Origin of the sequence: Aeromonas australiensis (genome assembly GCF_000819725.1) — a bacterium.
GTDB lineage: Bacteria > Pseudomonadota > Gammaproteobacteria > Enterobacterales > Aeromonadaceae > Aeromonas > Aeromonas australiensis.
The window spans coordinates 1-57491 of sequence record NZ_CDDH01000015.1 but is presented as its reverse complement, the minus strand read 5'-3'; the positions used below and the strand labels follow the sequence as shown (position 1 = coordinate 57491).

The following is a 57491-nucleotide window of genomic DNA, read 5'->3' as shown; positions in this document are numbered from 1 at the left end:
CCCTGCCATTCAACGATCTGCTGTTTCAGGCCCAGACCGTCCACCGCGCCCATTTCGACCCGAACGAAGTGCAGGTGAGTACTTTGCTTTCCATCAAGACCGGCGCCTGCCCGGAAGATTGCAAATACTGCCCCCAGAGCGCCCGTTACCACACCGGCCTTGAGGCCGAACGGCTGATGGAGGTGGAAAAAGTACTGGAGCGGGCCCGCGAAGCCAAGGCCAACGGCTCGTCCCGTTTCTGCATGGGGGCCGCCTGGCGTAACCCCAAAGAAAAAGATATGCCCTACATCATCCGGATGATTGAAGAGGTGCGGGAGCTGGGGATGGAGACCTGCATGACGCTTGGGATGCTCACCGCCGATCAGGCGGCGCGTCTTGGCGCTGCGGGGCTCGATTATTACAACCACAACCTCGATACTTCGCCGGAATTTTACGGCGAGATCATCTCTACCCGCACCTATCAGGACAGGCTCGATACCCTGGAGCATGTGCGCGGCGCCGGCATGAAAGTCTGCTCCGGCGGCATCGTTGGCATGGGTGAGCAGGCGAAAGATCGGGCGGGCCTGTTGATGGCGCTGGCCAATTTGCCCCGTCATCCCGAAAGCGTACCCATCAACATGCTGGTCAAGGTGAAGGGAACGCCGCTGGAGGATCAGGAGAACCTCGATCCGTTCGAATTTATCCGCACCATTGCCGTGGCACGGATCATGATGCCCGCCTCCCATGTGCGCCTCTCTGCCGGGCGGGAGAAGATGAACGAGCAGATGCAGGCGATGTGCTTTATGGCGGGGGCCAACTCCATTTTCTATGGCTGCAAGTTGCTGACTACCCCCAACCCGGACGAGAACAGCGATATGCAGCTGTTCAAGCGGCTTGGCATTCGCCCCGCCCAGTGGGCCCAGAAGCCGGAGCAGGTTCAGATATTGGAACTGGAAGCAGAGCTGCTGGCCGAGGTGAGCCGCCAGAGCGAACCTGCCGAAATGTTTTATGACGCCACCCGCCCCCGTGCAGAGACTGTGCGGTCATGACGGGCCCTGCAGTCACAGGCCCCTTTGCATTGGGCGCGGCGCTGGCCGGGCGCGAACAGGCTGGCCTGCTGCGAAACCGCATCGCGACCGACGGGGCGAGTGGCGGGCGGCTCAGGGTTGCAGGGCGCGAATACTTGAACTTTTCCGCCAACGACTATCTGGGACTGGTGGATCACGGCGCCATCAAGGCCGCCTTCCAGGAGGGGGTTGATCGCTATGGCACGGGCGCCGGCGCCTCGCCGCTGGTGACCGGTTACAGTGGTGCCCACCAACAGCTTGAGGAGACCCTGGCCGAGTGGCTCGGGGTGGAGGCGGTACTGCTGTTCAACTGCGGCTTTTCTGCCAATCAGGCGGTGCTCAAAGCGCTGCTTGGCAAGGCGCATCTGCTCTGGCAGGACAAACTCAACCACGCCTCTTTGCAGGAGATGGGCAGCCAGCTCCCTTGCAAGATGAAGCGCTTTGCCCACAACGATATGGCGGCTCTTGAGCGGCAGCTTGAGCCCAATCGCGGGCTGATTGTTTCGGAGGGGGTGTTCAGCATGGACGGGGATCAGGCTCCCTGGCGCGCGCTTGCAACCCTCGCCGCCCAAAGCGGCAACTGGCTGATGATCGACGATGCCCACGGTCTCGGCGTGCTGGGCCCCGAGGGGCGCGGCACCCTGGCGGCGCAGGGAGTTACGCCTGCCAGCGTACACATCCAGATGGGCACTTTTGGCAAGGCGCTTGGCGTCGCCGGTGCCTTTGTCGGCGGCAGCCGCGAGCTGGTGGCGTATCTGGTCAACTTCGCCCGCCACTATGTCTACAGCACCCATATGCCCGCCGCCCAGGCTTGCGCGGTCAGCAAGAGCATCGAACTGGTGCGCGCAGCCGACGAGGCCCGCGCTCATCTTGGTCAGCTGATCGTCCGCTTCCGGCAAGGGGCAAAGGATCAGGGTTGGCAACTTGGTGCGAGCGATACCCCGATCCAGCCGCTGCTGGTGGGGGAGAGCAGAGCCACCCTGCAACTGGCCGAGCGACTGCGGGATCGCGGCGTCTGGGTGAGCGCCATTCGCCCGCCCACGGTGCCAGTCGGTACGGCGCGGCTGCGTATCACCTTGAGTGCGGCTCACCGCGAGCAGGATGTGGATCGCCTGCTCGATGCCTTGGGGGTCTGCCCTGCTGCGACAACGGTTGGGGAGGCTTGCCATGGCTGAGCGTTTTCAAACGGTCGACAAGGCGCAGCTTGCTCGCCGTTTCGGCGCCGCCGCTCGTCACTACGATGCCCATGCCCACTTTCAGCAGGAGGTGGGTCAGGCGTTGCTGGAGTGGATGCCAGACAGGCCGGTTGGCACTGATCTGACGGTGAGCGGACTGGATCTGGGCTGCGGCACCGGTTTTTTCTTGCCCCAACTGGCGAATCGCTGTCACCAGCTGGTGGGGCTGGATCTCGCCCCCGGTATGCTGGCGCAGGCTGCCTTGCGTGGCAGCAGTGCTCGACTGGTGTGCGGCGATGCGGAGCAGCTGCCTTTCGCCGATAACACGTTCGACTGGGTTTTCTCCAGTCTGGCGTTGCAGTGGTGCGAGCGTCCGGCCCAGGCTTTCGGCGAGCTGCTGCGGGTGGTCAAACCGGGCGGCCAGATCTTTTTCTCGACCCTGCTCGATGAGTCGCTCTGGCAGTTGCGAGCCGCCTGGCAGCAGCTTGATGGTCGCGCCCATGTCAATCGCTTCCTCAGCCTGCCACAATTGGAGCAGGCGCTGGCTGGTGCCGGGGTATCTGATCCCGAACTGCGCTCTATCACCTGGGATCTCGCCTATCTTGAATTGCCGCAGCTGCTGCGCGATCTCAAGGGGATTGGGGCCAATCAGGTCAATGACAATCAGGGGAGCACCGCCCCGGCTGGGCTGAGCGGTCGCGCCAGATTGCAGCAGCTGGCGCAGGCGTATGAGGCGTTTCGCCAGTCCGATGGCCGGCTGGTCGCCAGTTATCGAGTGTGCCTCGGCCGCCTCAGCAAGCCTTGCTGAGCGCCGGGAATCGCAGTGTGTGCAGGGTAGTCAACGGGCCCTGCCAAGGAGAGAACCGTATGAAATCATTCTTTATCACCGGCACCGATACCGATGTGGGCAAGACGCTGGTGGCGCGCACCCTGCTGCGCGAATTCAACGCACAGGGGATCAAGTGCGCAGGCTACAAGCCGGTCTCGGCCGGATGTGCCCGCACCCCGGACGGGCTGCGCAACCTGGATGCCGTCCTGTTGCAGGAGGCGGCGAGCCTGCCGCTGCCCTACGAGGTGGTCAATCCGTTCGCCTATGAGCCGCCGATTGCCCCCCATATCGCTGCCAGCGAGGCGCGCCAGCCCATCACCATGCAGGGATTGAGCGAGGGGTTGCGCAAGATTGAACAGGCAGGGGCTGAGCTTGTGGTAGTGGAAGGGGCGGGGGGCTGGTATTTGCCGCTCGATCGCAAGCATCTGCTGTCGGACTGGGTCAAGCAGGAGAACATGGCGGTGATCATGGTGGTGGGGGCCAAGCTGGGCTGCCTCAACCATGCGTTGCTCACCTTTGCCGCCATTCGCAATGATCAGCTGCCGGTGGCGGGGTGGGTAATTAATCGGCTACATGGTTCCATGAGCCATTATCAGGAAAATCTGGACACCCTGAGGGGCTTGCTGCCAGCGCCATTTCTCGGAGAAATTCCCTTTATAAACAATCCACTGGAGGCCAATTTGCAGGGCCGTCTTGATATCTCGCCACTACTGTAACGGCATATTCAGCGAACATTCATCGAATCGCCCTAGAATGGCGATCATTCACATGTTCAGGTGGGGCCACTGGGTGTTCCCTTGACGTGACAGTTATCTTCACAAGGAGTCTATATGAAGCGAATAATGCTATTCCTGGTGACCAACCTGGCCGTGATGCTGGTGCTGGGGGTGGTACTCAATATCCTGTTCTCGGTGCTGGGGATCAACAAGTCGAGTATTTCCGGGCTATTGATGTTCTGTGCCGTGTTCGGTTTTGGTGGCTCTTTTATCTCCTTGCTGATGTCCAAGTGGATGGCCAAGCGCAGCTATGGCGTCCAGGTTATCGAGCAGCCCCGTAACGAGACCGAGCACTGGCTGGTGAGTACTGTCGCTCGCCAGGCCCGTGAAGCGGGGATCAAGATGCCGGAAGTGGGGATCTACGACTCCCCCGAGATGAACGCCTTTGCCACCGGTGCCCGCCGCGATGATTCGCTGGTGGCGGTCTCTTCCGGCCTGCTCTACAGCATGAGCCGTGACGAGGCGGAAGCGGTACTGGCCCACGAGGTGAGCCACGTGGCCAACGGTGACATGGTGACCCTGACTCTGATCCAGGGGGTAGTGAACACCTTCGTGATGTTCTTCGCCCGTATCGTGGCCGGTGTTATCAGCAACTTCTTCAGCTCCAACAACGAGGAAGAGAGCAGCAGCTCCGGCGGTCTTGCCTATATGGCGACCGTATTCGTGCTGGAGATGCTGTTCGGTATTCTGGCCTCCATCATCGTCATGTGGTTTAGCCGTCAGCGCGAATTCCGTGCCGATGCCGGTGCAGCCAAGCTGGCTGGTCGCGATAAGATGATTGCCGCCCTCGAGCGACTCTCCCGCGGTGCCGAGCCGCAGATGGAGGGCTCCATGATGGCTTTTGGTATCAACGGCAAACGCTCCATGAGCGAGCTGTTTATGAGCCACCCGCCCATCGAGCAGCGTATCGCCGCCCTGCGTGGTTGATAGATACTGAAACTGGGGATAACCCCGAATAAAAAACGGCTGCCCAAAGGCAGCCGTTTTGCTTTGCAGTGGTCTTTAAAGCTTGAAGTACCCCATCTCCTGGCGCAGCACCCGGGACAGCTGCTTGAGCTTGGCCGCCTCTTGCGACACATGGCGGGCGGCATCCCCCGATTGTTCGGAGAGGGAGGTGATGTTGCCGACGGTTGAGACCACCTCGTTGGCGGCGGTGGACTGCTCGCGCAGGGTGTGGCTGATCTCCCCCATCAGGCCGGTGAGGTTGGAGGCGTGATCCTGAATGCTGGCGATGGCCTGTCCGGTCTGGTTGGCCAGGGTGACCCCGCGGGAGACATTGTTGACTGTGTTCTCCATGCTGCGGATGGAAGCATCCGCTCCGCTCTGGATTTTGCTGATCATCCCGGTGATCTGCTGGGTCGAGGCAGCCGAGCGACTGGCCAGATTGCGCACTTCGTCGGCCACCACCGCAAAGCCGCGACCCTGCTCACCGGCCCGCGCCGCCTCGATGGCGGCGTTAAGCGCCAGCAGGTTGGTCTGGTCGGCGATGCCGCGAATAACCGCGATGATCTCCGAAATCTGCTGGGTATGGCCGTTGAGCTCGGAGATGGTGGACGCCGCATCCCCCACCGTGGTGGAGATATTCTCTATGCTGTCGAGGGTCTCTTTAATGACCCCTGAGCCCTCCTGCAGAGTATTGGCCGAGACCTTGCTCAACTCATCGGCATGGCTGGCGTTGTCGGAGAGGTGACTGATGCTCACCACCAGCTCCTCGATGGCGGCGGCCATGGTTTGGGTGCTGGTTTGCTGATCGGTGGCAAATTGGGCGGTCTGCTCGGCGATCTGGGCGATGCTGTCGGCTGAGCTTGATAGCTCTTCACTGGAGTGAGAGACCTTGCCAATGATCCCCTTGAGGGTGGTCTGCATGCTGCCTAGCAGACCTATCAGACTCTCTTTTGCCCCTTGCGGTACCTTGATGGGGTGGGCAAAGTCCCCTTCCGCCATCCGGTACAGGTCCTGCTTCAACTGTTCGACCGAGGTGCCCACCAGATCGAGCAGGGAGCGGTAGGTGCGCCAGAGGAAGAACATCAACAGCAGACCGAGGGCGATAAAGAGATAGCGCAGCATGTTGGTATTGGCGATGGCGCTCTCGACCGCTTCCTGGTTGCGCTGCTCCATCATGACGTAGAAGTCATCGATGGGGGACATGATGCGCCCCTTGTTCTGGTGATAGGCCTTGTCATGCATCATGGCGATGGCCTTTTGCTGGTTGGCAACCGGGTCGCCATCGCTCTGCTGTACCAGCTTGAAGGCGGCGACCTCGGTGTTGACCAGGGCATCCGAGTTATTTTTGGCCTCGTTCAGTTTGGCGAGCTCACCGTCAGTGAAACCGGCATCCTTCATCAGGTCGATCAGGCCGCGGCGAATATTGCTGTCGGGGCGAGGATTCTGGCCGTTGGCGGCGACAAAGTCCCAGTAGATACGGTTGTAGCCATCTGGCCTGGGTTGTTCGCCGTTGCGAATGGCCAGGATCCGCATGTACTGCTGCTCATAGGCTGGATCCTTGGTGATGACGTAGGTGCGCCCGAGTCGTGTCAGATCATCGGAGGATTGGCGCAGTTCATCGGCCAGCAAGTAGGAGACATATTGTTGCCGATAGCTCTCTTCCAAATGTTTTCCGGCCCAGCTATAGGCGAAAAACACCAGCGACAGCAGGATCAGGGTGATGACGGATAGCAGCAGATTGAGCTGAAAGGCAGGTTTGTTCTGTTCCATGGTGGAGCGTCCTTATTCTCATCAGGGAGCGTCTTTTGGCCCATTGCCAAGTCAATGGCTGGCAAGGCTTTTTGCTCTGAGAGTATAGGAAGGTAAATTCACCGACGAAGGCGATGGGGACAAATAAACGGAGAATCGGGCGAACAGGGGTGGCAAAAGATGTCCGGAGAATTGACTCCGGACATCTGGGCTGGCGTGAGTTAACCCGGACCGTTCAGTTGATCATAAGATCTTCAGGTCGGTGAGCGGCACGGCGCAGCAGGTGAGGATCTTGCCTTCGGCCCGTTCGGCGGCAGTGATGGCGGGGGCGTCGGGGTGATCCACCTCGCCCGAGAGCAGCGTCTGTTTGCAACTGCCGCAGATGCCGGCGCGGCAGCTCCAGGGCAGCTCAACCCCCTGCTTGTTGGCCTGATCCAGCACTGTGCCCTGATTGTTGCCGGTAAAGGTTTGGGCGCCGATGCGCAGTTGCACCGCCTGATGGGGGCGGGCCACCGAGAGAATGGCGCCGCCAAAACTCTCCTGTTTGATCCGTGCGGCCGGAACGCCGAGGGCCGCCACTTTCGCTGCCGCATCGGCCATAAAGCCGTGGGGGCCGCAGATAAAGACCTCTTTTTCGGCCAGCCCTTTGATCAGTTGCAGATGCTCATCATTGAGTCGCCCTTGCAGCCCCTGCCAGTGATTGTCCGGCTGGCTCAGGATCAGGGTGAGGGTCATCCCCTGCTGCGTCATGGCGTGCAGCTCGCTGGCGGCGGGAATATCCGCCTCGCTGCGGCACAGGTGCATAAAGTGAACATCACCCAGTTCGCCACGCAGCGCCAGGGTGCGGGCTATCGCCAGCATGGGGGTGACGCCGGAGCCTGCCGATAGCAACAGGAGGTTGCGCTCGGACCCTAAGTGAAACTCGCCAGCGGGGTTGACGGCCAGCAGCCGGTCGCCCACCTGCAACTGCTGGTGCAGCCAGTGGGAGATGCTGCCACCTTCCACCTTCTTGACGCTGATGCTGTAACGCTCCGGCTGATCCGGCGTGGAGCTCAGGGTATAGCGCCGCTGAACCCGCTCGTGTTTGATATCGAGACTGATGGGCAGATGCTGGCCCGGCAGGTAGTCGGGCAGGGGCTCGCCATCGGCGGCTTCGAACCAGAAGGTCTCCAGGTCCCGCGCCAGCGGTTCGCGGGCCACGCAGACCAGCTCGCGCTTCTTCGGTGCGGCGGCGGGATAGACCACAGGACGGGTGCGCTCCAGCACCTCGATCTCGCTGCCAGCCTCAATCCACCCCTCGTTCAGGGCGATCAGGTTCTGGCCGAAGTAGACCTCGCCATCCTCGCCACGGCGGTAGCGGGTGAGGGTGGCCAGCGGCTCTTTCAGTGCGTTGAAACGATCGGTGCCCGCTTCCACCGTGGTCATGATGCAGCGGCTGCAGGGCTTGACCACCTTGAATTCCACCTCGCCGATGCGGATGCGTACCCAGCTGTCCTCCTCGAAGGGCTGGGTGTTGCTTGCCACCAGATTGGTGCGGAACTGGCTCATCTGGTGCAGCGCATCGGAGCGCAGGTTGAGATCCTCAAGGGAGGCCTGGCTTATCAGCAGCAGCGGATAACCGTCGGCAAAGCTGACCCGGGTGCCGGTCTTCTCGCGAAAGCGATCAGAGGTTTCACCCAGCCAGAGCAGTTGCACCGTCTCCCCTGCCACCCGGCTTAGCCAGCCATCGGCTTTGGGGTCGGTGTGCAGGGCGGTGAAACGGTCGCTCCAGACTCCGGTAGCTTGCGGGGCGCGGCTGAAGTCGACCTCTTGCAGGGTGAGCGGTTCAAAGCCCGGATAGCGCAGTTGCAAGCCTCCTTCGATGGGGGTGGCCACGACCTGTTGCAGCTGGGGATGGGTACGGGCGGTGATAAAGGTGCCGTCCGGTTTGACCACCATGTAGCGGCGATCCCCTGCCAGTCCCTCTTCGGTCACGCGGGCGCGAGCCAGCGGCATACCTGCAGTCGATTTGATGGGGTAGAGGTGAATGCTGTCTAGCCTGGGCATCTTCGTATCCTTGTGACGCGGCGCGTTTGCCTGGAAAAGGGGGGAACATAACGGTTCCCCGGCAATCCGGCAATCTTTTCAATGGGGCGGTCTATAGTTGGGAAAACAGAGCAAGAGGGCATCGGGATGAAAATAAGCTGGTTGCTGGCGGGGAGCCTTTTTTGCCACGGGCTCTGGGCGCAGGAACTGACCCTGACCACGGGAGAGTATCCCCCTTACTGCTCCGAGAAGTTGAAATATCAGGGGCTGATCCCCCACGTGGTGAGCGAGGCGTTCAAGAGTGAAGGGGTGAGCGTCACCTACAGGTTCTTGCCATGGAAGCGGGCCTTTCGCCTGTCGGAAGAGGGGGTGGTGGATGGCACTGTCCACTGGTATGAGTCGAGCGAGCGGCGTAAAACCCATCTCTACAGCGATCCCATCCTGAGCGAAACTTACGTCTGGTTCTATCTCAAGTCAGATCCGCTGGAATGGCGTGGCTATCAGGATCTGGCGGATCGCAAGCTGGCTGCGGTCAGTGGCTATACCTACAATGCAGATTTCTTTAAGGCCATCGAACTGGTGCCACTGCAGGTGCAGTTCGTCACCCGGCTGAGCCAGAGCTTTGATCTGTTGCTCTCCGGCCGTGCCGACCTGACCCTGGAGAACATCGATGTCGGCTACTACTCCCTGCGTCAGTTCTACCCACCCAGCACGGTCGATCTCTTCACTACTCATGCCAAACCTGTGATGACAGTCGAAGGGCACCTGCTGATCAGCCGCAAGCGAGAGGACGCCGAGGCCCTGATCAAGACCTTTAACCGCGGGCTCGCCAAATTGAAAGCGAGCGGCCAGCTGGACAAGATGCTGCTGGAGTCACGCTCCGGGGTTTATGAGCCATAACGCATTCACTTTGTTATTTTGGGTTCGCTATTTGGTTGACCACGACAAATCGCCAAGAGAAGAGCCGTTATCGGGCGAAGCCAAGATCTATCTATTAAGAGGCCGAGCGGCTGATGCAGGTGGCGCAACAAGTGACGCGGCAGAAGCGGGCCACCTACGAGGAGATGGCCACCCGCGAGGCCAGCCATTTCCATACACTCTAGCTTCCGGTCTAGGCTTTCTTTTCCCTCCAAGGCAGGTAAGCTGCGGAGCACATAGCGCCAAGCAGGAGAAGGGACGATGACAGAACAACATTTCGCCGGAACGATCGGCATTCTGGGGGCGGGGTGGCTCGGGCTGCCGCTGGCGCGGGCCCTGCTGGCGGCAGGCAAGCAGGTAGCTGTCACGGTCAGCAGCACCGAGAAGGCGGCCCGTCTGCAGGGGGAGGGGATCGCTGCCTATCCGCTGACGATTTCTGCCCATATGTCGGATGCATGGCCCATCCCCTGCGAGAGTCTGGTGATCTGCGTACCGCCCAGCAAGACCGATGACTATCCGCAGGCGGTGGCAAAGGCCTGTCAACTTGCCAAAGCGTACGGCACCCGACGGGTGATGTTTGTCAGCGCCACCTCGGTGTGGGGCGCGGGTCAAGAAGAGGGCGAACAGCCCAAACCGCGCCATGCCCGTGGTGAGCGGATGCTGGCGGCGGAGCAAGCGGTGCTGGCGGCCGGTTTCGAGGTGGTGATGATAGTGCGCCCCTCCGGCCTTTATGGCCCGGATCGCCACCCCGGCCGTTTCCTCGCGGGCAAGACGCTGGATGGTGGCGCCCAGTCGGTCAATCTGGTTCATCTGGACGATGTGGTGGCGGCCTGCATCTTGTTGCTGGAGCGGGGCAAGGACGGGGATGTGTTCAACCTGAGCGCGCCTGTGCATCCGCGCCGCGAGCAGTTTTACCCCTTTGCGGCGCGCCAGCAGGGGCTGCCGGTACCGGTCTTTATCGAGCCTGCAGGTGAATTTCAGCCTATCGACGGTCAGCTGATCTGCCAGCAGATGGGATTCAACTATCGCTGGCCCGATCCGGCCCACTGGTTTGCCGAGCTCGCCGCCTCGGGCAATTGAGGTTTGCCAAGGGGGTGATCGCCCCCTATCATGCCGCCATCCATGAGAGAGAGGCGGTAATGATGGTAGATACAAAACGTCACCCCGATGGGGAGTTGTTGCTGAGAACCCTGGCAATGCCAGCCGATACCAACCCCAATGGCGACATATTTGGTGGCTGGATCATGTCCCAGATGGATATAGGTGGGGGCATTATGGCCAAGGAGCTGGCAAAAGGACGTATTTGTACCGTATCCGTCGAAGGCATGACGTTTCACAGTCCGGTCAAGGTGGGCGATGTGGTCTGCTGCTACGGCCGCTGTATGAAGATCGGCCGCAGCTCCATGAAGCTCAAGCTGGAGGTGTGGGTCAAGCCGGTACTGCGGGAAAACGACGCCCAGCGTTACTGTGTGACCGAGGGGATCTTCACCTATGTCGCCATCGACGAACAGGGCAAATCCCGCCCGGTGCCGCTGAGTGCCTGATTAAATCAGCCGGGCATTGATGATGGATATTTCCTGCTCAAGCCCGGTTTTTTGCCGTATCATGCGTTCCAGCATCTCTTCCGAGCCCACATATTGCAGGGTGTCAAACAGGCAGAGATCGCATTGAGGGTCCCGTCTTATCTGATAGACGGTGGCCAGCTCCACTTGATGACAATTTCCTTGTTGATCATAAAACGTCACGTTGTACCGAAGTTCTTTCGCCATGAGACAAGGTCCTTCTGGTTGGGTGGAACAGGGACTATCAGCTTAGTCGGCGTGGATGACGTTTGTGATGGTCGCAACAAAAAGTAAAGGCGGGCGGTTTAGCCGATGAAAAATAGTTATCGCATTCTTGGCACCTCCCTGCTGACCCTGGGGTTGGTAGGCTGTTTTGAGGTGCCGGATCAGAACCATCTGGTCACGGCTCAAGGGATTGTGCCGGGACTCGACTGCCAGCGTCCGCCGCTGGTAGCGTTGGCGACCACGGCGCTGCCCCGGGAGTTCGGGGTGACGGTGTGGAATCTCTACAAGGGCCAGCGCAAGAACTGGCGTGAAGGGATGGACAGTTATGCCAAGGGGCAGGATCTGGTGTTGCTGCAAGAGTCGGCCACCCGTCCCGAGATGCTCGACTGGCTGCGCGCCGGTGATTTCCAGTGGCAACAGCTGCAAGCCTTCACCCAGGGCGGTGTGTCGTTCGGGGTGATGACGGTGGCCAAGACCCCGCAGGCGTTCGTCTGTGGCGTGCGCTCTCCCGAGCCCTTGCTACGCATCCCCAAATCCGGCTTGGTAAGCCTCTATCCGCTGCAGGGGGATCCTGACGGACTGATGGTGATCAATATCCACTCGGTCAACTTCGAGCTGGGGATGGCTACCTTTCGCGAGCAGCTCAACGATTTGACTGCGCTGGTGCGCCGCCATCAGGGGCCGGTTATTTTGGCCGGTGATTTCAACACCTGGAGCGACAAGCGCCAGTTCTGGTTAAGCAAATTGGTGGACGAACTGGGTCTGCAGGAGGCGCTGCCGGTGCCTGATTTACGTCGCACCGCTTTTGGTCGGCCGCTGGATCACCTCTACTACCGCAATCTGGACCTGGTCGAGGTGAGTTCACCGGCCACCGACAGTTCGGATCACAACCCCATCATCGCACGCTTTGCCGCCCAGTCTGTGACCCCCTGATCGGGAATGATGTGTGCGTGTTTCCCATAAAAAATCCGGCGCCTGATGGCGCCGGATTTTTTATACGCTCTAGCGGTCAACCCGCTCGAGGTGACCCGCAGGCATTACTGGTAGAGACCCAGATTCGCTTTGGCGTAGGCTTCGAAATCGGTGCAGCCGCCAATGTGCTGCTCGTCCAGGAAGATCTGCGGCACTGTGTTGACCGGCTTGCCGGCGCTCTTGGCCAGATCTTCTTTGGTGATCCCTTCGGCATGGATATCCACGTAGCGGAATTTGAAGTCATCGCGCTGTTCGGTCAGCTGCTCGGCGATCTGTACGGCACGGACACAGTAGGGGCAACCCGGGCGACCAAAAATCACTGCAAACATATTTTCTCTCCGTTTTTAAGCCGTTTTTGTATGGCCGTTGATATGAGGCAGGCAACAGCATAGCCCTGCCTCGTGGCGACTTGAAGCCGAAATTATCGATACCGTGATTCGAGTTGCCCTATTACCGTATCGCGGGTTGGTGATACGGCGATGGCTGACCCCCCGATCCTTGGCTGCTTATTGCGGCTCGGCGATCTGGATCGGCTGTTGCTGATAGATGCTCTCCAGCACCCCCTTCTCGAACACAGTCCAGGGCCAGGGGGCCTTGCTGGCGCGATAACGCTCGTGGGTGGCCGGATCCTGCGACAGGCCGCGCTGGAACATCACGAAGGCTTTGCGTTGACCGCTCGCGGTATCGATAAAACCGGCCAGATTGGAGGTGCCGGTGATGGTGCCGGTCTTGGCGTGAACCTTGTTCTTCATCATGGGGGCGGTGACACTGCGCCGCCACGCCAGAGTGCCATCCACCTGGGAGCTTGGCAGCAGTTTGATGAGGCCAAGCTCGGCATCGTTTTTCTGGATGAAGTTCAGCACCGACATCATCTGACGGGCACTGATGAGATTGTGGGCTGAGAGGCCGGAGCCGTCGGCCAGAGTGGCATTACCCAGATCGATGCCATGTTTGGTCAGGATGGCGCGTACCGCCATGGTGCCGCTGCGATAGCTGCCCGGCTTGTTGTAGTAGTGACGGCCCACGGTTTTGAGGAAGGTGTCGGCGTAGAGGTTGTCCGATTTTTTCAGCATCTTGGCCAGCATCACCGGCAGGGAGACCGAGTAGTGGGTGCCGAGGGTCTCGGCACCGATCGGTGCCTTGTGGGTGACCCGCAGCAGGCCATCATGCTTGATGCCCGCCCGGTTCATCGCCCAGCGGATGTTGTCCCAGCCCCAGGCTTCCACGTCGTGGATGGCAAAGCGCAGCCCCTGTGGCTCCTTGTTCGGAGTAATACAACCCTTGAGCTCGTAGAAGTTGCCCTTGGCCATGTCCACTTCCAGCGCACAGAACTGACGTGCCATGTCGCCATAGCTCATCACCTCCACGTTGTCGGCCCCGATGCCGATGGCCACGCCAGTGGCCACATTGCCCACAGCCGGTTTGCCAATCTGGGTGGCGGTGATGGTGGCGTAGGCGCAGTTCTTGTCGATGATGACCGAGGAGACGGGAGCGGCAAAGCAGAGGGTCTGATCCCCCCACGACCAGCCGTTGCCCCGCTCGTAGCCGTTGTAGGCGCCGGTGTTGACGTAGACATTGCCCTTGATGCTGGTGACGCCAAGCTGTTTGAACAGGGCCAGCAGATCCATGCGGGAGAGGGTGGGGTCGCCGACGAAGTTGATCCAGATATCGCCGTTGATGGTGTCACCCTGTTTGGCGCCCGGCTGGGCCTGAATATCGGTGGCGAAGCGGAAATCGGCACCCAGCTCGAGGCGGGCTGCCAGCGCGGTGAGCACCTTCATGGTGGAGGCGGGGGCGATCATCTGATCGGCGTGGCGGGCGAACTCGACGCCGTTGTTACCCTGCACCATGATGGCGTACTGGCCACCCTGAGGGGGCGTCAGCGGGGCGGCGTGAGCCGCCAGAGAAGAAAAGAGAGCACAAAAACCAATCAACAGCCGCTGCATAACATCCTCTAACATGACGAAGGGGGTCGGCAGTGGTGCCGACCCTGATAATTCAAGCTTGTGTCACCCGCCGATGCAGGAGTGGCGGGGTAACGCAATTCATGGGATTGATGGCGGTCGCCATCACACCATCGAGTTGGCGGTGCGATAGCGACCCTCATAATCAAAAATCTTCTCTTTTATCTGCCAGAAGCGACCCGATTTGCGGGCGATGACAAAATCCGGATGACGGAACTGACTTTGCGCGGCCAGCACGCTCGCCAGGGTGGCAAATTCGGGCTCCAGCCCCGGGGCGGGCCAATGATGACGCACAAAGTGCTGTTGAAACAAGCGCCGTGCGCCCGGGGAGTGAAATCCGAAGTATTCGCTGAGGGTTAGGCCATCCTCATCGTGGTAGGTCACCTCCAGCCGCTCCCCCTGTTTGCCGCGCCCTGCGGTGAAGGTGAGACCCGCGCAGCGGATCACCATGCAATCCTTGAGATTGAGCGCCTCTTTGAGCTTGTCGTCAGGGTCCACCAGCAGCTGATCGCAGTGCTGGCAGCGGCGGGCGGCGATGTCGTTCTCCGCACCGCAGCCGGGGCAGATCTTGGCGCGAAAGCGGTAGTCACACTCTTCGCGGTTACCCTCGTCATCTTCAAACAGCCCCTGACAGCGGCGGCCGTAGTGCTCGATCACCTTGCCATCCTCGTCGGTCTTGCCCCAGAAGGTGTTGGCAAAACCGCAGGCGGGGCAGGGCACCTGCACCGGCTCGGTACCGGCGTGGGGGCGAGGCTCCCCCACTTCGGGGGCGAACAGGTTGAAGTTGTTGCCCGCATAGTCGAGCACCAGACAATCCTCTTTGCCAGGCGAGAGGCGCAGGCCCCGCCCGACGATCTGCTGATAGAGCGAGACCGACTCGGTGGGCCTGAGCATCACGATAAGATCGACATGGGGGGCATCGAAGCCGGTGGTGAGCACCGCCACGTTGACCAGAAACTTGAGTTCGCGGGCCTTGAAGGCGCTGATAAGGGCATCGCGCGCCGGCCCCGGCGTTTCGCCGGTGATAAGGGCTGCTTGCTCCCCTCTGGCACCCAGCAGGCCGTGAATTTCGCGGGCGTGTTCGACGGTGGCGGCGAAGATCATCACCCCCTGCCGGTCGGCGGCATACTCCAGCACCTGGCTCAGGATATGGGGGGTGACCCGCTGCTGGCGCTTGAGCTCGCCGTTGAGATCCGCCTCGCTGAACAGGCCATTCTCCCGCGCCACCAGCTTGCTGAAGTCGTAGTGGACGATGGGGGCATCCACCATGCGCGGCGGTGTCAGGTAGCCGTTTTTCACCATGAAACGCAGGGGCAGTTCGAATACGCAGTCACCAAACAGCCGCTCGCCGTGGCTCTTGACCATGCCGTGGTAGTGGCGCCGGTAGATCCAGCCCAGCCCGAGCCGATAGGGGGTGGCGGTGAGGCCGAGGATCTTGAGGGCCGGATTGGCGGACTTGAGATGGTCGATCACCTGATGGTACTGGCTGTCGTCATCGAGCGAGACCCGATGGCACTCGTCGATAACGAGCAGCGAGAAGGCGCTGTCGAAGGCCGCCAGATTGCGGGCGACCGACTGCACCGAGCCGAACACCACCTGGGCGCTTGCCTCCTTGCGATCCAGCCCGGCGGCGAAGATGTCGGCTTTGAGCCCCCATGCCTCGTACTTGGCATGGTTCTGCTCCACCAGCTCCTTGACGTGGGCCAGCACCAGCACCCGACCACGCGCCTTGCGGGCCAGCTCGGCAATCACCAGACTCTTGCCGGCCCCGGTTGGCAGCACCACCACGGCGGGATCCGGGTGTTTGCGAAAGTGGCTGATCACGGCGTTGACGGCGTCGGTCTGATAGGGTCTGAGAACAAACATGCAGGCTGGGGGTCGATGTGGGGTGGGGCAGGATGGCGCCATTATAGGGTGCTTGCCGTCACAAAAACAGCGGGCCGGCATGATGCCGACCCGCTGAGTGTTTGGGGACTGACTAATGGAACGGGAAGATATAATTCATCCAGCTTGCCATGCGCAGCAGCACCTTGCGCATTACAGATACATGGTGGAAATGCTGGGTATAGATAGCCGCCTGTCCGCTGGCACCGGCAATCACCTGATACTTGGCCCACTCCGGATCCGTGATGGAGATAACTACCGGCAGACGACCGGGACGCACCGCTGTGGTCTGATCCAGCAGACCGGCGTTGGCCTGTACGTTACCGGCGGCAATGGCCGGAACCACGGCCGTCACCTTGCCCTGGAAGATCTTGCCGGGTACGCCATCGATCACCACCTCGGCCTCATCGCCCACCGCCAGTCGCTGCATGCTGTTCTGCCAGAACCAGCCGACGTAGGCGGTGTCATCCTTGTGGATGAAGGTCATCACCGGACGGTACATGAAGGGGGTGGCGATCATGCCGGGGCGCAGGGCGAGCTGCACCACATGGCCATCGCTCGGGGCATAGACCACGGTTTGGGACTGCTGGTACTTGGCTTCCAGCAGTTGGGCTTGCAGATCGTTCAGGGTGGCTTTCTGCTGGTCAATCTGGGCCACGATATCGTCCACGTTGGCCTGGGTGACGTCCAGATCGCGCTGTTTGCCGACACCGCGACGCATCAGGTCGCTGGCGCGATCCCGATCGAGCCTGGCGGAGCGTAGTCTGGCCTCGATGGAGTTGAGGTGCTCGCGATTGGCTTCGACCCGGGCAGTGAGGCTCTCCACTTTCAGACGAAACGGCTCGTCATCGATGCGAAACAGCACATCCCCTTTTTGCACCGGCTGGTTGGCCTCTACCGGTACCTCAATGACCCGGCCCTTGACCAGCGGCACTATGGGGGTGGAGACATAGTAGTTGCGCGCCATCTCGGAGTAGGGATGGTTGTAGTTCATCAGCATGATCAGGGTGCCAATGAGCACGACGCCACCCAGTGCGGCGGTGGGAACTGTCCACTTGTTGAGCGGGATGCGGAAGATTTTGAAGATGGCGACACACAGTGCCGTGTAGGTCAGGATCAGTAGCAGGTCCATGATTTATCCCTGTTGCTCACTCTGTTCGATAGCGTTGATTCGGCTTTTCAGATCCGCCAGCTCCTGCTTGAGGGCAGCCAGATCGTCTTCATCTTTTTGCAGGCGCTGGCTAAAGCCCCAGCCGCGATCGGGTCGATAAAGGGTGGCCCAGATCCAGAGGAAGGGCCACAACACATGCAGGGTAAACAGACTGACCCAGCCCGCCACGTGAATGGCGTCTTGATGGGGGTGCTGACGATGTTTGGCTATTTCATACGGAATATCGTGGATCACGATGATCCCGTAAAAGATGACCAATCCGACAAAGACGAGCAGGCCAAGGGCAAAATAATCAAGGGCCATTTATAACCTCCTGTGGCGTGATGCGCCGCTTAATCATGGGTTCCAGCAAGCACTAAAGCAATTAAGAATCACACATTTATCATCCGTTCGTGCGAGATCTTAAAGCTAGTCGCTGTATTGAAGCTGAAGCCGTGCGGCAGTTGTTTTATTAGTATTTCTGTCATTAAAAAAGGCGCCTTATGGCGCCTTTTTATGCGGTGTCTTACAGCATTTTTTGCTGTGTTACCCTTCGCTGGTACGACTGACCAGAGGTTGGCGGAACTTTATCAGGAAGGCCGCAGTAATCACTGTGGTGGCCGTCAGACCTATGATGGTGGAGATCCCCATCTCCATGCCAAAACCGATGGGCGCATTGGCCAGGTAGGTCAGTACCACGGCGGTCATGAACATGGCTGGCAGGGTGCAGACCCAGTGCAGTTTGCCCTCTTTGATGAGGTAGGCCGCCGCGGCCCACAGCATGATGACGGCGGTGGTCTGGTTGGCCCAGCCGAAGTAGCGCCAGATCACCCCGAATTCCGCCTTGGAGATGATGAAACCAAGGATAAACATAGGAATGGCAATCAGCAGGCGCTTGACCAACGGCTTCTGGGTCATTTTCAGGAAGTCCGCCACAATCAGGCGGGCACTGCGAAACGCGGTGTCGCCGGAGGTGATGGGCAGGATCACGACGCCCAGGATGGCCAGAATGCCGCCCACTGTGCCGAGCAGGCTGGTAGAGACCTCGTGTACCACGGCAGAGGGACCACCGCTTGCCAGAGTGGCGTTTAGCGCCTCGGTACTGTCGTAGAAAGAGAGTCCCAGGGTGCACCAGATCAGGGCGATGATCCCTTCACCAATCATGGCGCCGTAGAAGATGAAGCGGCCGGAGCTCTCGTTTTGCATGCAGCGAGCCATCAGCGGTGACTGGGTGGCATGAAAACCCGACACGGCGCCACAGGCGATTGTGATGAACAAGAGCGGCCAGAGTGGCAGTTCAGTCGGGTGCAGGTTGGAGAAATCCATCCCGGTGTTGTAAAAGCCTTTGCCCGACACTATCAGGCCGATGATGAGGCCAACCGACATAAAGACCAGCAGGGCGCCGAAAATGGGGTAAAAGCGGCCAATGATCTTGTCGATGGGGACTATGGTGGCGAGGACGTAATAGGCAAAAATGGCCAGGATCCAGTAGACCAGGTCGGTGGAGGTGAGGTTGGCGAGCAAGCCTGCCGGGCTCAATACGAACACCACGCCCACCAGCATCAGCAGCACCACGGCGAACAGGTTCATGAAGTGCTTGGCGGCAGTGCCCAGATGCTCACCGACCACGGTCGGCACCGAGGCACCTTTGGCGCGCACCGACAGCATACCGGAGAAGTAGTCGTGTACCGCGCCGGCGAAGATGCAGCCAAAGACGATCCAGAGCATGGCGACCGGGCCGTAGAGCGCACCGAGAATGGGGCCGAAGATGGGGCCGACGCCTGCGATGTTGAGCAGTTGAACCAGATAGACTTTCTTGTCGGACATGGGGACATAGTCTACTCCGTCAGCCTGAGTGATGGCGGGTGTTTTCAGCTCAGGGTTAGGGCCAAATATCCGTTCGATGAATTTGCCGTATATGAAGTAGCCAGCCACAAGTAAGCCGACACAGAGGAAGAACCAGATCATTGCTACGCTCCTGCATTGTTATTTTTTAGTGTGCATAGCGAGTCTAAAACGGTTGCTCCTTATTGGCAGGTGAAACTCCCCGAGCGGCGCTTTGGCGCGCCGAGCGGTCGGCGTCTGTGATCAGGCGCACACTCCGCGGCTCAGTCCAGCCCCAGTTGATCCTTAAGCTCCTTGAGATAGCGGCGGCTGACCGGCACCCGGGCGCCATTCGGGGTGACAATCTCTGCCAGCTGGTTATCCAGCAGCCGGATCTCGAAGATAGCGCTGGGGGAGACCAGATACTGGCGGTGGCAGCGCAGCAGCGGGCTCTTTTCTTCCAGCGATTTGAGGGTGAGCTGGGTGTGGAACAGCTCGCCCTGACAGGCCACATGGACGCCACCGAGATCGGAGAAGGCATACTCCACCTGGGCGATGGGCAACAGGCGTACCCGGTTGTGCAGATAGCCAGGGATATGGTCGATGGTGGGAGCCAGCCGCTCGATGGGCTGCGGGGAGATATCCTGCTTGAGGCGAGCGAGGGTCTTGGCGAGCCGGGCGGGCTCTACCGGTTTGAGCAGGTAGTCGAAGGCGTTCTCTTCAAAGGCCTGGATGGCATATTCGTCAAAGGCGGTGACAAAGACGATGCGGGGCAGGGGATCGAGCATGGCCACCAGCGCCATGCCGCTCAGCTTGGGCATCTGGATATCGAGAAAGACCACATCGGGTTTGAGCCGCTGAATAAGCGGCAGCGCCTCGATGGCGTTGGCCGCTTCCCCCACGATCTCGATGGCAGGATCGCAGGCCAGCTGTTGCCTCAGCTCTTCGCGGGCGTAGTGTTCGTCATCGACTATCAGGGTGCGGATCATGGTTGCTCCTTGGGGATGGTGAACGAGACCCGGGTCCACTGCTCCGGCTCGCACGCAATCGTCACGCCATAGCGCTCGCCAAAGGCGCTTTTCAGTCGCCGGTCGACGATGGTCATGCCAAGCCCGTCACCTGCCGGTTTGGCTTGCCATGCCCCGGCGTTGTCTTCCACATGGATGGTGACGCTGGTGGGATGTTCCTCGGTGTACAAGCGGATGCGCCCCTGCTCCAGCAGGGTAGAGATACCGTGTTTGATGGCATTCTCGATCAGGGGTTGCAGGGTGAAGCTGGGCAGCCGCAGGCCGGTAAGGTGGCTCGGGATTTCGTTTAGCACCGTCAGCCGATCGCCAAAGCGGGCCAGCTCGATCTCCAGATAGGATTGGCAGTGCTCCTGCTCCTCCTGCAAGGTGGCAAGGCCGCTCTGGCGTTTGAGATTCTTGCGAAAGAACAGCGACAGATGCAGCAGCAGATCCCGAGCTCTGTCCGGATCGCGCCGGGTGATAGCACTGATGGTGTTGAGGGTGTTGAACAGAAAGTGGGGGTTGATCTGGGCCTGGGTCAGCTTGAGTTCGGACTGCACCAGTAACCTTTGTTGTTGCTCAAGCCGACCGGTTAGCAACTGTTGCGAAAGCAGGTTGGCAATCCCCTCCCCCAGGGTGTGGTTGATCTTGAGAAACAGCCGCTTCTTCGGCTCGTAGAGCTTGATGGTGCCGATCACCCCCTTGTCACCCTGCAGCGGGATCACCAGCACCGAGCCCAGCTGGCAAGTCGGGGAGAGGCTGCAGCGATAGGGCTGGCTGTTACCATCAGCAAACAGCACCTTATTCTGCCGTATTGCGTTCATGGTGATGGCTGATGCGATGGGTGTCCCTGGCAGGTGGTGATCTTCACCGATCCCGATAAAGGCGAGGATCTTGTCGGTATCCGTGATGGCGACCGCTCCCACTCCGGTTTCTTCTTGAATGATACGGGCGATTTTGCTGCTTGCCTCTGGGGTAAACCCCTGGCTCATGATCCCCACAGTGCGGTTGGCGATGGTCAGTGCCTTGGCGGAGAAAACCCGGGAAAACTTCTCATACATCTGCTGCTGGTCGCGGATCATGCTGATAAATAGCGCGGCGCCACAGGAGTTGGCCAGGATCATCGGGATGGCGATAGCGCGCACCAGCAATAGCGCCTTGTCAAATGGGGTGGCGACCAACAGGATGATCACCATTTGCAGGATTTCGGCATAAAGCGTGGTGAAAAACGCGATACGTGGTTCAAACAGGGCATCCATCTTGCCGGCACGCATCAGCCGCCAATGGACCAGGCCGCCCAGCAAGCCTTCACAGGTAGTGGAGATGGCGCAGGCCAGATCGGTAAATCCCCCCAAGGTATAGCGGTGCAGACCGCCAGTCAGCCCAACCAGAAAGCCCACCAGTGGTCCGCCCAGCAGGCCCCCCAATACAGCACCCACTGCCCGGGTATTGGCAATGGCGTCGTCGATATCGAGTCCCACGTAGGTTCCGAGGATGCAAAAGGCAGAAAAAATGAAGTAAATCAGTATCTTATGAGGAAGTCTCAGGGAGTAGTTGGCCAATGGCCGCAACAGCGGGCTTTTCGAAAAGAGGTAAGCGATGACCAGGCTGACGCTCATCTGTTGCAGCAAGGAGAGGACCAACTGCATAAAAAACGCTCCCCATAGGCCAGCTGAAAAAAACGTCAGCTCGTGAATAAGTGTGATCAGGATCTTGTTCTGTCGGCCAGCCAGGCCGCAACCGGCCGTCATTTTGCCAGAATAGCTGGATAAAACCACATTAAATCAGCATGTTAAATTGATATTTGTGTAATCGTTAGAGGGTTGATATTGATGAGTTGAGCATGAATGTATCCGTTGGATACGCCACACGGAGGTGGCATGCTCCGCCCGGCCAGCTTGGTTGGGCGTTTTTTATACATGGTCAGATGGCAACCTTCTGATGGGTATTCGGGTAATTATTCCGGTTTGTCCAATGAGTTATCCCCAGCTTCTGGGGATAACTCAGAATGCAAAGTAATAACAGAAGCGGCGAGTCAGATTGAAGAACTGTTTTTGGCTATCATCCAGTTCATCCTGCTTGATGAATGCGGTGATGGTGCGCTCATCTTCTCGTAGATCAATCATGGCAACCCCTTCCGGGCGTTGGGCCTTGATATAGGGCAGGATCTTCGGCTTGAGGGGCATGGTGGGTTCAGTGGAGAGCACTAGCGCGATGCTCTCGTCAGAGAGCTTCACCAAGGTTCCCGGTGGGTAGACCCCCAGTACCTTGACCAGTAACTTAACCAAGTCCTGATCGAATTTCTTTTGGGATAACTTGTAGAGCTGACCGATAGCCTGGCTCGGCGCAACTGGGGTGGCGCTGCTGCGTGGGTGCAGCAGCTCATCGTAGTAGTCGACCAGCCCTATGAGTCTGGCAAGTGGGGGGATCTCGCCCCCCTTGATCCCCAGTGGATAACCACTGCCATCGAGACGTTCGTGGTGAAGGTGGGCCACTTGGCGGATCTTGGGCTCAAACGCGTTGAGCTGGGTCAATATCTCAAATCCGTACTGGGGATGCATGTTGAGAAAATTCTGCTCAGCTTTATTCAGGTCACCCCGCTTCTGGGTAATCTGGCTAGGGACTTTCAACTCGCCGATGTCATGGACCAATCCTGCCAGCCCTGTCTCCTCCAGTTCGATGGGATTTTTGCCCTGTTCACGGGCCACCAGCATGGCGATAAAGGCCACATTCAGGCTGTGTTGCAGCAGAATATCGGTATGGGGGCTGCGCACCAGGTGGAGCCCGAGGGGACCCTCATGCTGGCTGAGGCGAGCTGCGGCATTGCGGACTATCTGGGCGGTGTTGGCGAGCCCTTCGTCTGGCTTGAGGTTGAGCGCCCCCAGCGCATCGCGCAGCTCGCTCATGGATTGGCCAAATGCCTTGTCTGCTGCACGCATGGAGCGACGGAATGCTTTCTCGTCAAAGGGGGGGGGGCCGGTATCAATCAGGGCTTCCAGCTCGTCGAGGTCGGGCCCCGCATCTGGAACGTCACCGCGCAGCAGCGGCGCGATGGGCAGGTCGCTCTTGTCGGGGTCGACCATCATCAGCGTCAGATCAAGGTGTCGTATGATGTCGAGTTGCTGCTGATCCTTGATTTTGAACGCATTGAACATAAATGGATGATTAGTCCATCCAGTAGGGAGGTGGATATAGTGTCCTACCCGCAGCTGTTCTATGGAGGCTTCGATCAGTGCCATCGGAGAGCTCGCATTTCTTGAATGCCTAACAAACAAGCTAGCAAAATCCGAGGGATAGACAATAAAAAAATCCATTTCGGGGGGAAAGGGTCGGGTCTGGACAAGCGGCGTGATTTGGATGTTGGCGGAGGGTTTCATAGGAAGCTTGCATTTATGTGCATCATCAGGGCGGCTACCGAGTGTCGCAAGGCGATGAAGGCCTATCTATTTGTCCTGTCAAAGATGTAATAAGAAAGCCCCTCCAGCGGGAGGGGCTTGGTCAGACTGAACTATCCGGTCAGCTCTGTTTTTCCGAACTGCGCATGATGAGTCGGAAGAAGAGCGGGATAAAGAAGATGGCGATAAAGGTGGCCGCCAGCATGCCGCCAATCACCGGCCAGCCAAGGGCGTGGCGGCTGGCGGCCCCGGCACCGCCGGAGGTGACCAGCGGGACACAGCCGAGGATAAAGGCGAGCGAGGTCATAACGATGGGACGAAAACGCAGGCGAGCCGCCTCCAGTGCCGACTCGAGCAGGCTCATCCCCTCTTCGTGCTTCATCACCGCGAACTCCACGATCAGGATGGCGTTCTTGGCCGCCAGCCCGACCAGCGTCACCAGACCAATCTGGAAGTAGACGTTGTTGGTCAGACCCACCAGCCAGGTAGCGAGCAGGGCGCCGAACAGAGCGAACGGCACGGCGGTGATCACCGCAAACGGCAGGCTCCAGCGTTCATACTGGGCTGCCAGGATGAGGAAGATCATCACGATACCAAAGCCGAACGCCAGACCAGCACTGCCTGCCGCGGCTTTCTCCTGATAGGCAGAGCCGGTCCACTCCAGCTTGGCATCGTTGCCAAGGGTGCGGCTGGCGACCTCTTCAAGGGCTGCAATGGCTTGGCCAGAGCTGTAGCCGGGGGCGGGCTGCGCCATGATTTTGGCGGCCTGGAAGATGTTGAAGCGTTCGACCAGTTCAGGGCCGGTGGCATCACGCACCGTGACCAGGCTGCTAAGCGGGATCATCTCGCCAGTATTGGAGCGGACATAGACGTTGCGAATGTCGCTCTTCTTGGCGCGGTAGTCCGCTTCGGACTGCAGTTGCACCCGATAGGTACGGCCAAACTGGTTGAAGTCGTTGACGTAAACCTGACCGAAGGTGGCCTGCATGGTGTCGAACACCGCATTGATCGGCAGTCCCAGCGCTTTGGTTTTTTCGCGGTCCAGGTCGAGGTAGACCTGTGGCACATTGGCACGATAGGTCGAGGTGACACTGGCGAACTCGGGGCGCTGTTTGGCGGCGGCAAGGAACTGCTCTACTTCTGCCGAAAACGCCTGGGCATTGCCCGCGCCCCGGTTTTGCAGATAGCCCTCAAGACCACCGGTGGTGGACATCCCCTGGATGGGGGGCGGATTGAAGGAGGCAACAAAGCCATCTGCCACTCCCATCAGGCTCATGCCTTGCAGGGTCTTGGCCAGATCGAAGGAGTTCTGACCCGCTCCCTGGCGCTCGCTCCAGTCCTTAAGGGTAATAAAGCTCAGTCCGCTGTTGCTGACCACCGCGCTTGAGAGAATGTCAAACCCGGAGAAGGTGATCACATCCTTCACGTTGGGGTTGGCCATGGCCATCTTGTCAAATTGATCCGCGACCGCCTGGGTCCGACTCATGGAGGCGGCATCTGGCAACATCACCGCCGAGATGAGGTAACCCTGATCTTCGTTCGGTACCAGCTCTCCCGGCACCTTGAGGAACAGACCATAGATGGCGATCAGCATGATGGCAATAAAGCCAAACGCCACCCCGACCCGACGGTTGAGGAAGGCGACCCCGCGCACATAACCACGGGTCAGCTGGTCAAATTTTTCATTGAACCAGACAAAGAACCGGGCGGGCTTGTGATGACCCTCTTTCAACAGAAGTGCACACAAGGCGGGGGAGAGGGTGAGAGCCACCAGACCGGAGATAGCGACCGAGACCGCCACGGTAATGGCGAACTGCTTGTACATCACACCTGTCATGCCGCCCATAAAGGCGACCGGCAGGAATACGGCGCAGAGCACCAGCACGATGGCGATCACCGGACCGGAGACCTCCTGCATGGCGAGGATGGCCGCCTCTTTGGCAGAGCACTTCTTCTCCTGCATGATCCGCTCGACGTTCTCCAGCACCACGATGGCGTCATCCACCACGATACCGATGGCGAGCACCATACCGAACAGAGTGAGCAGGTTGATGGAGAAGCCAAGCACCAGCATGCCGGCAAAGGTACCGATCAGCGATACCGGTACTGCAATACAGGGGATCAGGGTGGCACGGAAGTTCTGCAAGAACAGATAGACCACCACGAACACCAGAACAACGGCCTCAAACAGGGTGTGAACCACCTGTTCGATGGAGATTTTGACGAACTCTGTGGTGTCGTAGGGGATCTGGAACTCGACATCCTGCGGGAAGCGCTCCTTGAGTCGCTCCATGGTGGTTTGCACCGCATCGGCGACCGCGACCGCGTTGGCGCCTGGCTGCAGATAGGTGGCGATACCGATGGCCGGTTTGCCGTTGGCGCGGGCGACCAGATCGTAATCCTTGCCCCCCAGCTCGACCCGAGCCACATCTTTGACCCGGATTTTGGAGCCGTCAGGCATGGAGCGGACGATGATGTTCTGGAACTCTTTCACATCCTCAAGGCGCCCCTTGGTCTGCACCGTGTAGGTGAAGTCGATGGGGGTAGAGGTGGGCTGAGCACCGATCTTGCCTGCGGCAAACTGGGTGTTTTGCTCACGAATGGCACCGATCACATCGCTCGGGGTGAGTTGCAACTGGGCCAGCCGGTCGGGGCGCAACCAGATACGCATGGCGTAGTCGGTACCGCCAAACAGCGTGGTGTCACCGATCCCGGGGATACGCTTGAGCTCATCAATGATGTTGAGCAGGGCGTAGTTCGAGAGATAGGTGGTATCAAACGAACCGTTTGGCGACTGGAGGGTGATCACTTGCAGGATGGAGGTCGATTTTTTCTTGACCGTCACCCCCTGCTTTTTCACCTCTTCCGGTAGCTGGGCCATGGCGGCCGAGACCCGGTTGTTGACGTTGATGGTCGCCTGATCGGGATCGGTGCCGATATCGAAATAGACGTTGAGGTTCATCTGACCATTGGATGCCGACCCCGACTGCATATAGAGCATATGCTCAACACCATTGATTTGCTGTTCCAGCGGTGCGGCAACTGTCTGGGAGATCACCTCCGGGGTGGCCCCCGGGTAGAACGCAGTCACCGACACCACAGGCGGGGTGATTTGGGGATATTGCTCGATGGGCAACGAGCGCATCGCAGCCAAGCCACCCAGCACAATGATGATCGAGATCACACTGGCGAAGATGGGGCGTTCGATAAAGAACTTGGAAAACATACGAACTCCTTACTTGGCCGGGCTCTGGCCAGCCATGCTGGCACTGATCGCCTTCATCTCGTCGGCACTGACCGGTTTGACCACAGCACCCGGGCGGGCTTTCATCAAGCCTTCGACGATAAAACGATCACCAGCGGCGAGGCCGCTTTCGATAAGCACGCCATCTTTAACCACCGGGCCCAGCTTGACCGGGCGGGGAGTGACCTTGTTCTCGGCATCTACCACCATCACCATGCGGTCAGCCTGGGACTGAACGATAGCCCGTGGTGGCACCACGATGGCATTCTTGCGGGTCCCCAGATCAATGGTCATGCGCACGAACTGGCCGGGCAGCAGCACGCCGTCCTTGTTGTCGAAAATGGCGCGGGCACGGATGGTGCCGGTCTGCGGATCAACCCGGTTATCGGAGAAGTTGAGCTTGCCCGCTTCGGGATAGACAGAGCCATCGGCCAGCTGGATATAGGTACGCCAGTTGTTCGCATCCTTGGCTTCGATAACCCCTTTTTTCACCGAGTTTTCGAAGTTGAGGCGATCCTGCTCCGAGTAGGAGAAGTTGACGTAGAGCGGATCAAATTGGGTGATGGTAGTGAGCAGGCTGCTGTCACCGCTGGTGGAGATCAGGCTCCCCTCGGATTGGGAACTCTTGCTCGCCATACCGTCGATGGGGGCGGTGACCTGGGTGTAGCTCAGATTGAGCTCAGCCTCTTTCACCTTGGCTTGCACCGCTTGCAGGCTGGCAACGGCGGCCTCGTAGTTGGCGATGGTGTCGTCATAATCCTTGCGACTGACCACCTGGCGCTTGAACAGGGGGATGATGCGATCGCGGTCCGCCCGCGCCTTGTTGAGCCGTGCCTGCTCCTGAGCCAGGGTCCCTTTGGTCTGCTCAAGTGCCACCTTGTAGGGCTCAGGATCTATCATGAACAGCTCTTGCCCGGCAGTGACCGGTTGACCTTCGACATAGGTGCGCTTGAGCAAGATACCGCTGACCCGAGAGCGCACTTCAATCTCGCGAAAACCGGCGGTCTCTCCCACCATCTCGCTGGTCAGGGGAACATCGGTCGGAGTGGCGGTCGCAACAACCACAGGTACAGCGGGCATATTCTGTGCCGTCTGGGTCGTTTCTCCTCCGCAGGCGGTCAGTCCACCGAGCAGTGCCAAAGTGAGCAAGCTGCGTTTGTAAGCATATCTTCCGGCATTTGACGCCTTCATCATCACACTCCTGTTGGATCCATATCGGTTGCTGCGTTCAGCACACTTATCCATATGCATCATTAACTTCATTATAAAAAACACAACTGTTTTTAAGATCTGAGCGGGAGATGATAGGACGGCAATCTGAACCTAACCTGCTTGAGTGATCAATTGAGGTGACCGTTTGGTCAAAAAGCAAGCATCTTCACAACTTGCTCCTCACGGCGAGAGGAGATCGGCAACCGCAGGGAGCTGATACAGAGTGGCGCGCGTGTGTATATGTTGGGTATGCAGGAAAACGCATCATGCTGAGTAAAGAGAAAGGTGCCCTGAGGCACCTTGGCTGGATAGGCTGTTTAGCTCCTTCTAAGGCTGGCAACCACGAACCGTTTCACCGATTGGCGAGCTCGCTCCGGCTCATAGGTTAACCGTGCTTTCCATTAAGCAAAGCAGGCCCAGATGGGAGCGTGATCTGAGGGTTTCTCGATGCCGCGCAGCTCATAGTCGATACCGGTCTCGGTCACGGTGTCCTTGAGGGCGTCGGAGGCCATGATAAGGTCGATGCGCAGGCCGCGGTTCTCGTCAAAGCCCTTGGAGCGGTAGTCAAACCAGGAAAAACGTTCGCACTCGGTGGGGTTGGCGGCGCGGAAGGTGTCGGTCAGACCAAATCCTTTCAGCCGTTCCATCCATTCGCGCTCGATGGGCAGGAAGGAGCATTTGCCGTCCCGCAGCCAGCGCTTGCGGTTTGCCTCGCCGATACCGATGTCGAGATCGGTGGGAGAGATATTCATATCCCCGATCAGCACCAGCTGGTCGGCCGGGGTGTGGTGGCTCTCGAGGTAGTGCAGCAGATCCTCGTAGAACTTCTGCTTGGCCGGAAACTTGGTCTCGTGATCCTGACTTTCACCCTGCGGGAAGTAGCCGTTCATCACCTTGATGAGGGAGCCGTCTTCACGTTCGAAGGTGGCCATGATCATCCGGCGCTGGGCCTCTTCGTCATCGGTAGGGAAGCCTTTCTCCACCTTGACCGGCTTCTGCTTGCTCATGATGGCGACCCCGTAGTGGGCCTTCTGGCCGTGGAACGCCACGTGATAGCCCATGGCCTCCACATCGGCCAGCGGGAAGGCTTCATCGTGCACCTTGATCTCCTGCAGGCCGATCACATCGGGCTGGTGCTTGTCGATGATGGCTTGCAGTTGGTGCAGACGGGCGCGCAGGCCGTTGATATTGAAAGAGATGATCTTCATGTCCGGGATGCTCATGTCATTTTTATAGGCTGCTATTGGACTAGGAATCGGCGGTGGATGCAAGTTCGGGGGCTGTGACTGGCGCAGCTGCTCGGTAACCTGTTGACGAGCTGTCAGCAAGGTGAAACGCCGCCGAGCGTATAGATATACGTGAGCACTCTTGGTTACAAACAAGCGAGCAGCACATGCGCCTTGATCACGGCCTCGCAGCCAGATCGTGGTCAGGTTGTCAGCGGGTCATCTTCTTGACAAACACCACCACAAACAGTGCCAGCGTAAAGCTGCCGGTGAAGGCTTCGAAGGCCGCGATGATCCTGGATAGGCCGACCGGGGTGAAGTCCCCATAACCCAGGGTGGTGAAGGTCACCACGCTGTAGTAGAGGCACTCGAGCAGGAAGATAGCGTTCTGCTCAAAGGGGGCATCAGGCTGGTAGATAAGGTGGTTGCCCGCGAAGTTAAGGCCACAAAAGAAGTAAAAAATGCTGCAGATGAAGATGAGCAGCAGGGAAAAAAGTACCACCCGTATCGGAGCCTCGCCATAGCCGCAGAAGAGATCGACTACCCATGAGGTGAAGCGCTGGCTCGACCAGAGCGGCAGTTGCAAGCGGCGCATGGTGAGCTCTTGCTGGATATAGTTGCCAGACATGGTGAAGATCCCCTGTGCCTCGGAGGCTTTGCGCAGATCCCGGTAGGTCTCTTCCGCCTCCTTGAACCAGATGCGCGCCTGTTTGAGATCCCGTTCGCGGCGCCCCTTGCGATCCTGCATCACCCGTTTGCCGGTCTGCATGTTGTCGAGCCGGGTGTTGTGCCAGCGGATGCCGAGCAGGTTGACGTCATCCAGGGTAGCGCACTGGAGGTTGGCATCACTGAGATCGGCCTTCATCAGGCTGCCTCCCTTCATACGTAAACCGTAGAGGTGACCACCGCGCAGGTTGGCGCGATAGAGGTTGCACTGCTCCAGCAAAAATCCTTGATCGGACTCCTTGTTGACCAGGTCGATGCCAGCCAGATTGGCCCGTGACAACTGCAGGCCGTGGCAGAGACCGCCAGCGCGAACGTACTGTTCGAGCGCCTCGGCGGTATGGGCTTCCTGATGGGATCTGTGGGGATCATGCCAGTGGCAGAGGTCGTGCTCGCCAGCCTCTTCACTGCAGTGGCGGCCATCAGCCACCAGATAACGACACATCGCCATGTTCTTCTCCCTCGCATTGCCGGACTGGTTTGAGCATAGGCGGGGAAAAGGGGAGGTGGTGGCGTGTTAGCTTAACTGGTTGAACTCCTGACGCAGCTTGCGAAACCGCTCCTGCTGAGTGGGATTGAGGGGGATGCCGTCGAGCACCTCCATGGTCTCCTTGCACTCGGCGCCAAACTCCGGACTCTTGCGGTTTTTCTGCATCAGTTGCAGCAATACCTGGATCTTGTTGAGGGCCGCACCGGTATTGGCAGGGGCGCGACGCAGGGCTTCGCGAAAATGACCGAGGGCCTGCTCCAGCTCGCCGCTCTGATAGGCTTTGATCCCCAGGTCGTTGAGCTGTTGGTAGCGCTGGCGCCGTTCCAGCACCGTCTTATCATCCCGGGTGGCTTGAATGCAGGTGGTGAGCAGCCTGTCTTCGTCCTCAGCCAGCAGCCCCTGCAGGCTTTCTGCATATTCGAATTCACCGAGCTGGTAGAGCGCCAGGATGGTCTCTCCGAGCAGGGCGGGGGGCATGGTGGCCGGTTCATCGAGCCAGTTCTGGTTGGCGCGATAGAGCATCTTCTTGCCCTTGAGCAGCTCACCCAGTGCAATTTGCACCCGGGCCTGACAGATCTGCTCGAACACCGGGTAGTTGAACTCCGATATCATCAGCGAATCGCGGATACGCGACAGGGCCGAATTGACCTGCTTTTGCAGGTTAGCGATGTGGTAGCTGTCGTTACTGTTGAGAGCGTAGAGGGTCAGGGTCTGGATATAGGCCCCCAGATAGTGGGGAGTGCGATGGATGGAGTTGCGCGACAGGTCGATCAAGGCGAGCAGCACATCCTTGGCCTGGGCGTAGTCGTGGCGCTGCAGGCATACCTCCGCCAGTCGGCGGGAGAGTTGCATCGACTGGGGGGAGATATCCACCGCCCGTCGGAGCTCCTGCTGCGCCTGCCCATCATTACCAAGGGCCAGCAGGGACTCTGCCAGCCAGAGGTGAGCCTCCACCATCAGGGGGGTATTTTTGAGGGTCGCCTGCAGATGGCTGACCGCCTCTTCATGGAGCCCCAGGGTGTTGCACGCCTTACCGAGCGTCAGGCGGGCCCAGCTGTTCTCCTGCCCGGCCAGCAGCTGGCGCATCAGGGAGCGCGCCTCCTGCGCCTGACCCAGCTTGAGGTGGGTATCGGCCTGCAGGCAGCGGCAGTAGTTGGCAAAACGGGGCACCGCATCGGCCCGCTCGGCGCAGGCGGTAATGAGGGCCGCCGGATTGTCATCGGCCAGCGCGGTAAAGACGCTGGCCAGCGCGTTGCGCCGAGCGAGGGCACGTTTGAGGCGAAACGAGAACTGCTCTTGAGAGAAGGGCTTCATCAGGTATTCATCGGGTTCGGCTTCCAGCGCGCTCAGTACCATGGCGCGGGAGCTGTCACCACTCACCATGATCACCACACTCTGGGGCGGGATCAGGTTCTGGTCGCGCAGGCTCTCCAGCAGTTGGCGGCCATTTTCGCCAACCCCCAGATCGTAATCGATGAGGTAGATGTCGAAACTCTCTTTCTGGCAGCGGCGCCGCGCATCCTCGGCGGTATTGGAGTAGGTGATATTGCTGATCCCCAGATTGATCAGCATTGCCTTCATCATCACCTGAAACGAGCGCTGCTCATTGACCATGAGAATGCGTTGGGGCTTGGCTGGGCTCTTTTTTGCTGGCTCTTGTTCAGGTGTCTGCATCTGTCTGGGTCGAGGCGCTACGGGCTGATGGGAGAAAGTGTGCCACCAAAGCGCCCGAAGAGGCAATTGGCCAAGTTGCCGATTGCATGCAACATCTCATGTTCCAACGCATTCAAAGGGAACGCCGCATGGACGGAGAGGCAGAAAAAAGGGCACCGGTTGAGCCGACCGGAGAGGGCGCTCGTATTCAGCAACGTTGCGAGGGCGTCATCGTCAGGTGACCTGACCCGCAGCTTTGGCCAAAAGCCATAGCCGATTGAAGACAAGTGCGTAAAATGAAGGTCGATTTAGACGGCATCTTTGCGAAGCGTTAAGCGCATCCGCCAAGTCGTTGCCATCCATTGCCAATCAAAGGAGAAAATGATGAAAAAGGCGATTACCCTGCTGTTTCTGAGCACCTTGGCTGCTCCGGCTCTGGCCGATGAGTGTGCACTGGTCATCGAAGGCAATGATGCCATGCAGTTCAACCTCAAAGAGATGAGCGTACCGGCGACCTGCAAAGAGGTGACGGTCACCCTGAATCACACCGGCAAGCTGCCGGCTAATGCCATGGGCCATAACTGGGTGTTGACCAGTACCGCAGATTATCAGACGGTGGCCACTGCCGGGATGAGTGCAGGAGCCGAGAATGGCTATCTGCCCAAGGATGACCCTCGCGTGCTGGCACACACCGGGATGATCGGTGGTGGCGAGAGCAGCAGCGTCACCTTCAAGACCGATGGTCTGGCTGGACAGGATCTCACCTTCTTCTGCTCCTTCCCTGGCCATTTCGCCATGATGAAGGGCTCTTTCAAGGTCAATTAAGGTGCTGACCGGCATCGAGCCGGTGACCTCAATAGCAAAAGCCGGGATTGCCCGGCTTTTTCATCTCTGCTGTTTGTGTGTGGCATGACTGCACACCACCGACTGTCGCGCTATTTGGCCTGCAGGGTAAAGAAGGCGATGGCGGTCTTTTTCTGGCATTCGAACTGAATGCTCTCTTCCCCGGTCACCACCAGCGTCTCATTGAGGGCTACCTCTTTGCCCTGTACGGTTAGCTGGCCGCTCAGCAAGTGGCAGAGGTAGGTCTTCTCTGGCTCGAGGGTAAGGGTCAGCGGGAAGGGGAGGTTCAGCACCCGCACGTTGGCGCTGAGACGATCCGGATGGTAGATAAGCCCCAGATCGGTCACCTCTTTTTTCAGCAATTCGCAGTGGGTCTCCTCATCGCCGCTAAAGTGCGCCGCTTCGAAGGTGGCGTAGGGGTGGCCGTTGAGCACAAAGCCTGCCCCACTCACTGGCAGCAAAATGCGCTGATAGCCAGGGAAAGGGGAGAAGGGGCCCGCACTCTTGATGGGGGCCGAGCTTAGCCGGTAGTCAAAGTCGAGCTTGGCAAGGCTCGCCCCCTTGGGGGAGATGAGGATCTGGCTGGTGGTACCCTGCTGGTTTTTCCAGGGCATCTTCTGGTGGTCAGACTCTTTAATCAGGGTGATCACGGGCACTTCCTCACGATAAAAAAACGCAGGGAGCCGGGGAGATCAGCCCCGGCTCCCTGATAGAGATTGGCGATGGTAAAGGGGATCAGCCCTGACCATCCAGCGCAGCCAGCCGCGCTTCCATGGCGGCGAGACGGCGCTTGAGCTCGCTCACCTCCAGCTCCAGTTCGCAGAGGCGATCGGCGGCAGGGGAGGCAAAGGCCGCGGCGGGGGCGGCATCCATCATTCCCTGAATATCCACTTCGCCGCTGAACAAATGAGCGTAGCGGGATTCGCGCTTGCCCGGTTCGCGCGGCAGCTTGACCACGTAAGGGCCCCGTTCGATAAGGGTGCCGAGCACCGCATCCACTTCGGTGACATCATCGAAGCTGCAGAGGCGGTTGGTGCGCGAGCGCAGTTCCCCCGGGGTTTGCGGGCCGCGCAGCAGCAGTTCGCAGACGATGCCGAGCTCCTGGGCACTGAATTTCAGCTCGCCAAACTCGGTGTTGCAGAATCTGTGCTGGTAGCGGGGCACCCGGGCGTTGAAGCCGGCGGTATTGACCACCAGCCGCTTGCGGATCAGCTCGTCCACCACGGCGCGGATATCGAGCTCGGAGAGCTCCAGCACCGGCTCGCGGTTGCTCTTCTGGTTGCAGGCGTTGACCAGTGCATTAAGGGAGAGGGGATATTGATCCGGGGTGCAGATCTCTTTTTCAATCAGACAGCCGATGACGCGGGCTTCTAGCGGGCCAAGTACTAACTCCATTTCCTACTCCCTTGCAAATCGAGACATCAAGAGCCCCTATCTTAGTCATGGTCCGCGCCGCGTCTAGCGTTGTGCGCCATTTTTGCGAGCTGATCAGGGCGTTGGCGAAAGGCTCGCCAACGCCACAGACCTCCGTTTTTTATCGCTGCCCCTGATAGAAGCGCGCCTTATTGGCATACATGGCGTCGTCCGCCACCCGGCTCAGCTCCGCCAGCGGGGTCTGGTCGCTGCTGCTCCAGCCGATGGCAAAACGCAGCGGGAAGCTGTGCTCCCCATGCTGCACGATGGCGTGCTGCTGACTGGCCTCCAACCTGCCTGCCAGTTGTTGGCTGGCGAGGTGATCGGCCTCTGCCAACAGGACGAACTCATCGCCACCGATGCGAAAGATATGCTCATCCTGACGGCAGAGGGTGCGCAACAGGCTGGCCATCTGGACAAGCAGGCTATCCCCTGCCTCATGGCCATACCGATCGTTGGCCTGTTTGAGACCGTTCAGATCAAGCATAAAGAGTGCAAGATGGCGCTCGGGATGGCGTGCCAGCACCGCCTGATAGTGATGGAAGGCCTCTTCGAATGCCTGTCGGTTGGGCAGCCCGGTGAGGTTGTCGGTGCGGGCGACTCGCGCCAGCTCGTCGGTGAAGAGGCGCCCCTCGATGCCCACCGCCAGCTGCTTGGCAAACAGCCGCAGGATAGATCTGTCTTCGGACTCCAGCCCTTCGGCGCTTACCATCAGATAACCAAACAGCACGCCGCTCTGACTGCCGGGCAGGGTCATGATCTTCCAGAGTGCGTTATCCCACTGGCATTCGGAGTGTTTGACCTCCTGATCCATTAATTGGGCCAGCTTCTCCTGCAGGGCATCCCGCAAGGGGGCATCGACCCCTTGGGTCAGGGAGTAATGAGGGTGGCCATCGCGGCGGATCACCAGCCCCCAGCGGTGGCCGGGATAGAGCTGGGAGAGTTGCAGCAGGGCGGAGCTGGCCAGCTCGGCGATATCGATATCCAGCTGCTGGTGCAGACCGAACTGCAACCAGGATTGCAGGATATGGCGGCTGCGCTCCTCCCGGCTCAGGGCCGAGCGCAGGGCGGTCGTTTGCGAGGCAACCTCTTGCTCCAGTTCGTCGTTGAAGCCGAGCAGCCGCTGGTTGAAGGCCTCTTTCTCGCTGTTGGCCTGCTGCAGCTGTTCATTTTGCTGATAGAGCGCCCGCACCTGATCCGAGATGGTGCTGGCCATCTCCTGCAGCAACTGGCGCACCTCGTCGTACTCCACAAAGCGCAGCGGTGCCTGCCGTTGCTGGTAATAGCCCTGGCCATAGCTGCGCACCAGCGCGGCCAGCGAGCGCAGCGGTCGGGTCAGCCAGCGGGTGAGCCAGACGCAGCCGATGGCCACCAGCAGCAACATGACGGCGATGCTGACTGTCAGCAGCTGTTGGGATTTATTGAGCTCGCTGACCCTGTCATTGCTGTAGCTGTAGAGGGTGATGGTGGGGGTGATCTCTTGCTCCAGCTGGGGCCAGCCAATGGCCAGGGGCTGGGCCAACTTGCTTGGCTCCCTGTCATCCATGGCGTTAGCGCTCTGGTGAGCCCCTGCGTAGAGAGGGTTCTCGCCCTGGGAGATCACCAGATATTCGCTCCCCTTGAGATAGGGTTCCAGCAACTGGGCCATCTGCCGCCAGGGGAGAATGGCCATCACGAAGCCGGAAGGGGTCTGCATCACCCCGGCGCGCTGGTGGTTGCGATAGATGGGGGCTACCAGCGCCAGCCCGCCGCTGCGGTTTTGCTCCATGTCGTCGACCAGTACGGGATCATCGACGGGCAGCAGCAGATGCTTGCCCTGTTTTGCCTCGCGGGTCTTGCCCCAGGCCATCAGCTGCGGCATCAGGTTGCTCGATTCGAGGTGGGAGGCCTGGCCATTGATGTACTCCACCACCAACCCCTTGTCATCGATTAGGTAGGCCGAGGTCAGCAGGCTGTTGGATTTGATAAAGGTGGCCAGTGCCAACCGGGCATGGCTGGAGAAGAGGAAGTTGTCGAGGGCCTGATGGAGTACCCGATCCTGGCTGAGCTGATTGATCTGGGTGCCGATCAGCTCGCTGCGAAAGCGGGCCTCGCGGGTCATGCTGGTGAGGGCCCGCTCCAGCTGTGACTGCTCGCTCTGGGCGATGATCTGGTGCTGGCGGATCAGCAGCACAGTGCTGGCCAGCAGTGCCGGCAGCAAGGCGACGGTGAACAGGATGATGATCAGGGTCGGGCCGAGCCGAAAGGTGCGATGTTTCATGGTGCTTTGACCTGCCGGTACTGCTGATCGGCCAACTGCTGCATATAGCGGGCGGTGTCGGCGGCACTGATCCCCTCTTTAAAGCGCTCGAACCCTTTCTCCATCGCTTGCCAGGCGATGGACATGGCGCTGTCGGAGGGCATGGGGGTACTGAGGGTGAACTGTTCCAGCAGCACTTTTTCCTTAGGTGTGGGGTTGTGGCTGATGGCGGAGAATGCCTGCTGATTGACCGGCAGCAGCGCCCCCTGATGATAGATGAACTGCTGAATATCCTGACGCTGGATAAAGGCCATCAGCGCCTTGATGACGGGCAGTCTCTCCTCATCGTCCATCGCCCAGCGGGAGGCCCCCATCACGTAGGCGCCGCTCATTGAGTGCATGGGATGGCTTTGCCAGCGGGGCAGCAGGGCAACCCCCAGCTTATCCCCCATGTTCTTCACCAGATCATTGAAGGCCCAGTCTCCGTTGATGAGGTAGGCGCTCTTGCCCTCGTTGAAGCGGGCGAGGGCGGTGTCATAGTCGCAGTCGGGATCGACCCACTGTTCGCTGGCGACGGTGCGGTAGGCCTCCAGTGCCTGCACCATGGCTGGGCTGTCGAGGGTAATGCGCCCTTCGGTCACCAGTGAGCCGCCAAAGGTGTGTAAAAAGGCGGCTAAGTAGTACATGTCGTGATAGGGCCAGCTGACGGGGTAGACCCCCTTGGCCTTGAGGGCCGGGGTGATAGCAGTCAGTTGCTGCCATTGGGTCACCGGAGTCGAGACCAGCGCCTTGTTGTAAAACAGCATCAGATGGTTGCCCTGCATCATGGGCATGCCCCAGCGTTGCCGATCCAGGGTGACATAACGCAAGGCGCTGGCCATCAATGAGGGGGAAAACCACTCGGCCGGGAGCGGGGCGAGGGCCATCTGGCGATAGAGGCCGATAAAATCGGAGGGGATCAGCATCAGATCAGGCAGCCCCCTGGCCTGAGCTGCCAGCAGGAGATCCGCCTTGATCTTGCCCGGCTCAATCTGGGTGACCCGTACTCTGTGGTTCCCCTCCTGATTGAAGCGGGCGATCACGTCGTCGATCACGTAACCGGCTTGCTGGGAGTGCCACAGCTCCAGTTCAGGCTCCTGAGCCTGCAGGGGGTGGCTCAATGCGAACAGGCAAAGCAGCAAGAGATGATAAAAAGATCGTTTTCTGCTCATGTTATCATCACCGTTATTCCCTGAATTCCAAGGGAAAAATGTAACAAACTACCGGCAAGATCGGTAGGCTCGGGTGTCAACTAATTGACTGAAACAACAAAAAGCCCGGCGCGTGGGCCGGGCTGGGGGATAAATTGCTTATCCGCATATTCTTCGAGGCATCTATTGTGGATGTTGTTTGAGGATGTCGTATATCTCCTCTTTCAGTTTGAGTTTCTGTTTTTTCAGATCTCTCACCTCGGCGCTATAGTCGCTGGCGTGATGCTTTTCCAACTTTCTAATCTCCGCATCCAGGTCGTTGTGCAAGTCAAACTTCTTCTGGAAATGGACATCACTGCTCTTCAGTTTCGAGATGAGTTCTCTGTACTCTGGGAACATGTAATGGAGCCTCCTTGGTTTCGTTTGATTGTGCCTGTAAGACCAAAGCTACCCCTTAGTGCCGGGGATAAATGTGATCCTGATCGGATTTGGGGGCAATGATTTGGAGTATTCGACGGGATATTTATAACTAGTTGAATCAAAACAAGATAAGTGATTTATCAATCTGAATGGTGAGCCAAACTGTGCGACAAGTCACAACAGGGGCAGTGTTGGCGTGAGGGTGCAGGATCAAAAAAGGGGCCGAGTGGCCCCTTTTTATGGATGCAGGCAACGTTACTCTTTATCTTCGTCCGCCTGCTCTTTTTTCTTTTTCTTCTCGGGTAGCGGCTTGCCATCGCGGTGGATCACCTTGCCCGCTTCAAAGCCAATCTGGGCCGCCAGCTCCTCCAGATCCGCCGACTTGGCCTGATCCCCGATGGCGTAGCGATAGTTGGCGATGGAGAGTTTGTCAGCCACCGGCGTGCCCGGGACGATAGGCTCGCGCCAGCCCTGGCCGATGTGGGCCACCAGGGTGCCGTTCATCAGCAGCTCGCCGACGATCTCCTGGGTCGGATTGCCCTTGCCGTAGGTGAGACCCTGCGGGTGCTTCTTGCCGACCAGTGGTTCGTTGCTGGCGGGGATCAGCTTGGTGCGGATCAGCCACTTGGGCTTCTTGGTGTTGCCCACCGCCTTGCCGGTCTGGTACTCGTTGATCTTGATGGTCTTGATCATCTGGGCCATGAAGTCCTTTGTCAGCGCCTTCTGGGCGTCGCTGGTTTCATCGATGGCGATGGGGGCCACATACCAGGTCTGGGTGGCTTGAGCCTTGGGAGCGGCAGGGGCAGTTTGCGCCATGGCCAGGGGGCTGAGCAGGATGGCAGCCAGCAAGAGTCCTATCTTCTTCATTGTGATTCCGCTTTTGTTTCAACAAGAATTTTGTTTTGCCAGCGACGACTGCGCCAGCGCCAGAACATGGCCAGACCGCGCACCCACTCGTCGCAGGCCAGCGCCAGCCAGATACCGACCAGTCCATAACCCTGCATGATACCGAGGAAATAGGAGAGTGGCACGGCAATTCCCCACATGGAGAGCAACGCCATGTAGAGGGGGAAACGGGCATCCCCGGTGGCCCGCAGGGCGTTGATCACCACCAGATTGAAGGTGCGGCCGGGTTCGAGGATAAGGCTGATAAGAAACAGTTGCGCCACCTGAGTGATGATGTCGGCCTCATCGGTAAAGAGGCTGATGATGGTGCGGCCATTGAGGGCCGCCGCCACGGCGATGACGCAGGTGACCGCCAGCCCCAGCTTGAGGCTTTTGAGTAGCTGCTGATAGGCGCGATCGAACTGTCTTGCTCCCGCCAGATGGCCGATGATGATCTCGTTGCCAAGGCCGATGGAGAGGCCAAACAGCAGGATAAACAGGCAGATCTGGAAGAAGTAGGACTGGGTTGCCAGCGCCTTGTCACCCAGCAGTCCGACAAAGGCTGTCACCACCATAAACTGCAGCATCCAGGAGAGGTTCTCTCCTGCCGCAGGCAGGCCGATATGGAGCACCTTGCCCAGCATCTCCCGACTGGGGTGGACGATATCGCGCACCACCAGTCGAATGCCGGTCTTGCGTGCTACCAGCCACACCAGCAGCACCACGCCGACCAGTCGGCCCGCGACCGTGCTGATGGCGACACCGGCGACCCCCAGCTGGGGCAAGCCGAACCAGCCGTAGAGCAGCAGCAGGTTGCCGACGAAGGTGATGAGGTTGACGATGAGGGTCACATACATCGCCTGGCGGGTGTGGCCGTGAGCGCGCAGGGTGGCTGCCAGACAGAGGGCTGCCGCTTCCGGTAACAGGCAGAGACCGATGATCTGCAAGTAAAGCGTCCCGTCGCTCATCAGGTTGGCAGGCAGGTTCATCAGCGCCAGCATGGTGCTGGCCCCCGCCATCACGCCAATGGCGGCCACCAAACCGATCAGCAGGTTGAAGCCGATTGCGGTGTGGATCACCACCCGACTCTTCTCCCGATCGCCGGCCCCCAGATACTGGGTGATCACCACGCTGGTACCGATACTGACGAAGCTGAACAATGTGATGGCGAGATCGAACACTTGATTGCCGACCGCCAGCGCGGCCACTCCCTGATAGGAGACATGACCCACCATGAAGGTATTGAGGGCACCGGTCAGAAAGTGCAGGGCGAGATCGATAAAGAGCGGCCAGGTCAGCGCAAAGAGGGTGCCCGGGCCTGCGTGGGATTGAGATTGCATGGCATGTCCAACAGCTGGGAAGGCACGGGGGAGTGCCCTCTGGGGGCGCATTTAACACCAAGGCCAAGGCCGGTGCAATCCTTGTGCAGGATTGCACCGGCCAGGGGAGCAGGCCAAGGGATCAGGCAGGCGTGGCGCCCGCCTCCTGTTCGCTTGGCAAGGTGAGGCGCGCCGAGTCGGGCAGGGCATCATCCTGCGGCCAGTTGGAGCGGATGGCATCTGTGGTGCTCTCCACCACCGCATCATCCTTGAACACCGGCTCGCGGTAGCAGCGGGTCAGGCGCAGCGCCTGATACATATCGGGGCAGAGGATGATCCCCTCATCGCCCACCCGCACGCCTGCCTGCTTTAGCCAGTGGGTCATCTGGCCGTGGCGACCCGCCATCACCATATGGATGCCACGCCGTTTCAGCTCCTTGTGCAGCTCTCCCACCATGCTCATCACGCTGATGTCCTGATGGGTGAAGCAGGCGACCGCATCGATCACCAGACACTTGGGGGCTCGGGGATCCTGCACCAGCAGGGCCAGCACCCGCCGCTTGAAATAGGGGGCGTTGAAGTAGGTGAGCGGCGAGTTGAAGCGATAGACCAGAATACCCGGGATCGCCTTGGCCTGTTCGTTGTCCCCCAGGGTACGTACTACCCCCTCGTCATCCATGCCAAGCAGCTGGTCGGTGGGGCGCATCACATTGCGCAGGAACTGGAACAAGCCCAGCAACACGGCGAGGGTGATCCCCGGGATCACCCCCATGGTAAGCACGCTGATAAAGGTGACCAGCGCCAGCCAGAAGGCGGAGCGATCGGAGTGGCGCAGGGCCCAGAGACCGCGAAAATCGGTGAGCGAGAGTGAGGCCATTACCAGCACCACCCCTAGGGCTGCGGTCGGGATGTATTTGAGCGGCGCCGTCAGATAGAAGGTGATGAGGGCGATCACCGCCGCGGCGATGATGGAGACCAGCTGGCTCTTGCCGCCGTTGGCGTCGTTGACCGCGGTGCGTGAATCCGCGCCGCTGATGGCAAAACCCTGGGAGACTGCGGAGGCGAGGTTCGCCATACCGAGGGCCCGAAACTCTTTGTCTGCGTCTATCTCGTAACCGTTTTTGGCGGCAAAGCTGCGGGCGGTCAGCATCATGGAGACGAAGCTCACCATGGCGAGGTTAAGGGCAGGCAGCACCAGCTCCCGCATCAGACCGGGGGGAAATTCCGGCATCTGGAAGGCGGGCAGACCGGAGCCCACCGTCCCCAAGGTGGCGATATCAAACTGGCCGAGATTAAAGCCCCACACCAGCGCAGCGGTCACCACCATGGCCACCATGGAGGAGGGCCATGCCGGTTTGTAGCGTTTGGCCAGCAGCAGGGTAAGCAGAGCCACCAGACTCATGGCCAGGGTCGGCAGATGGGTCTGGGTAATATAGGTGGCCCCGCTGGCGATCCGCTCGATGAGGTAACGTTCGCTAAAGGTGAAGCCGAAGATCTTGGAGAGCTGGCCCACCATGATGGTGATGGCTACCCCGTTGAGCAGCCCCATCAGGATCGGGCGGGAGAGAAAGTCCGCCAGCACTCCCAGCTTGAAGCGGCTGGCAATCAGGCACCAGAAGCCGGTCATGGCGGTCATGGTCATCACCAGTTGCCAGTGACGGGTGGGGTCGCCTGCGGCCAGCGGCGTCACCACGGCGGCAATGACCGCACAGGTGGCGGCATCAGGGCCGACAATCAACTGGCGGGAGGTGCCAAACAGGGCGTAGACCAGCATGGGCAGGATGCAGGAGTAGAGGCCGACGATGGCACCCACCCCGGCAAGCTCGGCATAGGCGATGGCGACGGGCAGCGCCACTGCCGCCACCGAGAGTCCGGCGCGAAGATCTGGCATCAACCAGGCGCGCTGGTAATGCAGCAGGGCGGCGAGGCCCGGTAGCCAGCGTTCGAGAGAGAAGAAGTCGCGCATTATTTAACCCATTGAGTTACAACCAGCTTTTCCCCTAGTGTGCCCAAGGTTATCGAAAGATTGCAATCAGGTTATGGCCAGTTTACCTGAAGGTCAGGCCAGATAGCCTGCCAGCGTTTCTCCTTGATGCGCTGGGTAAAAATCTGTTTGTCCTGGCGACATCTGGGGTTGGCACTCACTTGCAGCGACCAGTTGATGGCAAAGCCGTAGGGGGCAAGCCACTCGAACTCACCATCTCGGGTGAGACGCACGCCGATGCAGGTGGGCACTTCGACCCAGTGGCTCAGCGCCTCAAGGCTGCTGGCAAATGGCGCCACCAGCTGGCGAGTGTGCATGCGGGCCTGATTGCGCACCTCCCACTGCTGGCTGGGCAGGCGTTTGGCGAGCCAAGCTTCGTGCTCCGCTTCGGCCAGCCCTTGCGGATCGGTTTTATCGAGATAGATAAGGTCGATATCGTTGAGCGGGGTGGGCACCGCCTTGTGGTGAAGGTGATCCCAGATGAGGTTGCGGATAAAACCGGCCCCCAGCGCCCAGTCGGGCAGATTGAGCTCGGCCGCGGCTTGCAGGCAGGCCATCCGCTGCGGATCGGCCCGCAGCAGGGCTTCTGTTTTGGCTTGGAATTGCTGTTCGAGGGCGGAGTTCAGAGGTTCAGTTGTTGGCATTGCGGCGTAACCAGACATCAATGTAGCGGCAGCTCGGCACTATAGTGAGCCCCTCCGCCTGAGTCCAGTTGAAGAAGGCGCGTGCCAGCTGATCGGCAATCCCCTGCACCCGCAGCTCGGGCGGTACGAAGGTGCTGTAGGCATCGATGGTCTTGGCATCGAGCCGTCGGTAGCGCAGTCTCGACTCTTTCCCCTCCACCATACAGATGAACTGCTGCTGGTTGGCCTGATGGATGATGTCGCTCATGGTGGGCACCTCTGGCATAAAGTTGGGTCTCTCGGCACAACATAACTGTTAGCCAAGGTATAGAACAGATAATGAGAGCCCGTGGTCAATATCATCCCCCTTTGACAGAGGGCGCATCAATATCGCGATGCAGATCAAGGTGCCCGATGGTGAGTCGGGCACCGCGTTAGTGTCAGCACAAGAGTGTTGGCAAAGGGGAGGGATCAGACCCAGGCCCGCTCCAGCAGGGTAAGTAACTGCTCACGGTCGGCATCCTTGCGATTGAACAGCAGGGCACCGTCGTTGATCGCCAGATCGCGGATCTCGGTCAGTAGCGAGCGATCGCTTACCCCTGCCTCGCTCATGGTGCGCGGCAGCTTGACCGCTTGCCACAAGGTGTCGCGCAGGGTGCGAATGGCTGTGATGGTCGCCTCCGCCCGCTGATGGGTCGGGGTGGCGGCAAAGCGCTCTGCCCCCACCAGCGGCAACAGCAGCCGGGCCAGCTCGCTATCCACCTCGGGGCGGTTGTAGTCGAGCACGGTGGGCAAAAAGAGGTTCATGCACAGCCCATGGGGCAGATGGCAGCGGGCTCCCAGACTGTGGCCGAGGGCGTGCACCAGCCCCACCATGGAGTTGGAAAAAGCCATGCCAGCCAGCGTGGAGCCTTCCGCCAGTTGCAGCCGCAGCTGTTTGTTTTGCGGGTCGTGGATGATTTGCGGCAGGGCGCTGGCGATCTTCTCCACCGCCATCAGGGCCAGCGCATCGCTCACTGGGTTTTTCGCTGTGCCGATAAAGGCCTCGATGGCGTGGGTCATGGCGTCCATGGCGGTAGCGGCGGTGATATTGAGGGGCAGTCCCTGGGTCAGGCGCGGGTCGAGCACCGCCAGCTGGGGCAGCAGGAAGGGGGAGGTGAAGGGCACCTTGCGCCCGCTCGCCTCATCCTTTATCACCGCCACCAGCGTCACTTCTGAGCCTGTGCCCGCCGTGGTGGGAACCACCGCCAGCGGCTTGAGGGGACGGGTCAGGCAACCGGCGCCCGAGTAGTCGAGCAGATGATCCCCCCCCATGGAAGTGAGAATGTTGACCGCCTTGGCGGTGTCGATGACCGAGCCGCCCCCCAGCGCCACCAGACTGTCGCAGTCGAGCTCGCGATAGCGTTTGGCGATCCGCTCCACCACGGCGGTGGAAGAGTCGGCCGGGATCTCGTCCCAGATGGCGGCGACCGGCAGCTCCCCTTCGGCCAGCACATTGGCCAGCAGGGTGGCAAGGCCGGTGGCATTGACCCCCTTGTCGGTCAGCAGCAGCGGGCGACGGGCACCCAGACTGGCCAGCTCGCTGGCCAGCTGCTCCAGCGCCTGTTCACCGGCCAGCAGTTTGACCGGGCAGAAGAAATCGTAATAGCGGCTCATTTCAAGGCTCCTTGCGCGTTAGCCGGTCACCAGACCCAGATAGATGTTGCAGGCCCGGCCGATCTTGTTGGTCGGGGCGGGATAGTGGCGCAGCAGCGGCCGCGCGATAAAAGCGGGCAGGATCAGGGACTGCAACTGCTCAAGCCCCCGCACCAGATGCATGGCAACGGTCAGGTCTCCCTCCACCAGCAGCCGGTTTTCGCCAAATGCCTGATTGACCCCGAGCCGAAAACTCAGGGCGCGAAAGGCGATATTGGGATGCTTGAAGCGCACCCGTAGCGGATGGATGGTGGCATGAGGGGCGGCCGGCGCGCCGGGATACCAGCGCCCACCCTGCTTGTGCATGTTCATGGCATAGCCGATGCCGCCCACTTCGAGGCGGATTGCCAACCCGTCCGGCAACGGCGCCAATTCGCGGCGTACCGCCTCGTCGGTGCGGGCGGCGCGGCAGAGGGTACGACCCACCACCCAGAGCAGAGTGGTGATCCAGAGGCGGCGGCCAAGGGCTGCCGCAGGTTCAAACATCCGTGTTTGCATGAGGATTGGCTCCTGAGATGGCTGACCAGAAGAGGGCGAACGCACTGGCTTGCCAGTAGTCGTCCTCTCCCAGCTCCGGTTGATCGACAAACAGTGATGCGCAGGCGAGGAACTGGCCCTGACACACCTCCAGCAACAGTGGCGCGGGGGCCTGTATCAGCTCGCCGCTGGCCTGCCCCTTTGCCAGCAGGGCAGGCAGAAAGCGCAGGGCATCGTTCAGGATCTGGCTGCGGGCCGGTCTGGCCAGCAGCGGAGAGTGAAAGAAATCCAGCACAAATTTGAGCTCATTGGGGTTAGCCTGCATCCACTCCATCGCCAGCTGCCAGTAGTGGCGGGTCTGGTCGTACAGCGGCAGGGTGGGATCTGCTTCATGGATGGCGCTCCCCATCCGGGTCTTTACATCCTGATAGAGGGCGAGGATCAGCGCCTCCTTGCTCGGAAAGTGGTGGAACAGAGTACCGTTGGCTACCCCGGCCGCCTTGGCGATACGGGCGGTGGCAGCCCCCTGCAAGCCATCTTCGGCGCAGAGGGCGAGGGCGGCATCCAGGATCTGGCGGCGCTTGTCGGTCATGTTTTGTGGCTGCGGGATAGCCTGGTTCATGGTCATCTCCATCAGCGCAGGAAGAAGGCCATCATCAGCTTCTGGATCCAGCTGTGGTAGGGCGGATGGATCAGGGAGCCGGTGGTGAACTTGCCGCGGGTCAGCACGGTTTTCGCCTTGGAGAAGGTAAGAAACCCTTCGTGGCCGTGGTAGTGGCCCATGCCGGAGGCGCCGATGCCGCCAAACGGCACATCGTCGGCAGCCACCTGAAACAGGCTCTCGTTGATCGCCATGCCGCCGGAGTGGGTCTCCCGGGTCACTCGCGTCTGCAGCTCGGGGTCGAAGCTCATCAGATAGAGGGCCAGCGGGCGGGGCCGCTCGGCCACATAGGTGAGCGCCTCCTCCAGGGTGTCGTAGGGGATGAGCGGCAGCAGCGGGCCAAAGATCTCCTGCTGCATCACCTGACACTGGCCCGGTACTCCGGTCAGCAGGTGGGGCGCCAGCAGGCGGCGCTGATCATCCCGCGCCGGGCTGGCGCAAGGATGCAGCTCGGCACCGGCCTGCTCGGCTTCATCGAGCCAGCTGACGAGGCGCTGATACTGGCGGTCGTTGATGATGGCGCCGTAGTCGGCACTATTGAGCCCCTGCGGGTAGAGCTTGCTGAAGTGGCTGCGATAGGCGGCGATAAAGTTATCCACCTCGCCTCGGGGCAGCAGTACATAGTCGGGGGCGACGCAGATCTGGCCGGCGTTGAGGCTCTTGCCGAAGATCATCCGCTCGACCGCGGTGGCAACCGGCATGTCGGGGGCGATGAGACAGGGGCTTTTGCCGCCCAGCTCAAGGGTGAGGGGGGTGAGCTGGGGCGCGGCGGCAGCCATCACCAGCTTGCCCACCATGGTGGAGCCGGTAAAGAGCAGGTGATCAAACGGCAGCGAGCTGAACGCTGCCGCCATCTGGGCATCTCCCTCGATGATGGCGATCTCGTTTTCGTCAAGCACGCTGGTGAGCAGGGTGCGCAACACGGCATTGGTATGGGGGGTGAACTCGGAGAGTTTCAGCATCGCCCGGTTGCCCGCCGCAATGGCAGTGATGAGGGGGCCAAGGCTCAGCATCACCGGAAAGTTCCACGGCACGATAATGCCGACAACCCCCAGTGGCTGGAAGTGCACCTCTACTTTGGCGGGGGCCAGCAGCAGGCCGGTGTGGCGGCGGTGAGGCTGCATCCAGCGCTTGAGCCGCTTCTGGGTGTAGTTGATCTGCATGATGCAGGGCAGCACATCGGCGATCAGGCTGTCGTAGTGACTGCGCTGGCCATAATCTGCCGCCAGCGCTTTGCACAGTTGTCCCTTGTGGGCGAGCAATGCCTGTTTGAGTTTGGTCAGCTGCGCCCGGCGCTCGGCCAGGGTGGGCATGGGATGAGCCAGACAGGCTCGTTTTAGTCTGGCCAGCTGGTCAGGCAGGGCCAGCTTGGTGGCGAGAACCTCATCAGAATTTTGTTGATACGGTGCAACACCCATGATCTTCTCCGCGCTAAAAATGACCGACCGATTAGTCGGTCAAACTCTAGTTGCTTGTTGCTAAATTGTAAAGGTGGCAATCTTTTACCCCGAAACAGTGTCCTGGCTGCCAGAGATAACTGTGTCTATCACCACAGAATGGTGGTTTTTATGTTGGTTGATTATCCAATAAGAGGTAGTTTTGGGGTGTTAACTTGCACGGAGAGAGCTTTATGACCAAGGAACTGAACAGCTTGTTGGCCCGGCTTGAAGATGTGGTTGAGCGGATGCCGGATTGCTTCAACACCTATGAGTTTGCCCAGAAGCTGGCACTGCAATATCAGCCGGAGTTTTTTGCTGCGGGCCATTCCCTTGCCGAGCATGAGGGCAAGGTGCTGCGAGTGTTGCATCAGAGAATTGCCGAGGCGCTGGCGGGCAGTGAGGTGGTGATTGAAGGGGCGCAGCTCCCCTGCGTCACCCCCTGGGGGGAGAAGGCGACCTCACCGCGCTGGCATCGCAAGCACTGAGGATACGGCCAGGCAGATCGGTGCCAGACAGCAGATAACGAACAACGATATAACGATATAAGGGCGCGGCGCTGGCAACAGGGCCGCGCCGTTTCTTGTGCAGATTGTCGCCAGCCGTGTGTCTTGCCGGGAGCAAAGGCCCGCTCTGTGATCCCATGCCCGGATACGGGGGCGCCAGCCGGGTAGACTCTCCCCTTTGTCGCAGGGTTTGTCACCATAGGAATTTCTCATGACCCATAAAATCATTCTGGATACCGACCCGGGTATCGACGATGCCATGGCCATCCTGTTTGCCGAGGCCCACCCCGCCATCGAGCTGCTCGCCATCACCACTGTTTTTGGTAACGCCACCATCGACAATGGCACCCGCAACGCCCTCTGGCTCAAGCAGAAGTACGGCATGAAGGCGGATGTGGCCAAAGGTGCTGCCGCCCCGCTGCTGCGCGAGCCGGTCGGCCCCACCACCATAGTCCACGGCCCGAGCGGCTTTGGCGACATGGAGGCGGGAGAGGTGACTATCGCTCCGGATCCCCGCCCCGCTTGGCAATATATTGTCGAGGCGGTGAAAGCCGCGCCGGGGGAGATCACCCTCGTCACTATCGGCCCACTTACCAATCTGGCGCAGGCGTTGCAGCAGGCGCCCGAGATTGTCTCGCTGGTGAAACAGGTGGTGGTGATGGGGGGCGCCTTTGGCGTCAACGGCCATCGCGGCAACGTCACCCCCTATGCCGAGGCCAATATCCACGACGATCCCGATGCCGCTGACCGGGTCTTTACCGCCGACTGGCCGGTGGTGATCATCGGGCTGGATGTGACCCAGCAGAGCTTCTTCAGCAGCGCCTATCTGGATGAGCTCAGGGATAAGGCGGGGGAGCCGGGCCGCTTCCTGTGGGATGTGAGCCGCTTCTACCTGCGTTTTTACTCCGAGAAGCTGGGGCTCTCCGGTTGCCATGTGCACGATCCGTCCGCCATCGCCTATGTGATCGATCCGACCCTCTTTACCCTGCGCGAGGGGCCGGTACGGGTGATCACCAGCGGCCCGGCCATCGGCCACACCCTGCAAAAGTTCGATGGCAAGCGCCACTCCCACGATGATTGGGCAGCCTATCGTCCGCAGCAGGTCGGGGTGGCGGTGCGCGATGAAGCCTTGCTGGCGCTCTATCGCGAGACGCTGGTGGGCTGGGGCAAGGATTGCTGAGCAAAGAGGCGCTATTGCGCTGACGCGGGGGCTGTGATCGACGCCAAACAATCGGAACGCACGACCGCTTATACTGCCTTATATCAAGAGCTTGGGAGGGATGAAGATGGCCTGGATTTCCTTGATAGTGGCGATAGCCCTGATCTGGTGGTTGATGAAGCTGGGGCGTGGTGCCCTGTTCGAAATCCGCCTTGCCCCCGGCAAGGTGGTGGTCAAGCAGGGCAAGGTGTCACCCGCCTTTATTGAGCATGCCAAGCAGATCCTGCGCCACGACACGGTGCGCGGTCGCATCGTGGGGCAGCGTGATGGCGATGGCGTCAAGCTGATCTTCTCCCGCTCCATCCCCGAACCGGTAGCCCAGCGGTTTCGCAATATCTTCCCCTATGGCGATTACCGCCAGCCAACGGCGCCACTGCCGGGGCCCAAATCCCGCAAGGGATAAGCACCAAAACGTGGTTTATCAATAGCCAACGGGCCTCCAGTGGAGGCCCGTTGGCTATGAGTGCCTGTTCAAGGGGATACCCAGCTTCTTGCCGAGCGGCCTGTGATAGATGGCCGAGGGAACGAGAATCTACGTCGATGCGGCGAGATGATCGCGCTAAGCTCTAGACATCTTGCCTTATTGACACTCTTTTTATTCATAGGCGTAACAGCCACTTTGGAGGCGCAATGAATTGGTATATCTCGGTCCTCAAGCAATATGCGGTATTCAGCGGGCGGGCCCGTCGCACCGAATACTGGATGTTCGTGCTGTGCAACGTCATCGTAATACTGTTGCTGGGCATGGTGGACAAGCTGATTGGCGGCGACAAGGAGCTGATCAGCGCCATCTATTCGCTGGCGGTGCTGCTGCCATCGCTGGCGGTGGCGGCCCGTCGTCTGCACGATACCGACCGCAGCGCTTGGTGGCTGCTGCTCGGGCTTATCCCCGTTATCGGCACCCTGGTACTTATCTACTTTATGGTCTGCAATGGCCAGCAGGGGCCAAACCGCTTCGGTGACGATCCCAAAGCGGGCCCCTCACAGGGCTTTAGCGTCAGCTGACAGGTGCGGTGAAACGTACAAACAGAAGAGGGAGGCATCACGCCTCCCTCTCTTTTTCGTGTTGATGGTCGATCAACGCTCGATCAGCGGGGCGGAGCGGTAGCTCCACATGCCGTAGGTGCGCAGGGCATCGCGATAGATGCCGAGCAGCTCGCTCTCGCTCGGGGTGGCCAGCTCCTCGAGGGGCTTGTCGGGGTAGCTGATGCTCGCCACCTTGATGTTGGCCGGGCCAATCTGGTCGCAGGCGATTTCCAGCAACGCCTGACCGCGGCGGACATGGCTGGCAGAGCTCACCAGCACCGCATAGTCAATCTGGTGGCGGGCGAGGGCATAGGCGCTGTAGAGGGCGTTATCCACCGTGCTGGTGGCGTAGTTCTCTTCAATCAGGCGGCTGCGGTCGATGCCGTGGTTGGCCAGCCAGTCTGCCATTAGCTTGCCCTCGGTCTGGCGGTTCTGGGGCACGCCGCCGGTCAGGATGAGCAGCGCTTCCGGGTCGGCTTTGGCCAGCGTCAGAGTGGTTTGCAGGCGGCCCAGCAGGATCTTGTCCATGCTGCCGTCGGGATTGAGGGCATAGCCCAGGGTGACGATAGCGCGTTTACCCTCCTTGCTGGCCTTGACCTGATCCTCGGTCAGTTCGGTCTGCAGCGGGGCGGTGGTGATCCGCTGCACCCGGGCGATGATCTCCTCCAGATCCGCGGCGCGGCCGCTGTTGCGATCCGCCACTTTCGCCAGATAGCTGCGGGAAGCCACTTTGTTACCCTTCACCAACTGCCAGATGGCGAGATAGCTGTTGATGTCGAGATCATCGGGCGCCACCGCCTGCGCCTGCTCCAGCAAGGTGATGGCGCGGCTCAGGTTGCTGTTGTAGATCTGGGCGTTGGCTGCCGAGATGAGCAGGTCGGTGCGGTAGGGTTCAAGCTGGTAGGCGGCCAGCAGCTGCTCGGTCACCAGCTCCATATTGCTCGGCATCTTGGCGGTAAAACCGGCGTGGGAGATCTTGGCTGGCGACTTGTAGATCTGCAGCGCTTCGCCGAGCAGCATGTCCACCGCCTGGCGCTTGCTGACCAGGGTATTGAGGTCGTGCTCCATTTGCATCGAGCTATCGGCCGCTTGCAGGGCGAGGGGTGAGAACGCCAGCAGGCCGCCGAGGGTGAGGGCAAGAAGGGTCTGTTTCATCAAAAGGTCCTCTGTCGGGCTGAATCGCGCCGTTGCGCAGCGGCTTGCGGGCCGATGCGACGAGGCAAATGTGCGTCAATTCAGTCTGTTAGTGCCAAAGAGGGGGCAATATACCAGTTAACGGTGCGGCAAACTGTGAGTCGGGGCGGGTCGTCGGGTGATGCCACACTAGTGGCCGCAAAAGTGGCCGCAACGGGTCAGCAGCCATCTGAAAGGGACAGGGGGAGCGTAACTCCCCCTGCTGTGAGGGGCGCGGGCCCTCCCTCTATCGCGATGCAAGAGAGCTGGGGGTGTCAATCCATCTGCGGATGAGTTGTTCGCAGTCAGTTCCACATCGCGGAGATGCGGGTTTCCAGCGTCTCTTGCTGCTCTTCGGGCATGTTGCTGAAGAAGTTGAGCTGGGTTTGCTCTTCTACCTCGCGTACCGATACCCGGTAATTGGGGATCTGGCTGGTAGGAATATCTGCTTGCGGCATGATAAAGGCGATGGCCTGCAGTCTGGCCGGATCCATCACGATTCGGTAGTAGGCACTCGGGATCGTCACCCCCTGACCGATGGACTCTTCAGAGCCGGTAAAGATGGGGCCGGTGATCACCTGTACATCCTGGCGTGCGATGGCCCATTGGCGGGTCTTTTCCTCCAGAATACGCCACGCCTTCTGGTTAAGGGCGGGTAACTGAGGGGTCATGTTGGTCAGCAGGAAACTCTGCTTCATGGTGATGTCGCTGGCGGCCATGTCTGCGGCAGGCGCCTGATGGCCACGGTCGTAGCCCGAGCCTTTGTAATCGGAGAGCGTCGCGCGGTAGGCGACCGGTACCTCCTTGTCTTCGGCGAAGGCATCCTTGCGTTTGACCTTGCCCTGCGCGCTTTGGGTGGTCATCCGGTAGGAGACCCACTCAGACACCTTGTGGTCATAGTTGTAACCCGCCGCATAGCCAACACGGCAGAGCTGCTGATCCGAGTCGGAAGGTGTGCCGAAGCGCACATGTTCGCCGCAGGCAAAGCCCGCGGCAAAGAGCGGGGTAGCACCGAAGGTGAGGGTAACAGCCAGAACCAATTTATTGATTTTTATCATTTTTGTGATGCTCCAGTTTAGTAGGCGGAGCCATTTGACATGAGATCTGACCAGCGCTTCAATTGCTGTTTTTTTACACGTCACCGTTCTGTGACGGCTCGCCAAGATCCGTGATGTGACAGGTTAATATGTTTTAAATCAGTGGCTTGGTTGGTGGGATGATATGCGGTTGCTCGGCAGGCAACGAAAAGGGGCCCGCGATGGGCCCCTTGAATGATCGCTATCTCAGCAATAGCAGAGAGGTATGGCTGGTTTTCAGTATCCCCGTGGTGGTGCTCCCCACGATGAACTGTCGAATGCGTGAGTGGCCATAGGCCCCCATCACGATAAGGTCGCAGCCCACTTCGGTGGCATGCTGGCAGATAACGGGCACCACATCCCCTTGCAGCAGTCTGGTGGTTACTTTGATGCCCGCACTTTTCAACACCTGCTTGGCCTCTGCCAGCTGGCGTGTGTGTTCGTCACCCGGTTCGCCGACCATCACCAGCTCACACTCAAGCCCCTTGAGCAGAGGACTGCTTGCGATCAACTCCAGCACCTTCTTGGCGGTCGGGCTGGCGTCATAGGCAAACAGGAAGCGGCTTGGGGCCTGAAAGCCCGGCTGCACCACCATGATGGGGTTGGTCAGGGAGCGGATGACGTTCTCGAGATGGCTGCCAATCAGCTCGTGGGCATGGGTCATGCCCTGCTTGCCCATGATCAACATCCGCATACCGGATGAGAGCGCCTGGGTTGTCTCGACCAGCTGGCCGTGGCGTTGCAGGGTATCGACCTCTGACATCCCGAAGCCAGCAAGATACTCTTTGCCGCTCTCGAGTAGCATCCGTCCCTGCTCCTGGGCCAGACGGCTGCGGCGATGATCCAGCTCGGCGAGCTCCTCGAGCAGCTGCTCGCGACTGCCAAGTCCAATATTGCCGGAGAGATCGGCTTGCCCTGCAAACGCGTTCTTTTCCAGTACGTGCAGCAGGGTGACGGGTAACCCGGTGTTGGTAGCAGCCCATGCCGCCGCATCGCACACCGCTGTCATGGCCGGGGAGCCATCGATACAGGCGAAAATGTTTGTCATGATAAATTCCTTTTTGTGATCAGTGGCCAGCCAGCAGCTTTTCAACTTCTTCCGGTTTGTCGTGCACGCCAAAGCGGTCAACGATAGTGGCGCTCGCCTCATTCAAGCCAATCAGCTCGACTTCGGTGCCCTCACGGCGGAACTTGATGACCACCTTGTCCAGTGCGGTGACGGCGGTGATGTCCCAGAAGTGGGCGTGGGTGAGGTCGATCACCACTTTCTCTACCACCTCCTTGAAGTCAAATCCGGCAAAGAATTGCTCGGCACTGGCGAAGAACACCTGGCCCCGCACCTGATAGGTGCGTACCTCGCCATGGCGCTCGCTGTCGCGCTTGACCAGCATGAAGCGGGCAACCTTGTTGGCAAAGAACAGGGAGGCGAGCAGCACCCCGACAAATACCCCGAGCGCCAGGTTATGGGTAGCGACGACCACAGCTACTGTTGCGATCATCACGATATTGGTAGAGAGCGGGTGCTTTTTGAGATTGCGAACCGACTCCCAGGAAAACGTCCCGATAGAGACCATGATCATCACGGCCACCAGGGCTGCCATGGGGATCTGGCGGATCCACTCATCCATGAAGACCACCATCAGAATGAGCAGTGTGCCTGCAACAAAGGTGGAGAGGCGGCCACGGCCACCGGATTTGATGTTGATGATGGACTGACCAATCATGGCGCAGCCCGCCATGCCACCCATCAGGCCCGCGCCGATATTGGCGATCCCCTGGCCCTTGCACTCGCGATTGCGATCGCTCTGGGTATCGGTCAGGTCATCGACAATGGCCGCCGTCATCATTGATTCGAGCAAGCCCACTACGGCCAGACCTGCGGAATAGGGGAAGATGATCGCCAGCGTCTCCAGATTGAGCGGCACTTCGGGCCACAGGAAGATGGGCAGGGTATCGGGCAGTTCGCCCATGTCGCCCACGGTGCGGATATCGATGCCCATGGTGATGGCGACGGCCGTCAGGATCACGATGCAGAGCAGCGGAGAAGGCACCAGCTTGCCCACCACCGGGATCAGCGGGAACAGATAGATGATGCCAAGGCCCGCCGCCGTCATGGCGTAGACCAGCCAGGTGACGTTGGTGAGCTCAGGCAACTGGGCCATAAAGATGAGGATCGCCAGGGCGTTGACGAAGCCGGTGACCACTGAGCGGGAGACAAACCGCATCAGGCTGCCGAGCTTCAGGTAACCCGCTGCGATCTGGAGTACCCCGGTGAGCAGGGTGGCCGCCAGCAGATATTGCAGGCCGTGCTCTTTCACCAGGGTCACCATCAGCAGCGCCATGGCGCCGGTGGCGGCCGAGATCATGCCGGGGCGACCGCCGACAAAGGCGATAACCACGGCGATACAGAAGGAGGCATAGAGGCCGACCTTGGGGTCGACACCGGCGATGATCGAGAAGGCGATGGCCTCCGGGATCAACGCCAGTGCCACTACTGTGCCGGCTAACAGGTCACCACGGATGTTGGAGAACCACTCTTGTCTTGCACGTTCCAGCATGGGGGGATTTTCTCGCTTGTTCGGGATCCACTGCACAACGCATCCACTGACCAAGGGGGCAGATGGCGCTTTGGCAGGATCGGATTGTTGTATTGGTAAGTGACGGATGAACAAAAACGCTCCGGTTGTGATAACCAGAGTCAGGCGGCAGGTGCCGCAAAGGGCGGGGTTATGGCGGCGTTACAGTCACGCCAGTATGGGTCTTGATCATAAGGCCGCGGATAATAGCAGAGTCGTGCCGGAGGAGGTAGCCAATCTGCTCATTGACATCTGAACTATGGGCCACAACAGCGTGAGGTTGCACTCTGAGGTAAACAGGAGTGGGCTCCCTAATGATGAGTTGCCCGGCAGGCAACGAAAAGGGGCCCGCGATGGGCCCCTTGTGCTGGTTTGACTGCTATCAGGCGGCGTTTGCCTTGTTGCCCAGCGTGCGGGCCAGCAGCGCTTCCGGATTGTGGATCGCCTCTTTGGTCTTCACATCGATGACCTCGATATCGGTGAAGCGCTCGCGGTTCTTGATCGCCACGTCGTGGGCGAAGATGACGCAGCGGGCGTTGGCGACATCCTTGGCGGTAATGCGGTTGATGATGCCGTTGGCGCCCTGGGTCTCTACCTTGATCTTGATCCCCTGCTTGGCGGCGGCCTTCTGCAGGCTCTTGGCGGCCAGGAAGGTGTGGGCCACGCCGGACGGGCAGGCAGTGATGGCCAGTACGTCTGCTTCCCCTTCCGCTTCAATGACGTCGAAGCTGGTTTGGGTGGTGGTTACATCGTCTTCTTCGCTCACCGGCTTTTTCAGCAGGTTGACGATGATGGCGGTGGTCAGAGCGCCGAGGATGGTACCCAGGATGTAGCCCATCTTGCCTTCCTCCACCGGCAGGACAATCCAGCCACCCCAGGGGGCGTGGTTGATGCTGTGCATCATAAAGCCGGTGATGTTGCCGACGATGCCGCCTGCGACGATGGCCGGGATAACACGCATGGGGTCAGCAGCGGCGAACGGGATAGCACCTTCACTGATACCGATCATACCCATGATGGCGGCCGCTTTACCGGATTCACGCTCCTCTTTCTTGTAACGCTTCGGAGACATGAAGGTGGCCAGTGCCATACCGAGCGGCGGCACACAGATGGCGATACCAACGCCGCCCATCAGCCAGGGCTGGGTGTTGACCTGAGTCTGGGCAAACAGGGTCGCAACCTTGTTGACCGGGCCGCCCATATCGAAGGCGGTCATACCACCCAGAATGGCACCCAGCATCACTTTACCGGAGCCCGCCATGCTGGAGAGCCAGTGGTTCATCCCTTCCATCATGGCGGCGATCGGGGCGCCGATCCCCCACATCACGATGCCACACACCAGGAAGGTACCGATCAGCGGATAGATGAAGATGGAACCAAGGGAGGTCATGGAGTCAGGCAGCTTGATCCGTTTGAGCTGATTGACCACGAAACCTGCGATAAAGCCCACCAGAATGGCGCCGAGGAAACCGGTTTGATAGTGCTGAACGGCAATCCAGGAGCCGATCATGCCCGGGGCCAGGCCCGGTTTGTCAGCCAGCGAGTAGGCGATGTAGCCACCCAGCACGGCGGTAAACAGGGTCAGACCGGCGATACCCATGGTGGCCATGTCTTTGAGGAAGCCCGCTTCCGGTACGGCGCCCTTGCCGCTCATCATCACCGACAGGGAGAGCAGCACACCGCCCGCCACGATGAAGGGGATCATGTGGGAGGTACCAAACAGCAGGTGCTGCTTCATGGTATTGAGGCGATCCTTGAAAGTGCGCTCCTCGGGTTCAGCCGGTGCAGTGGCAGCCGGTTTGGCGGCAGGGGCAGGCTTTGCCACTTTCGGGCCTTGCTTGAGCAGGGTCAGGGCTTGCTCGACAGTGGTGGCCGCCTTCATCTGATCGATAAAGCAGGCTCCAGCAGACGGGTTGAGAGCTCCGCCAGCACTTCGATGTGGTGGTTGGCGCCGCCATCCGGGGAGGCGATCATGAAAATCAGTTGAGTTGGCTTGCCATCTTCGGCGCCGTACTCGATACCCTGACGGCTGACACCGATGGCAATGGCCGGACGGCTGACCGCCTTGCTCTTGGCGTGGGGCAGGGCGACACCCTGCTCGAAGCCGGTGCAGTCCAGCTGCTCGCGGGCCCAGATATCCTTGATGAATTGCTGTTGATCAGACACGGCGCCATCGCGCGCCAGCATCTGTGCCATCTCGTCGAACAGGGCCTCCTTGCTGGTGGCCTTCAACGCCAGGCAGATGAGTCTGCCGTTGGTCATGGTGGGTAACATATTACTCTCCTGGCTCCGTTGCCGAGCCGCATGATGGGGGGAACACTTGACCTGGATATTGTTCTCCCGTTGGCGCGGTGTCGAAATCGGACAAATGTGCCGTTTACTGGATTTTTGTGCTGGCAAGAATGGGCTGTGACCGCCATCTCGTTTTGGCACGAAGTTCGAATTCGATGTAAATATAAATTTAATCATTTAATATCAATTGCTTATTTTTGTTTGGTTCGTGCAAAGTCATATTTGAGCGTCCAGGTCGATGATGAATTTGCCGTGATGGAATGGATATTTGTGTGATTAGTTAGGGCGCAATAGTGTGAGCTGGTTGGCAAATAGCAGGCGTATTAAGTGGCTTTATTGTCATTAACGGGGAGGGATATAACTCTGCGAGTCTGGTCAGCCGTGTGATTAAGCGGTGAAAGAGGATGGCAGGGGGATAAAAAACGGTTCTTCGCATTTTGTGGG

General features: G+C 59.7%; 49 protein-coding genes and 1 pseudogene (1 of these 50 running past the window's edge). 14 read left to right on the top strand and 36 right to left on the bottom strand.

Translation table 11 applies throughout. The features are described 5' to 3' along the window. The 5 genes from bioB to htpX all read left to right on the top strand — a co-directional run. On the top strand, positions 1–1028 hold the 3' portion of the coding sequence (gene bioB, locus BN1117_RS03080) for a biotin synthase BioB (protein WP_040094792.1). The gene continues 73 nt to the left of window position 1, outside the view; the window shows 1028 of its 1101 coding nt (coding positions 74–1101); its start codon lies off the left edge, out of view; its stop codon occupies positions 1026–1028. Beyond that, positions 1025–2221 (top strand): 8-amino-7-oxononanoate synthase, encoded by a 1197-nt coding sequence (gene bioF / locus BN1117_RS03075; protein ID WP_040094791.1) that lies wholly within the window; start codon positions 1025–1027, stop codon positions 2219–2221. Before bioB ends, bioF begins: the two co-directional genes overlap by 4 nt. Then, positions 2214–3029 carry a malonyl-ACP O-methyltransferase BioC gene (gene bioC / locus BN1117_RS03070; RefSeq protein WP_040094790.1) on the top strand — a complete coding sequence of 272 codons (816 nt, stop codon included), beginning with the start codon at positions 2214–2216 and terminating at the stop codon, positions 3027–3029. The genes bioF and bioC overlap by 8 nt, the downstream gene beginning before the upstream one ends. 59 nt (positions 3030–3088) lie before the next feature. Continuing rightward, the gene (gene bioD / locus BN1117_RS03065; RefSeq protein ID WP_040094789.1) at positions 3089–3766 is read left to right on the top strand and encodes a dethiobiotin synthase; all 678 of its coding nucleotides are present in this window, start codon (positions 3089–3091) and stop codon (positions 3764–3766) included. Positions 3767–3880: 114 nt separating this feature from the next. Continuing rightward, positions 3881–4753: a protease HtpX gene (gene htpX / locus BN1117_RS03060; RefSeq protein WP_040094788.1), complete on the top strand. Its 873-nt coding sequence runs from the start codon at positions 3881–3883 to the stop codon at positions 4751–4753. A 75-nt stretch (positions 4754–4828) separates the two neighbouring features. On the opposite strand, the gene BN1117_RS03055 is transcribed toward htpX, so the two are convergent. Further along, positions 4829–6541 (bottom strand): methyl-accepting chemotaxis protein, encoded by a 1713-nt coding sequence (locus tag BN1117_RS03055; protein WP_040094787.1) that lies wholly within the window; start codon positions 6539–6541, stop codon positions 4829–4831. Positions 6542–6763: 222 nt separating this feature from the next. Then, on the bottom strand, positions 6764–8566 hold the full coding sequence (locus BN1117_RS03050) for an MOSC N-terminal beta barrel domain-containing protein (protein ID WP_040094786.1): 1803 nt from the start codon (positions 8564–8566) through the stop codon (positions 6764–6766). A 126-nt stretch (positions 8567–8692) separates the two neighbouring features. Between BN1117_RS03050 and BN1117_RS03045 the strand changes: the two genes are divergently transcribed. From BN1117_RS03045 to yciA, 3 genes are all read left to right on the top strand, one after another. Beyond that, positions 8693–9445, top strand: coding sequence for a substrate-binding periplasmic protein (locus BN1117_RS03045; protein WP_040094785.1), 753 nt, complete (start codon positions 8693–8695; stop codon positions 9443–9445). Between the two features lie 279 nt (positions 9446–9724). Continuing rightward, entirely contained in the window at positions 9725–10543 is an 819-nt protein-coding gene (locus BN1117_RS03040; RefSeq protein WP_040094784.1) for an NAD-dependent epimerase/dehydratase family protein, read from the top strand. Between the two features lie 59 nt (positions 10544–10602). Beyond that, entirely contained in the window at positions 10603–11007 is a 405-nt protein-coding gene (gene yciA, locus BN1117_RS03035) for an acyl-CoA thioester hydrolase YciA (protein ID WP_040094783.1), read from the top strand. Here the strand turns inward: yciA and BN1117_RS03030 are convergent, their stop codons facing one another. Continuing rightward, positions 11008–11232, bottom strand: coding sequence for a hypothetical protein (locus BN1117_RS03030; RefSeq protein ID WP_005337874.1), 225 nt, complete (start codon positions 11230–11232; stop codon positions 11008–11010). A gap of 105 nt (positions 11233–11337) precedes the next feature. On the opposite strand from BN1117_RS03030, the gene BN1117_RS03025 reads away from it, so the two are divergent. Then, positions 11338–12183, top strand: coding sequence for an endonuclease/exonuclease/phosphatase family protein (locus tag BN1117_RS03025; protein ID WP_040094782.1), 846 nt, complete (start codon positions 11338–11340; stop codon positions 12181–12183). A gap of 104 nt (positions 12184–12287) precedes the next feature. Here BN1117_RS03025 and BN1117_RS03020 read toward each other — a convergent pair whose 3' ends face one another. The 14 genes from BN1117_RS03020 to BN1117_RS02950 form a co-directional block, all read right to left on the bottom strand. Further along, positions 12288–12551: a GrxA family glutaredoxin gene (locus tag BN1117_RS03020; RefSeq protein WP_005337870.1), complete on the bottom strand. Its 264-nt coding sequence runs from the start codon at positions 12549–12551 to the stop codon at positions 12288–12290. A 177-nt stretch (positions 12552–12728) separates the two neighbouring features. Further along, positions 12729–14168, bottom strand: coding sequence for a D-alanyl-D-alanine carboxypeptidase/D-alanyl-D-alanine endopeptidase (gene dacB, locus BN1117_RS03015; protein WP_040094781.1), 1440 nt, complete (start codon positions 14166–14168; stop codon positions 12729–12731). A 123-nt stretch (positions 14169–14291) separates the two neighbouring features. Beyond that, positions 14292–16052, bottom strand: coding sequence for a DNA repair helicase RadD (gene radD, locus BN1117_RS03010; RefSeq protein ID WP_040094780.1), 1761 nt, complete (start codon positions 16050–16052; stop codon positions 14292–14294). 112 nt (positions 16053–16164) lie between these two features. Continuing rightward, complete coding sequence (locus BN1117_RS03005; RefSeq protein WP_040094779.1) at positions 16165–17202, bottom strand: HlyD family secretion protein; 1038 nt, start codon at positions 17200–17202, stop codon at positions 16165–16167. Positions 17203–17205: 3 nt separating this feature from the next. Beyond that, positions 17206–17544 (bottom strand): DUF3302 domain-containing protein, encoded by a 339-nt coding sequence (locus tag BN1117_RS03000; protein WP_040094778.1) that lies wholly within the window; start codon positions 17542–17544, stop codon positions 17206–17208. A gap of 222 nt (positions 17545–17766) precedes the next feature. Next, the gene (locus BN1117_RS02995) at positions 17767–19188 is read right to left on the bottom strand and encodes a carbon starvation CstA family protein (protein ID WP_040094777.1); all 1422 of its coding nucleotides are present in this window, start codon (positions 19186–19188) and stop codon (positions 17767–17769) included. Positions 19189–19328: 140 nt separating this feature from the next. Next, positions 19329–20033 (bottom strand): two-component system response regulator BtsR, encoded by a 705-nt coding sequence (gene btsR / locus BN1117_RS02990; RefSeq protein ID WP_040094776.1) that lies wholly within the window; start codon positions 20031–20033, stop codon positions 19329–19331. Beyond that, positions 20030–21700 (bottom strand): sensor histidine kinase, encoded by a 1671-nt coding sequence (locus BN1117_RS02985; protein ID WP_040094775.1) that lies wholly within the window; start codon positions 21698–21700, stop codon positions 20030–20032. Before BN1117_RS02985 ends, btsR begins: the two co-directional genes overlap by 4 nt. Positions 21701–22054: 354 nt before the next feature. Beyond that, the gene (locus BN1117_RS02980) at positions 22055–23290 is read right to left on the bottom strand and encodes a cyclic di-GMP phosphodiesterase (RefSeq protein WP_040094774.1); all 1236 of its coding nucleotides are present in this window, start codon (positions 23288–23290) and stop codon (positions 22055–22057) included. A gap of 277 nt (positions 23291–23567) precedes the next feature. Further along, positions 23568–26672: an efflux RND transporter permease subunit gene (locus tag BN1117_RS02970; RefSeq protein WP_040094772.1), complete on the bottom strand. Its 3105-nt coding sequence runs from the start codon at positions 26670–26672 to the stop codon at positions 23568–23570. A gap of 9 nt (positions 26673–26681) precedes the next feature. Continuing rightward, a complete protein-coding gene (locus BN1117_RS02965) occupies positions 26682–27881 on the bottom strand; it encodes an efflux RND transporter periplasmic adaptor subunit (RefSeq protein WP_040094771.1) in 1200 nt (399 codons plus the stop codon). A 422-nt stretch (positions 27882–28303) separates the two neighbouring features. Next, on the bottom strand, positions 28304–29110 hold the full coding sequence (gene xthA, locus BN1117_RS02960) for an exodeoxyribonuclease III (protein ID WP_040094770.1): 807 nt from the start codon (positions 29108–29110) through the stop codon (positions 28304–28306). Positions 29111–29339: 229 nt separating this feature from the next. Further along, positions 29340–30302: an ion channel gene (locus BN1117_RS02955; RefSeq protein WP_040094769.1), complete on the bottom strand. Its 963-nt coding sequence runs from the start codon at positions 30300–30302 to the stop codon at positions 29340–29342. 66 nt (positions 30303–30368) lie between these two features. Continuing rightward, positions 30369–32015 (bottom strand): tetratricopeptide repeat-containing response regulator, encoded by a 1647-nt coding sequence (locus tag BN1117_RS02950; RefSeq protein ID WP_040094768.1) that lies wholly within the window; start codon positions 32013–32015, stop codon positions 30369–30371. Between the two features lie 363 nt (positions 32016–32378). On the opposite strand from BN1117_RS02950, the gene azu reads away from it, so the two are divergent. Then, positions 32379–32819, top strand: coding sequence for an azurin (gene azu / locus BN1117_RS02945; RefSeq protein ID WP_040094767.1), 441 nt, complete (start codon positions 32379–32381; stop codon positions 32817–32819). A gap of 110 nt (positions 32820–32929) precedes the next feature. On the opposite strand, the gene BN1117_RS02940 is transcribed toward azu, so the two are convergent. The 14 genes from BN1117_RS02940 to BN1117_RS02875 all read right to left on the bottom strand — a co-directional run bounded on the left by BN1117_RS02940 (position 32930) and on the right by BN1117_RS02875 (position 47161). Then, positions 32930–33487, bottom strand: coding sequence for a HutD family protein (locus BN1117_RS02940; RefSeq protein WP_040094766.1), 558 nt, complete (start codon positions 33485–33487; stop codon positions 32930–32932). A gap of 85 nt (positions 33488–33572) precedes the next feature. Then, the gene (locus tag BN1117_RS02935) at positions 33573–34232 is read right to left on the bottom strand and encodes a YceH family protein (protein WP_040094765.1); all 660 of its coding nucleotides are present in this window, start codon (positions 34230–34232) and stop codon (positions 33573–33575) included. A 139-nt stretch (positions 34233–34371) separates the two neighbouring features. Beyond that, positions 34372–36510: a sensor domain-containing diguanylate cyclase gene (locus BN1117_RS02930; protein WP_040094764.1), complete on the bottom strand. Its 2139-nt coding sequence runs from the start codon at positions 36508–36510 to the stop codon at positions 34372–34374. Beyond that, positions 36507–37700, bottom strand: coding sequence for a sugar ABC transporter substrate-binding protein (locus tag BN1117_RS02925; RefSeq protein ID WP_040094763.1), 1194 nt, complete (start codon positions 37698–37700; stop codon positions 36507–36509). The genes BN1117_RS02930 and BN1117_RS02925 overlap by 4 nt, the downstream gene beginning before the upstream one ends. A 162-nt stretch (positions 37701–37862) precedes the next feature. Continuing rightward, positions 37863–38078, bottom strand: a complete 216-nt coding sequence (locus tag BN1117_RS02920) for an HP1242/YdcH family protein (protein ID WP_005337763.1) — start codon at positions 38076–38078, stop codon at positions 37863–37865. A 276-nt stretch (positions 38079–38354) separates the two neighbouring features. Beyond that, positions 38355–38966, bottom strand: a complete 612-nt coding sequence (locus BN1117_RS02915; protein WP_040094762.1) for a hypothetical protein — start codon at positions 38964–38966, stop codon at positions 38355–38357. Then, entirely contained in the window at positions 38963–40324 is a 1362-nt protein-coding gene (locus tag BN1117_RS02910; protein WP_040094761.1) for an MATE family efflux transporter, read from the bottom strand. The genes BN1117_RS02915 and BN1117_RS02910 overlap by 4 nt, the downstream gene beginning before the upstream one ends. A gap of 121 nt (positions 40325–40445) precedes the next feature. Then, a complete protein-coding gene (locus BN1117_RS02905) occupies positions 40446–42269 on the bottom strand; it encodes a SulP family inorganic anion transporter (protein ID WP_021230679.1) in 1824 nt (607 codons plus the stop codon). Positions 42270–42340: 71 nt separating this feature from the next. Further along, entirely contained in the window at positions 42341–42931 is a 591-nt protein-coding gene (locus tag BN1117_RS02900; RefSeq protein ID WP_040094760.1) for a nucleotidyltransferase family protein, read from the bottom strand. Then, positions 42918–43178: a GNAT family N-acetyltransferase gene (locus tag BN1117_RS02895; RefSeq protein ID WP_005337747.1), complete on the bottom strand. Its 261-nt coding sequence runs from the start codon at positions 43176–43178 to the stop codon at positions 42918–42920. The genes BN1117_RS02900 and BN1117_RS02895 overlap by 14 nt, the downstream gene beginning before the upstream one ends. A 203-nt stretch (positions 43179–43381) precedes the next feature. Then, a complete protein-coding gene (locus tag BN1117_RS02890; RefSeq protein WP_040094759.1) occupies positions 43382–44566 on the bottom strand; it encodes an iron-containing alcohol dehydrogenase in 1185 nt (394 codons plus the stop codon). 18 nt (positions 44567–44584) lie between these two features. Further along, positions 44585–45103 (bottom strand): hypothetical protein, encoded by a 519-nt coding sequence (locus BN1117_RS02885; protein WP_040094758.1) that lies wholly within the window; start codon positions 45101–45103, stop codon positions 44585–44587. Continuing rightward, a complete protein-coding gene (locus tag BN1117_RS02880) occupies positions 45084–45704 on the bottom strand; it encodes a TetR/AcrR family transcriptional regulator (protein ID WP_040094850.1) in 621 nt (206 codons plus the stop codon). Before BN1117_RS02880 ends, BN1117_RS02885 begins: the two co-directional genes overlap by 20 nt. An 11-nt stretch (positions 45705–45715) precedes the next feature. Beyond that, the gene (locus BN1117_RS02875) at positions 45716–47161 is read right to left on the bottom strand and encodes a coniferyl aldehyde dehydrogenase (protein ID WP_040094757.1); all 1446 of its coding nucleotides are present in this window, start codon (positions 47159–47161) and stop codon (positions 45716–45718) included. Positions 47162–47373: 212 nt separating this feature from the next. Between BN1117_RS02875 and BN1117_RS02870 the strand changes: the two genes are divergently transcribed. The 4 genes from BN1117_RS02870 to BN1117_RS02855 all read left to right on the top strand — a co-directional run bounded on the left by BN1117_RS02870 (position 47374) and on the right by BN1117_RS02855 (position 49909). After that, positions 47374–47667, top strand: a complete 294-nt coding sequence (locus BN1117_RS02870) for a hypothetical protein (RefSeq protein ID WP_040094756.1) — start codon at positions 47374–47376, stop codon at positions 47665–47667. A 229-nt stretch (positions 47668–47896) separates the two neighbouring features. After that, positions 47897–48865 (top strand): nucleoside hydrolase, encoded by a 969-nt coding sequence (locus BN1117_RS02865; RefSeq protein ID WP_040094755.1) that lies wholly within the window; start codon positions 47897–47899, stop codon positions 48863–48865. A gap of 106 nt (positions 48866–48971) precedes the next feature. Continuing rightward, the gene (locus tag BN1117_RS02860) at positions 48972–49307 is read left to right on the top strand and encodes a DUF3634 family protein (RefSeq protein WP_005353195.1); all 336 of its coding nucleotides are present in this window, start codon (positions 48972–48974) and stop codon (positions 49305–49307) included. A 227-nt stretch (positions 49308–49534) separates the two neighbouring features. After that, positions 49535–49909 (top strand): DUF805 domain-containing protein, encoded by a 375-nt coding sequence (locus tag BN1117_RS02855; protein WP_040094754.1) that lies wholly within the window; start codon positions 49535–49537, stop codon positions 49907–49909. A 72-nt stretch (positions 49910–49981) separates the two neighbouring features. On the opposite strand, the gene BN1117_RS02850 is transcribed toward BN1117_RS02855, so the two are convergent. The 5 genes and pseudogenes from BN1117_RS02850 to BN1117_RS02830 form a co-directional block, all read right to left on the bottom strand. Beyond that, on the bottom strand, positions 49982–51085 hold the full coding sequence (locus BN1117_RS02850; protein WP_040094753.1) for a YdcF family protein: 1104 nt from the start codon (positions 51083–51085) through the stop codon (positions 49982–49984). Positions 51086–51408: 323 nt separating this feature from the next. Continuing rightward, entirely contained in the window at positions 51409–52161 is a 753-nt protein-coding gene (locus BN1117_RS02845; RefSeq protein WP_040094752.1) for a DNA/RNA non-specific endonuclease, read from the bottom strand. A 220-nt stretch (positions 52162–52381) separates the two neighbouring features. After that, a complete protein-coding gene (locus tag BN1117_RS02840) occupies positions 52382–53227 on the bottom strand; it encodes a universal stress protein (RefSeq protein WP_040094849.1) in 846 nt (281 codons plus the stop codon). Between the two features lie 19 nt (positions 53228–53246). Beyond that, positions 53247–54737, bottom strand: a complete 1491-nt coding sequence (locus tag BN1117_RS02835) for a SulP family inorganic anion transporter (protein ID WP_040094751.1) — start codon at positions 54735–54737, stop codon at positions 53247–53249. Between the two features lie 400 nt (positions 54738–55137). Beyond that, positions 55138–57029, bottom strand: a pseudogene (locus tag BN1117_RS02830) (PTS fructose transporter subunit EIIC). Between the last annotated feature and the right edge of the window lie 462 nt (positions 57030–57491).

Excerpts from the sequence above, each read along its gene's own strand:
- bioF (WP_040094791.1), top strand. The coding sequence starts at position 1,025 with ATGACGGGCCCTGCAGTCACAGGCCCCTTTGCATTGGGCGCGGCGCTG.
- bioC (WP_040094790.1), top strand. The coding sequence starts at position 2,214 with ATGGCTGAGCGTTTTCAAACGGTCGACAAGGCGCAGCTTGCTCGCCGT.
- bioD (WP_040094789.1), top strand. The coding sequence starts at position 3,089 with ATGAAATCATTCTTTATCACCGGCACCGATACCGATGTGGGCAAGACG.
- htpX (WP_040094788.1), top strand. The coding sequence starts at position 3,881 with ATGAAGCGAATAATGCTATTCCTGGTGACCAACCTGGCCGTGATGCTG.
- BN1117_RS03055 (WP_040094787.1), bottom strand. The coding sequence starts at position 6,541 with ATGGAACAGAACAAACCTGCCTTTCAGCTCAATCTGCTGCTATCCGTC.
- BN1117_RS03050 (WP_040094786.1), bottom strand. The coding sequence starts at position 8,566 with ATGCCCAGGCTAGACAGCATTCACCTCTACCCCATCAAATCGACTGCA.
- BN1117_RS03045 (WP_040094785.1), top strand. The coding sequence starts at position 8,693 with ATGAAAATAAGCTGGTTGCTGGCGGGGAGCCTTTTTTGCCACGGGCTC.
- BN1117_RS03040 (WP_040094784.1), top strand. The coding sequence starts at position 9,725 with ATGACAGAACAACATTTCGCCGGAACGATCGGCATTCTGGGGGCGGGG.
- yciA (WP_040094783.1), top strand. The coding sequence starts at position 10,603 with ATGATGGTAGATACAAAACGTCACCCCGATGGGGAGTTGTTGCTGAGA.
- BN1117_RS03030 (WP_005337874.1), bottom strand. The coding sequence starts at position 11,232 with ATGGCGAAAGAACTTCGGTACAACGTGACGTTTTATGATCAACAAGGA.
- BN1117_RS03025 (WP_040094782.1), top strand. The coding sequence starts at position 11,338 with ATGAAAAATAGTTATCGCATTCTTGGCACCTCCCTGCTGACCCTGGGG.
- BN1117_RS03020 (WP_005337870.1), bottom strand. The coding sequence starts at position 12,551 with ATGTTTGCAGTGATTTTTGGTCGCCCGGGTTGCCCCTACTGTGTCCGT.
- dacB (WP_040094781.1), bottom strand. The coding sequence starts at position 14,168 with ATGCAGCGGCTGTTGATTGGTTTTTGTGCTCTCTTTTCTTCTCTGGCG.
- radD (WP_040094780.1), bottom strand. The coding sequence starts at position 16,052 with ATGTTTGTTCTCAGACCCTATCAGACCGACGCCGTCAACGCCGTGATC.
- BN1117_RS03005 (WP_040094779.1), bottom strand. The coding sequence starts at position 17,202 with ATGGACCTGCTACTGATCCTGACCTACACGGCACTGTGTGTCGCCATC.
- BN1117_RS03000 (WP_040094778.1), bottom strand. The coding sequence starts at position 17,544 with ATGGCCCTTGATTATTTTGCCCTTGGCCTGCTCGTCTTTGTCGGATTG.
- BN1117_RS02995 (WP_040094777.1), bottom strand. The coding sequence starts at position 19,188 with ATGATCTGGTTCTTCCTCTGTGTCGGCTTACTTGTGGCTGGCTACTTC.
- btsR (WP_040094776.1), bottom strand. The coding sequence starts at position 20,033 with ATGATCCGCACCCTGATAGTCGATGACGAACACTACGCCCGCGAAGAG.
- BN1117_RS02985 (WP_040094775.1), bottom strand. The coding sequence starts at position 21,700 with ATGCAGTTGGTCCTCTCCTTGCTGCAACAGATGAGCGTCAGCCTGGTC.
- BN1117_RS02980 (WP_040094774.1), bottom strand. The coding sequence starts at position 23,290 with ATGGCACTGATCGAAGCCTCCATAGAACAGCTGCGGGTAGGACACTAT.
- BN1117_RS02970 (WP_040094772.1), bottom strand. The coding sequence starts at position 26,672 with ATGTTTTCCAAGTTCTTTATCGAACGCCCCATCTTCGCCAGTGTGATC.
- BN1117_RS02965 (WP_040094771.1), bottom strand. The coding sequence starts at position 27,881 with ATGAAGGCGTCAAATGCCGGAAGATATGCTTACAAACGCAGCTTGCTC.
- xthA (WP_040094770.1), bottom strand. The coding sequence starts at position 29,110 with ATGAAGATCATCTCTTTCAATATCAACGGCCTGCGCGCCCGTCTGCAC.
- BN1117_RS02955 (WP_040094769.1), bottom strand. The coding sequence starts at position 30,302 with ATGGCGATGTGTCGTTATCTGGTGGCTGATGGCCGCCACTGCAGTGAA.
- BN1117_RS02950 (WP_040094768.1), bottom strand. The coding sequence starts at position 32,015 with ATGCAGACACCTGAACAAGAGCCAGCAAAAAAGAGCCCAGCCAAGCCC.
- azu (WP_040094767.1), top strand. The coding sequence starts at position 32,379 with ATGAAAAAGGCGATTACCCTGCTGTTTCTGAGCACCTTGGCTGCTCCG.
- BN1117_RS02935 (WP_040094765.1), bottom strand. The coding sequence starts at position 34,232 with ATGGAGTTAGTACTTGGCCCGCTAGAAGCCCGCGTCATCGGCTGTCTG.
- BN1117_RS02930 (WP_040094764.1), bottom strand. The coding sequence starts at position 36,510 with ATGAAACATCGCACCTTTCGGCTCGGCCCGACCCTGATCATCATCCTG.
- BN1117_RS02925 (WP_040094763.1), bottom strand. The coding sequence starts at position 37,700 with ATGAGCAGAAAACGATCTTTTTATCATCTCTTGCTGCTTTGCCTGTTC.
- BN1117_RS02920 (WP_005337763.1), bottom strand. The coding sequence starts at position 38,078 with ATGTTCCCAGAGTACAGAGAACTCATCTCGAAACTGAAGAGCAGTGAT.
- BN1117_RS02915 (WP_040094762.1), bottom strand. The coding sequence starts at position 38,966 with ATGAAGAAGATAGGACTCTTGCTGGCTGCCATCCTGCTCAGCCCCCTG.
- BN1117_RS02910 (WP_040094761.1), bottom strand. The coding sequence starts at position 40,324 with ATGCAATCTCAATCCCACGCAGGCCCGGGCACCCTCTTTGCGCTGACC.
- BN1117_RS02905 (WP_021230679.1), bottom strand. The coding sequence starts at position 42,269 with ATGCGCGACTTCTTCTCTCTCGAACGCTGGCTACCGGGCCTCGCCGCC.
- BN1117_RS02900 (WP_040094760.1), bottom strand. The coding sequence starts at position 42,931 with ATGCCAACAACTGAACCTCTGAACTCCGCCCTCGAACAGCAATTCCAA.
- BN1117_RS02895 (WP_005337747.1), bottom strand. The coding sequence starts at position 43,178 with ATGAGCGACATCATCCATCAGGCCAACCAGCAGCAGTTCATCTGTATG.
- BN1117_RS02890 (WP_040094759.1), bottom strand. The coding sequence starts at position 44,566 with ATGAGCCGCTATTACGATTTCTTCTGCCCGGTCAAACTGCTGGCCGGT.
- BN1117_RS02885 (WP_040094758.1), bottom strand. The coding sequence starts at position 45,103 with ATGCAAACACGGATGTTTGAACCTGCGGCAGCCCTTGGCCGCCGCCTC.
- BN1117_RS02880 (WP_040094850.1), bottom strand. The coding sequence starts at position 45,704 with ATGAACCAGGCTATCCCGCAGCCACAAAACATGACCGACAAGCGCCGC.
- BN1117_RS02875 (WP_040094757.1), bottom strand. The coding sequence starts at position 47,161 with ATGGGTGTTGCACCGTATCAACAAAATTCTGATGAGGTTCTCGCCACC.
- BN1117_RS02870 (WP_040094756.1), top strand. The coding sequence starts at position 47,374 with ATGACCAAGGAACTGAACAGCTTGTTGGCCCGGCTTGAAGATGTGGTT.
- BN1117_RS02865 (WP_040094755.1), top strand. The coding sequence starts at position 47,897 with ATGACCCATAAAATCATTCTGGATACCGACCCGGGTATCGACGATGCC.
- BN1117_RS02860 (WP_005353195.1), top strand. The coding sequence starts at position 48,972 with ATGGCCTGGATTTCCTTGATAGTGGCGATAGCCCTGATCTGGTGGTTG.
- BN1117_RS02855 (WP_040094754.1), top strand. The coding sequence starts at position 49,535 with ATGAATTGGTATATCTCGGTCCTCAAGCAATATGCGGTATTCAGCGGG.
- BN1117_RS02850 (WP_040094753.1), bottom strand. The coding sequence starts at position 51,085 with ATGAAACAGACCCTTCTTGCCCTCACCCTCGGCGGCCTGCTGGCGTTC.
- BN1117_RS02845 (WP_040094752.1), bottom strand. The coding sequence starts at position 52,161 with ATGATAAAAATCAATAAATTGGTTCTGGCTGTTACCCTCACCTTCGGT.
- BN1117_RS02840 (WP_040094849.1), bottom strand. The coding sequence starts at position 53,227 with ATGACAAACATTTTCGCCTGTATCGATGGCTCCCCGGCCATGACAGCG.
- BN1117_RS02835 (WP_040094751.1), bottom strand. The coding sequence starts at position 54,737 with ATGCTGGAACGTGCAAGACAAGAGTGGTTCTCCAACATCCGTGGTGAC.